Source organism: Bifidobacterium erythrocebi (genome assembly GCF_012932675.1).
Classification (GTDB): Bacteria; Actinomycetota; Actinomycetes; order Actinomycetales; family Bifidobacteriaceae; genus Bifidobacterium; species Bifidobacterium erythrocebi.
Genome location: NZ_JAAIIF010000018.1, coordinates 1 through 57671, shown reverse-complemented (window position 1 = coordinate 57671; position 57671 = coordinate 1). Strand labels below are relative to the sequence as shown.

Annotated in this window: 38 protein-coding genes and 1 tRNA gene (1 of these 39 running past the window's edge); 28 read left to right on the top strand and 11 right to left on the bottom strand. The window is 57.4% G+C overall.

Annotation, left to right across the window (positions count from 1 at the left end; genetic code table 11):
* The 3 genes from G1C98_RS08590 to G1C98_RS08580 form a co-directional block, all read left to right on the top strand.
* On the top strand, nucleotides 1-537 hold the 3' portion of the coding sequence (locus G1C98_RS08590) for a ClC family H(+)/Cl(-) exchange transporter (protein ID WP_169080903.1). 999 nt of this gene lie to the left of the window's left edge; only the last 537 of its 1536 coding nucleotides appear in the window; its start codon lies beyond the left edge, outside the window; its stop codon occupies nucleotides 535-537.
* A 615-nt stretch (nucleotides 538-1152) separates the two neighbouring features.
* Entirely contained in the window at nucleotides 1153-2316 is a 1164-nt protein-coding gene (locus tag G1C98_RS08585; protein ID WP_169080801.1) for a FluC/FEX family fluoride channel, read from the top strand.
* Entirely contained in the window at nucleotides 2316-2696 is a 381-nt protein-coding gene (locus tag G1C98_RS08580) for a fluoride efflux transporter FluC (protein ID WP_205831960.1), read from the top strand. The genes G1C98_RS08585 and G1C98_RS08580 overlap by 1 nt, the downstream gene beginning before the upstream one ends.
* Before the next feature lie 105 nt (nucleotides 2697-2801).
* On the opposite strand, the gene G1C98_RS08575 is transcribed toward G1C98_RS08580, so the two are convergent.
* The 3 genes from G1C98_RS08575 to G1C98_RS09290 all read right to left on the bottom strand — a co-directional run bounded on the left by G1C98_RS08575 (nucleotide 2802) and on the right by G1C98_RS09290 (nucleotide 5823).
* Complete coding sequence (locus G1C98_RS08575; protein ID WP_169080800.1) at nucleotides 2802-3446, bottom strand: 5' nucleotidase, NT5C type; 645 nt, start codon at nucleotides 3444-3446, stop codon at nucleotides 2802-2804.
* Nucleotides 3447-3569: 123 nt separating this feature from the next.
* Entirely contained in the window at nucleotides 3570-4727 is a 1158-nt protein-coding gene (locus G1C98_RS08570) for a zinc ribbon domain-containing protein (RefSeq protein ID WP_169080799.1), read from the bottom strand.
* Nucleotides 4728-4977: 250 nt separating this feature from the next.
* Entirely contained in the window at nucleotides 4978-5823 is an 846-nt protein-coding gene (locus tag G1C98_RS09290) for an HNH endonuclease (RefSeq protein ID WP_240944991.1), read from the bottom strand.
* A gap of 608 nt (nucleotides 5824-6431) precedes the next feature.
* On the opposite strand from G1C98_RS09290, the gene G1C98_RS08560 reads away from it, so the two are divergent.
* Nucleotides 6432-7838, top strand: a complete 1407-nt coding sequence (locus tag G1C98_RS08560; RefSeq protein WP_169080798.1) for an RNA-binding domain-containing protein — start codon at nucleotides 6432-6434, stop codon at nucleotides 7836-7838.
* A gap of 203 nt (nucleotides 7839-8041) precedes the next feature.
* Here the strand turns inward: G1C98_RS08560 and G1C98_RS09460 are convergent, their stop codons facing one another.
* Nucleotides 8042-8173 (bottom strand): hypothetical protein, encoded by a 132-nt coding sequence (locus G1C98_RS09460; protein WP_277347572.1) that lies wholly within the window; start codon nucleotides 8171-8173, stop codon nucleotides 8042-8044.
* 433 nt (nucleotides 8174-8606) lie between these two features.
* Here G1C98_RS09460 and G1C98_RS08550 point away from each other — a divergent pair, with 433 nt between their 5' ends.
* From G1C98_RS08550 to G1C98_RS08540, 3 genes are all read left to right on the top strand, one after another.
* Nucleotides 8607-9965 (top strand): tyrosine-type recombinase/integrase, encoded by a 1359-nt coding sequence (locus G1C98_RS08550; protein ID WP_169080797.1) that lies wholly within the window; start codon nucleotides 8607-8609, stop codon nucleotides 9963-9965.
* A 328-nt stretch (nucleotides 9966-10293) separates the two neighbouring features.
* Entirely contained in the window at nucleotides 10294-11025 is a 732-nt protein-coding gene (locus tag G1C98_RS08545; RefSeq protein WP_169080796.1) for a hypothetical protein, read from the top strand.
* 6 nt (nucleotides 11026-11031) lie between these two features.
* Nucleotides 11032-12294, top strand: coding sequence for a hypothetical protein (locus G1C98_RS08540; RefSeq protein ID WP_169080795.1), 1263 nt, complete (start codon nucleotides 11032-11034; stop codon nucleotides 12292-12294).
* 422 nt (nucleotides 12295-12716) lie between these two features.
* Here G1C98_RS08540 and G1C98_RS08535 read toward each other — a convergent pair whose 3' ends face one another.
* Nucleotides 12717-12995, bottom strand: coding sequence for a helix-turn-helix domain-containing protein (locus G1C98_RS08535; RefSeq protein WP_047285121.1), 279 nt, complete (start codon nucleotides 12993-12995; stop codon nucleotides 12717-12719).
* 209 nt (nucleotides 12996-13204) lie between these two features.
* Here G1C98_RS08535 and G1C98_RS08530 point away from each other — a divergent pair, with 209 nt between their 5' ends.
* Entirely contained in the window at nucleotides 13205-14227 is a 1023-nt protein-coding gene (locus tag G1C98_RS08530; RefSeq protein ID WP_240944990.1) for a colicin transporter, read from the top strand.
* A 547-nt stretch (nucleotides 14228-14774) separates the two neighbouring features.
* On the opposite strand, the gene G1C98_RS08525 is transcribed toward G1C98_RS08530, so the two are convergent.
* Both G1C98_RS08525 and G1C98_RS08520 read right to left on the bottom strand, forming a co-directional pair.
* Nucleotides 14775-15320 carry a hypothetical protein gene (locus G1C98_RS08525; RefSeq protein ID WP_169080794.1) on the bottom strand — a complete coding sequence of 182 codons (546 nt, stop codon included), beginning with the start codon at nucleotides 15318-15320 and terminating at the stop codon, nucleotides 14775-14777.
* A gap of 569 nt (nucleotides 15321-15889) precedes the next feature.
* Nucleotides 15890-15974: transfer RNA gene (locus tag G1C98_RS08520), tRNA-Ser, on the bottom strand.
* Nucleotides 15975-16437: 463 nt separating this feature from the next.
* Here G1C98_RS08520 and G1C98_RS08515 point away from each other — a divergent pair.
* Entirely contained in the window at nucleotides 16438-17412 is a 975-nt protein-coding gene (locus G1C98_RS08515; protein WP_169080900.1) for a glycosyltransferase family 2 protein, read from the top strand.
* Nucleotides 17413-17545: 133 nt separating this feature from the next.
* Entirely contained in the window at nucleotides 17546-19600 is a 2055-nt protein-coding gene (locus tag G1C98_RS08510) for a DUF6541 family protein (protein WP_240944989.1), read from the top strand.
* A gap of 68 nt (nucleotides 19601-19668) precedes the next feature.
* On the opposite strand, the gene G1C98_RS08505 is transcribed toward G1C98_RS08510, so the two are convergent.
* The gene (locus G1C98_RS08505; RefSeq protein WP_240944988.1) at nucleotides 19669-21240 is read right to left on the bottom strand and encodes a sialate O-acetylesterase; all 1572 of its coding nucleotides are present in this window, start codon (nucleotides 21238-21240) and stop codon (nucleotides 19669-19671) included.
* A gap of 196 nt (nucleotides 21241-21436) precedes the next feature.
* Here G1C98_RS08505 and G1C98_RS08500 point away from each other — a divergent pair, with 196 nt between their 5' ends.
* The gene (locus tag G1C98_RS08500; RefSeq protein WP_169080792.1) at nucleotides 21437-23272 is read left to right on the top strand and encodes a GH25 family lysozyme; all 1836 of its coding nucleotides are present in this window, start codon (nucleotides 21437-21439) and stop codon (nucleotides 23270-23272) included.
* Between the two features lie 84 nt (nucleotides 23273-23356).
* Here G1C98_RS08500 and G1C98_RS08495 read toward each other — a convergent pair whose 3' ends face one another.
* Nucleotides 23357-24814 (bottom strand): CHAP domain-containing protein, encoded by a 1458-nt coding sequence (locus G1C98_RS08495; protein WP_169080791.1) that lies wholly within the window; start codon nucleotides 24812-24814, stop codon nucleotides 23357-23359.
* Between the two features lie 195 nt (nucleotides 24815-25009).
* Between G1C98_RS08495 and G1C98_RS08490 the strand changes: the two genes are divergently transcribed.
* Genes G1C98_RS08490 through G1C98_RS08475 form a run of 4 tightly spaced genes read left to right on the top strand, consistent with a single transcriptional unit; the run spans nucleotide 25010 to nucleotide 30546 of the window.
* Entirely contained in the window at nucleotides 25010-26002 is a 993-nt protein-coding gene (locus tag G1C98_RS08490; RefSeq protein WP_169080790.1) for a glycosyltransferase family 2 protein, read from the top strand.
* A gap of 57 nt (nucleotides 26003-26059) precedes the next feature.
* The gene (locus tag G1C98_RS08485; protein ID WP_335341305.1) at nucleotides 26060-27760 is read left to right on the top strand and encodes a hypothetical protein; all 1701 of its coding nucleotides are present in this window, start codon (nucleotides 26060-26062) and stop codon (nucleotides 27758-27760) included.
* The gene (locus tag G1C98_RS08480) at nucleotides 27757-29427 is read left to right on the top strand and encodes an SGNH/GDSL hydrolase family protein (RefSeq protein WP_205831959.1); all 1671 of its coding nucleotides are present in this window, start codon (nucleotides 27757-27759) and stop codon (nucleotides 29425-29427) included. Before G1C98_RS08485 ends, G1C98_RS08480 begins: the two co-directional genes overlap by 4 nt.
* 60 nt (nucleotides 29428-29487) lie before the next feature.
* The gene (locus G1C98_RS08475) at nucleotides 29488-30546 is read left to right on the top strand and encodes an acyltransferase family protein (RefSeq protein WP_169080789.1); all 1059 of its coding nucleotides are present in this window, start codon (nucleotides 29488-29490) and stop codon (nucleotides 30544-30546) included.
* A 113-nt stretch (nucleotides 30547-30659) separates the two neighbouring features.
* Here the strand turns inward: G1C98_RS08475 and G1C98_RS08470 are convergent, their stop codons facing one another.
* Nucleotides 30660-33005 (bottom strand): InlB B-repeat-containing protein, encoded by a 2346-nt coding sequence (locus tag G1C98_RS08470; RefSeq protein ID WP_169080788.1) that lies wholly within the window; start codon nucleotides 33003-33005, stop codon nucleotides 30660-30662.
* Nucleotides 33006-34797: 1792 nt separating this feature from the next.
* On the opposite strand from G1C98_RS08470, the gene G1C98_RS08465 reads away from it, so the two are divergent.
* The 11 genes from G1C98_RS08465 (at nucleotide 34798) to G1C98_RS08415 (ending at nucleotide 54235) form a co-directional block, all read left to right on the top strand.
* Nucleotides 34798-38187 carry an Ig-like domain-containing protein gene (locus tag G1C98_RS08465; RefSeq protein ID WP_240944986.1) on the top strand — a complete coding sequence of 1130 codons (3390 nt, stop codon included), beginning with the start codon at nucleotides 34798-34800 and terminating at the stop codon, nucleotides 38185-38187.
* A 169-nt stretch (nucleotides 38188-38356) separates the two neighbouring features.
* On the top strand, nucleotides 38357-40162 hold the full coding sequence (locus tag G1C98_RS08460) for an S-layer homology domain-containing protein (RefSeq protein WP_240944985.1): 1806 nt from the start codon (nucleotides 38357-38359) through the stop codon (nucleotides 40160-40162).
* Nucleotides 40163-40281: 119 nt separating this feature from the next.
* On the top strand, nucleotides 40282-42201 hold the full coding sequence (locus G1C98_RS08455; RefSeq protein ID WP_169080786.1) for a glycosyltransferase family protein: 1920 nt from the start codon (nucleotides 40282-40284) through the stop codon (nucleotides 42199-42201).
* Nucleotides 42198-43436, top strand: coding sequence for a polysaccharide pyruvyl transferase family protein (locus G1C98_RS08450; RefSeq protein WP_169080785.1), 1239 nt, complete (start codon nucleotides 42198-42200; stop codon nucleotides 43434-43436). The genes G1C98_RS08455 and G1C98_RS08450 overlap by 4 nt, the downstream gene beginning before the upstream one ends.
* Before the next feature lie 108 nt (nucleotides 43437-43544).
* Complete coding sequence (locus tag G1C98_RS08445; RefSeq protein WP_169080784.1) at nucleotides 43545-45416, top strand: glycosyltransferase family protein; 1872 nt, start codon at nucleotides 43545-43547, stop codon at nucleotides 45414-45416.
* Nucleotides 45417-45583: 167 nt separating this feature from the next.
* Nucleotides 45584-46420, top strand: coding sequence for an ABC transporter permease (locus G1C98_RS08440; protein ID WP_169080895.1), 837 nt, complete (start codon nucleotides 45584-45586; stop codon nucleotides 46418-46420).
* Nucleotides 46420-47703 (top strand): ABC transporter ATP-binding protein, encoded by a 1284-nt coding sequence (locus tag G1C98_RS08435; protein ID WP_169080783.1) that lies wholly within the window; start codon nucleotides 46420-46422, stop codon nucleotides 47701-47703. Before G1C98_RS08440 ends, G1C98_RS08435 begins: the two co-directional genes overlap by 1 nt.
* 246 nt (nucleotides 47704-47949) lie before the next feature.
* The gene (locus tag G1C98_RS08430; RefSeq protein WP_169080782.1) at nucleotides 47950-48471 is read left to right on the top strand and encodes a hypothetical protein; all 522 of its coding nucleotides are present in this window, start codon (nucleotides 47950-47952) and stop codon (nucleotides 48469-48471) included.
* Nucleotides 48411-50831, top strand: a complete 2421-nt coding sequence (locus G1C98_RS08425; RefSeq protein WP_470287747.1) for a glycoside hydrolase family 2 TIM barrel-domain containing protein — start codon at nucleotides 48411-48413, stop codon at nucleotides 50829-50831. Before G1C98_RS08430 ends, G1C98_RS08425 begins: the two co-directional genes overlap by 61 nt.
* Before the next feature lie 300 nt (nucleotides 50832-51131).
* The gene (locus tag G1C98_RS08420) at nucleotides 51132-52847 is read left to right on the top strand and encodes an N-acetylmuramoyl-L-alanine amidase family protein (RefSeq protein WP_169080780.1); all 1716 of its coding nucleotides are present in this window, start codon (nucleotides 51132-51134) and stop codon (nucleotides 52845-52847) included.
* Nucleotides 52848-53278: 431 nt separating this feature from the next.
* Nucleotides 53279-54235: a DUF2142 domain-containing protein gene (locus G1C98_RS08415; protein WP_335341304.1), complete on the top strand. Its 957-nt coding sequence runs from the start codon at nucleotides 53279-53281 to the stop codon at nucleotides 54233-54235.
* A gap of 55 nt (nucleotides 54236-54290) precedes the next feature.
* On the opposite strand, the gene G1C98_RS08410 is transcribed toward G1C98_RS08415, so the two are convergent.
* Entirely contained in the window at nucleotides 54291-55199 is a 909-nt protein-coding gene (locus tag G1C98_RS08410; protein ID WP_240944984.1) for a surface protein A, read from the bottom strand.
* Between the two features lie 191 nt (nucleotides 55200-55390).
* Between G1C98_RS08410 and G1C98_RS08405 the strand changes: the two genes are divergently transcribed.
* Together G1C98_RS08405 and G1C98_RS08400 are read left to right on the top strand one after the other, a co-directional pair.
* Nucleotides 55391-57418, top strand: a complete 2028-nt coding sequence (locus G1C98_RS08405) for a glycosyltransferase (protein ID WP_169080778.1) — start codon at nucleotides 55391-55393, stop codon at nucleotides 57416-57418.
* Nucleotides 57419-57532: 114 nt separating this feature from the next.
* The coding region (locus G1C98_RS08400; protein ID WP_169080777.1) for an NAD(P)-binding protein at nucleotides 57533-57671 on the top strand (139 nt) is incomplete at its 3' end.

The window sequence follows — 57671 nt, the reverse complement described above, 5'->3', positions numbered from 1 at the left end:
GGCGGTATTTGCGGCGTCGTCGCACAACGGACGTGCGGCTTGGATAGGGGAGCGGTCGCCGTGTTCGCGGTGTGCGTGATGACCGGTGTGCTGGCGGCTTCGGTGAAAACCCCGATCACGTCGATTCTGCTGGCTGTTGAGATGTCGGGTACGCTGACGCATATGCTGCCTGTTGCGGCGGTGGTGTTCATCGCCATGCTGGTTTCGGACGTGCTGCACACCAGGCCGATTTATGATGCGCTGCTGGACCGGTATATGCGCTCGCAGAAGTTGGATGTGCAGTCTCCGAGCGCCATTCGCAATGGGGTGTTGGAGTTGCCGTTGGAGATGGGTTCTGCGGCGGATGGCAAGCGGATTCGCGATGTTGACTGGCCGTCCGGCTGTTTGGTGATCGGTCTTCGCCGCGGGGAGAAGGAGATTGTGCCGCGTGGCGATACTGCGCTGCGTGGTGGTGATTATCTGATCGTGCTGTTCAGCGGCGAGCAGGAGCGTACGGTGCGTCGGGCCATGCACCGCCTGTGTGATGTGGATGTGTGACCGGCGAATCGCGGTCGTCTCGCGCTGGGTGGGTATGGGAATTGGTCTGAGTGCGTGCTACGACCGCCGAACCGTGTACACTCGGAACGGAACAAAGGCGAATGCATGAACCGTGCGAGTTGATGAACGGTTCTGCGGGCGGCGTGGTTCGAAGGATTCGGCCGGGTCAAGGAGGTCGCGGCGGAATCGCGGCATTTCCCGTTTCGCCGTAGAGAGACGAATAAGCAGGATCGAATGGAATCACAGACGAATAACGCCCTTGACGGCGACGATGCGACTGGTGTCTGGCATGGCATCCAGCATCTGGATATGCCGGATCTGGATGTACCGAATCTTGGGGAAATCACGTCGACGTTCGAGCCGATAACCGATGCCACGCCAGCACCGGGCACCGGTCCTGCGCCTTCCGCATCTCCCGAGTCATCTGTATCTTCCGTGTCTTCCGTAGCCCCTGCGTCTTCCACACCGCTCGCACACCCCGCTACCCCTGTGTCCGATTCGGCCGAATCGGTCATGCAGGGTAACGCTGCGCATGCCGGGATGTCCGATTCTCCCGAATCGGTCACGCAGGGTGGTGCTGATGGTGCCCGGATGTCCTTTTCTCCCGAATCGGTCATGCAGAGTGACGTTGCGTATGCCGGGATGTCCGATTCCCCCGAATCGGTCACGCAGGGTAGCACGGATAGTGCACGGTTGTCCGATTCGGCCGAATCGGACATTCAAGTGGGGCCATCCACGCAGGAGATGAGCGAGGTGCACGCGCGTTCCTATGCCGCGTCCATCCCTCATCCCACGGGCGCGGCCGCGGCCGAGCAGCCGCCGCAGATTCCGCTCGCCCCGGTGAAGCGTGTGCAGGCGCAGTTCAATCCGCTGGCGGATGGCCTGTTGTACTTGGTGGTGTTCGTCGGCGGTTTCGTTGGTGCCGCCATGCGTTTTGGTCTTGCTTTGGCGTTCCCCTCGCCGCTTGCCCGGCGCGGCGTGCTCAGTGCGTTCCATATCGCCACGTTTGGCGCCAACATGCTCGCCTGTCTGCTGCTTGCCTTGGTCACTATCTGTGTTTCGCAGGCGTCGTGGCTGACCAGGCGCGTCAAGCAGCTGATTTCGAAGGGTGTGGGGCTGGGCTTGTGCGGCGGCTGTTCCACGCTGTCCACGTTGTGCGTCGAAGAGTTGACGTCGTTGCGTGATGGTGAGATCGGCGGCACTGTGCTGTATGTGCTGCTCACGTTTGTATGCGGTGTGCTGTGTTCGATGCTGGGTGTCAAATTGGGGTTGCTGCTGACTGCGCGGCGGAAGTCCCAGGTGCTGCATGAGGCGGTGCGCAATGCCATGCGCAGTGATGGCGGTTCGGGCCCGGTGATCGAGGGCATGCCGCAGCGGGTGGCTGATCAGTTGGCGTCGGGTGGTGCCGTGGATTCGGCTGATGCCGAGGCTTTGATTGCGGCCGAGGCTCCGATTGTGGTGGATAGGCCCGTTGCCGTGCCGAGTGAGTCGGATGGTGCGCAGGGGGATTCCGGCGAGAGCAGCGCTGCGGATAAGCGCATTGCGACCGGTATTCCTGCGTTTGAGCCGGCTCCCATTACCGACGAGATTCCGCTGGTCGGCGATTTGGCGACCGGCGAGGTGGTCGAGCTGCCTGCATCGGCACAGGGGGCCGCGTCCGCGCCTGCAGCAGACACGGGTGAGATTCCGTCGGTTGCCACGGCCGGTTCCCATAGCGTTGCCGCTGCTGCCGACTCCGCCTCTATCCCTGCGGAACCGTCCGAGGAGGGGGTGGCCTGATGATCTCGACGTTCCTGATGGTATGTGTGTTCGGCGGCTTGGGTTCGGTGACTCGTTTCATCGTGAACACGTCCGTGCGCCGCTGGTGGAAGGGCCGCCTGTTCCCTCTTGCCACGTTCATGATTAATTGTCTTGCCGGTTTTTGCGCCGGCATTGCGGCGGCCGGCTATGCCAGCGGCGAGGTGGAGTATGCCACGCGCACGCTGTTCGTGGTCGGGTTCCTTGGCGGGTTTTCGACGTTCTCCACGTTGATCAACGAGACGATGGCGTTGTTGCGTGGCAAGCAGTTCGCCATGGCAGGCCTGTATTGTCTGTTGTCGTTGGTGGTGCCGGTGCTGTGCACGGTCGCCGGATGGCTCGTGGTCAATCTTGCGCATTGACCTGCACGCACTGACCTGCTGGTTCTGCCGGTCAGTCATCGTATGTCGTCAAGCGGCGTAGCGTAGCAGTCTTCGCGCTTCGTGCGTCGCAGCCCTTCTGCGGCATCACGCTTCCGCCGGCCACTGCTCGAACCAGTCGAGCAGTCGGTCCACGCTCGCATCGCTCCAATCCATGAGCCGTGGCCCGCCCAGATCGCGGTTGTACGGCTGATCGAACACGACCACATGCTGCCCGACCTCGCGCAGCACGGCGATATTGGCGGGGGAGTCGTCGATGTGCACGGTCGCTTGGATGCTGTCCTTCAGTCCGGCGAAGCACAGCGACATGTAGGGGATGTTGTTGTCGTCAAGCCATTTTGCGGTGTCGGATACGACGATGCGGTGTTGGCCGGACACGAACAGCCGGTGGGTGACGATGCGGACGTACACGTGCTCGTCGGCCAGCCGCTGCAGTGCGTGCGCGACGCCAGGAATCGGCTTCATGGTCGCGTAGAGATGTTCCTCTTCGGCGGCTTTGTGCGCGGCGATGTATTCGGCGTTGCTGGAGAACGGCCAGCCGTCGTTTTCGATCAGTGCGTAGCGTGTGTTCGTCGGAACGGTGTGCGGGTCCATTCGGCCTACACGGATCAGGTAGTCGCGCATCGCCCCGGCATAGTCGGCGCATACGCCGTCCAGGTCCAGATTGAGCACGCGGTACCCGCTTACGCCTACCTGCTGGTTCGCGTATTGCTTCGGAATCGTCGGGTTCATTGCCGTGCTCCTTTTCTGTCCTTAATGTTTCACAAATTGTTTCACGGTTCGCTTCGTACTTGGTCGTTGTCGGTGTGGCCGCAGCGCCCCACACCATCATCTACCGGACAGATCGCTCGCATATCACTGCCCCGATGCGCCTGATGCGGCATCGCTGACGGTCAGCGTCGGCACCACCTGTTCCACGATGCGGTCACAATCGTTCCTTTGTGCGGACGGATAGTCGAACTGTACCGCATGGATCGCGCCCGCAGACACCATTTCGCGCACATACGTGATGGTGCCGTTCTCCTCCCAGCTTGCCGTGAACTCGGTATCGGTGACTTGCTGGTAGGCCACTTGATGACCGGCCGTCGTCTGCTCGAACGCGGATTCGGGCGTTTCGTTCAGCGCATTGTACGAGCCCCAGACGGTGATGGTCATACCTGTCTGATTGTTGGTGAATGTGCGCCCGTCGCCATTGGTGGCTTCGGGGTTCCATATGAAGCCTGCCGGGATGGTGACCGCATAGCCGAACCGCGCGTTGGCATAGACGCCGCCTGCGGACGGTTGCGCATCCTGCTGCTTCGTTTTGGTTTTCTTCGACTTCGTGTCCGTTGTTGAGGATTTGCCGGACTGCTTGGAACTCTGATTGCTTTGGTTTGCGGTCCCGCTGCCGGTGTGCGTATTGCCTGAAGCGGTGCCGCTGGTGGTCGCGCTTGAGCTTGAGTCTGATCCTGAGCCGGTTTCGCGATCGCTCGTCATCATTCGCACGATGCCTATGCCGCTGAACACCACCACGATGCATACCAGGATCACGATCACAGCCGTCGTCGCCGGGTGCTTGCGGGCGCTGCTGGCCTTATTGCCGGCTTTGCCTGTGCTGACCTTGCTCTTCGCGGCACTCTTTGCGGCACCAGTGCCGGTGGATTTCTTGCTGGCCTTGCTCTTGGCGCCTTTGCTCTTGCGCTTACCCTTACCGTTCCCGCTGTTGTTGTCGTTGCCCTGACCGCCGTTGGAACCATCGCCATACCCGTCGGTCGTGCCGTATTGGCCGTAGGGGTCATAGGCAGGCTCATAGGTAGCCTGGTTCTCGAATTCCTGCTCGAACTCTTCCAACGGCGTCGGCTCGCCCTGCTGCGGGTAATCCTGCGTTTGATAGCCGGAGTTGCCGTAGCCGCCCATTACCCCCTGCGGCAGCGGCAGCGTCGCCTGACTACCGGTCTCCCAACCGCAGGCGGTGCAGAATCTGGCGTTGGAGACAAGCGGCTGGCCGCATTGCTCGCAGAATTCCTCGGGCATTGATTCTCCCCTCTCGCATGCGTCCCCGTTGAAAGGCGATGCGGTTCCCTCATGGCTTCATGGCATTCCTCTCCCAGCTTAGCGAACACTCCGTCTTCGCACGCTCCACGGCCGCGTGCCGCCGGCAAGCCGCCTTCTTAAGCGAGGGGAACGATGGCCGGAAACGTCTGGTGAGAGCCGAGGATGCCGCAAAAGTTATAAAAGTTATAAAAGATATAAAAGATATAAAAAGTTATAAAAAGATGTGGGTTTATGCGGCGTCGGCAAGGAAGACGTGCTTGTGATGGTATTCGATGAATTCGTGGGAAGGACATCCGACTGCAGGCAGCGTGATTGCACGTCCCTCGAATTCGTAGATCCACTTGTCATTGACTTCGGAATGCTTGACTTTGTCGTGGTTGACCATAATGCGATAGTCGTCATCGATGGAGATGAAGCCTTGGTCGAATGCCCGGTCATGGAAGGCATTGAGCAGCAATCCGTTTGAAGCCGCGGTCTTTTCGGCTGGTGTCGATGCCTTCCACGGTTTGATATGGCTGGCGATTAGCAGCGCAGGAATCCGTATGCCGGTCATGCAGCAGGTATGCATGTAGTTTTGCATCAGCGAATTGCGGAAATAGGATTGGTTGACTCGCTGGAGCGTAAGCGCTGTTCGCTCCTTTCCTTCGGGAATGCGGGTGCTGAGTATGCTTGATGCGGTTTCCAGCGACGAATGCCGGTCCGTGGCGAGGGGTTCCGGCGTGAAGTTGCTCCGGTTCGCTTCCCACAGCGCGTTCTGCAGCAGATCCAGGCATTCCTCCATGAAGGCATCCGGCGCTTCTTCGTACCATTGCCAGACTTGGGCGTCGAGTTTGCTGCCATGTTTCATGCCCACGCGACCTCGTGCCTTGCGGTTGGCGTCGTATGCTGCGATGTTCCAGATTTTCAATGCCACGGAGCTGGGTGTGCGATGCAGGAAGAATGCCAGTCTCTGCACATCCAGTCCTTTGTCGTCGCATTCGCGTGGTTCGAGCGTGATGTATAAGGCAAACGCCATCATCGTTTCCTCGCGCGACCAGTTGCGGCGAGGCGTTCTTGCGTAGACGTTTACTGCCATGATTCCAGGGTAACAGTCCGGAGGCGGTTTCGTGGGGCGCTCGGATCAACTTGCACGTACAACGCCCCGGACGCGGATGGGGGAACATGCCGGGGCTCCTTTCGACGATAGAGTGGCACGCCGATCTGCCCCGCCGTATGTGCCACGTAAAGTGCCACTGATATCGGTGCTCCATGCGTCGCTCGACGGCACTTCACAGCAAGATGCGATGCGGGGCCGAATCGGTCGGAGTTACTGAAAAGAAGCCGTTGCTGCGCATGATTCTGATACGGGACAATGGACTCGGCATCAGGCTTTCCATGCCATTTCAATCATCAGCGCAGAGATTTTATTTAAGCCGGTGACCTCATCTATAGGATGGGAACGTAGAAAACGTTGATTTTCCGCTGTTTATTTATTTAAGGCAACGTCGATACCACGATCAGGAAGAATAGTTGTCAATCCTTGGGCCCGGTCACAGGAAGCGCTGAACAAAAGTCCAGGCCAACCGTCGGCAGCAATCGTGGCAAATAGGATTTTTTATTTAAGCTGGTAGACTTATCCATACATCAAAAACGTGAAAAACGTTGATTTTCCGCGGTTTGTTTATTTAAGGCAAAAGGATTGAGATGACCGGAGACATTGATAGGCTCAGACAATACCTAGCCGGAAACGAATCAAGACAGCTGGAATTTAAAAGTGCGACGACACAATTCGATTCCACCAAATTGATGCGTTACTGCTGTGCTCTGAGCTGTGAAGGTGGCGGCACAATGATCTTCGGCGTGTCCGATGACAAGCGGATCGTTGGCACACAGGCCTTTTCCGATCCCGCAAAAACAGAACGCGATATCTACAACCGCATCGGGCTGCGATGCACATTCGAAACATTGCAATCCAACGGCAAGCGCGTGCTCATCCTCCATATTCCCCGTTCAATCATCGGCCATCCGACATCCTATGAGGGACAGTACTGGATGCGCAGCGGCGAATCCCTCGAACCCATGAGCCCCGAACGACTTAGAGAGCTGCTCAACGAAGGCACGCCGAGTTATCTAGACGAAAATGAGCCCGGCACCTATTCCTGGGATGAGATCAAACTGCTGCTGGCCGTGGAAAGATACTACGAGCTTATCGGATCGCGCATGCCGGGAGAGGAAACGCAGATCAGGGATTTCCTCAGGATGCATTTCGTGGAACGCGCTGTCTTCGATGCCTCGTTGTTCTACATACGCAGACTGGGAGCCATCACCTTGGCACGCTCGCTCAACGATTTCCCGGATATCGAGCATCGCGCTATCCGCGTCATGCGGCTGCGCGGAACGTCCATAACGGACATGGTGTTCGATCGCGTGTACAGCAAGGGATACGCCGTGGTGTTCGATGACGTCATCGATCAGATTAGCGCGTTGCTTCCGGTAAACGAGGATTTTGTAGGTGGACTGCGTGACGAGCACCGCGATTTCTCAATCGTCGCGGTTCGTGAGATTGTTGCCAACGCCTGTGTGCATCAGGACTTCATGGAGCATGGCGGCATTGACGTTACTATCTCCTCCCAACGCATCACCGTATCGAACCCGGGAATACCTCAGATACCGACCAATCGTTTTGTCGACGAAGTATATGAACGCAACGAGAGCCTAGCCGAAGCGCTGCGAATCCTCCGTATTTGTGAAAAAAGGGGGAGCGGCATTGACCGAGCTCTGGAGAACATTGAGAAACAACAGACCGACGCGCCGGAATTCATTGTCAGGACACGCAGCACCACCGTCGAGCTACGCAAGGGACGTTTCGAAAACATGGGCATGAAAGAGCGTGTCAACGCCGCATATCTACATTGTTGCCTTCAAGCAGCCAAAGGAGAATTCCTTACCAATTCCTCGCTCAGGGAACGCTTCGGGCTTCCCAAATCGAAGACGGCGGTGACCTCACAAGTCATCGCAGCCGCGGTTGATGATGGCCTCATCTTCTTGGATCCCGCCACAAAAGGATCGCGCCGTACCGCACGATACCTGCCGTTCTACCACCGTGATTAGTGGCTTCAGACAAAATAGGTCTGCCTCTCAAAAGGTGAATGCTGTGTTTACGTTGGTGTGAAGCGTCCATAACTGTCCGGCACCGGAACGGGGGTGGAACACAATGTCCCGGCCGGAGGCGGGAGACGCGCAGTTTTTGTTCCATGAGCTGTGTGGGCAGTATGGTGTAGTTCTTTCAGTCTTCTCCTCGCAGGGCTCCAAAATCAGGTCGATGCATCTCCTGATGATGAGGTCGAATGGCTGCCTGATGGTTGTCGCGCCGGATACATGCTCGCGGCGGGATGCACGTCGTTGAAACCGATGATTGACAACTGATCCGGCAAACCAATGTCCATCGGGTGCTACCTTTGGTCCGCTGTGTGTATTGCCTAATGTGTCATCGATATCGGTGCTCCATGCGTCTCTCGGAGGCACTTCACGGCAAGATGCCATGTGAGGCAAAATCGCTCGTGATCGTTGGAAAGAAGCCATTTCCGGGCATGAAAAAAGGGCTTTCGAATTGCTTCGAAAACCCTGCTGGCGGAGAATACGAGATTCGAATTACATAGTACCGGATTCTCGATAAATCGGGAGAAACGGCGACACGCCGGGGAAAACAGTGTGATTACAACGGTTCCGGGCGTTGTGCAAAAGCGGATGCTGCGTAGTTTTCCTGCCGGAACGTACCCAACGGAGGGTACTAGGAGGGAACCGCGATATGCTGTCGTCAACAACGGCAGGAGCCGGAGAACGGACGGCCGTCCGGAATTTCATGAAAGGTCGCAGGCGATGAGTGGAACGAGTGGATCGCGCAGGAGCTGGGGCAAGATCAGGGTGAAGAAGGTGCGTGGCGGCACCTCCTATTACGCCGAATATCCCGATCCCAGACCCGACAGGAAGGGCGATGACGGGAGGCGCAAGCGCATCCGTGCGCCCTTCGCATTCAGCAGCAGGCAGGCCGCCGAGGGGTGGCTCGCCCAGCAGAGGAACCGCATCGACGGCGGCATCTGGGTCGATCCCCGCGATGAGTATGAGGATTCGGCTTCCGCGAGGAAGGCCGAGGAGCGGCGTTCGGAGTCCTTCCGTGATTATGCCGAACGCTGGTTCGGCGGCAAGATCGCCCGTGGGGAGATCCGTCCCTCCACGGTGCGCACGTACCGGCAGCGGTTGGACAGCGTGCTGTATCCCGCGTTCGGGGACAAGGCCATGCGTGACATCACCGTGGAGGACGTCGAGCGCTGGTACGAGGAGATGGGCAGGCCGCGCAAGGTGGACGGCAGGCCGTCGACCAAGGAGAGGCCGCGTCTGAGCACCCGTGGCAACGCCTACGGTCTGCTCAGGCAGATCATGCAGTCGGCCTGCACCGCGCCCAACGCGATACTGGACTTCAATCCCTGCCAGATCAAGGGCGGCTCCGCCCACAAGGGCAGGGAACGCGCGGTCATAGGGCCGGAGAAGGTGCGGGAGATCGCCGACAACATGCCGGGCAAATACCGGCTGGTGGTGCTTCTGGGATTCTGGCTGTCGCTGCGTATAGGCGAGATCCTCGCCCTGCGGCGCAGGGACATAGACCTTGACGGCAAGGTGGTCCGCATCACGCACGCCGTGACCTATTCCAAGGAATACGGTTTCGTCGACGGCGATCCCAAAACCGAGGCCGGCGTACGCTCGATACCCATTCCGGACGGCCTCGTGGCCGAGATCAGGAAGCACATCGACGAATACGCCGATCCCGGCGATGACGGCAAGCTGTTCCACACCGCCACCGGCAACTTCGTCCATCATTCGGAGGTCGAGAAGGCGTTCATCAAGGCGCGCAGGAAGGCCGGCTGCGAGGACGTGGTGCTGCATGGCCTGAGGCACAGCGGCAACACCTACTTCGCGCAGAACACCGATGCCACCATCGCCGACCTGCAAGCGCGCGGCGGCTGGTCCACCTCCTCGATGGCCGCCCACTACATGCACAGCTCCCAAGACCGGTTGAGGCGGCTGACCGAGGAGATGGACGCCGCCCGCGGCGATGGCGGCGGGGACGCGGGCGACGCGGGCGAGCTCGAATCGCTGCGCAGGCAGCTCGAGGAATCCAACAGGAGGAACGCCGAGCTGATCCGATTCCTCACGGAAAGCTACGGCGCACAGGACAAGTAGCGGGAAAAGGACGATTTACCCCGTATGGCGTGATGGGCTGTACGGGGCTTTTCGTGTCTGAGGGGAAAATTACGGCTTCCGGATATAAATGCGTATGGTCGAACTGCTTTTCGTTATAGGAAAAATCTATAGCTCGGTCATTCGCGACATTGCACGGCAAGGCAAACCGACATCGAAAAGGGCCTCAAAAGGGGGATCTAGAGGCCAAAGGACGAAAATCGTCGATTTTCATCTGTATTCGGCTTTTCAAAACTGCGCACTTACCCCCTGAACACGCGACGTTCCGCAACCGGTGCGGACGTGCAGCGGTCAGGAAAGAGGAATCGCCATGCAAGAGTCATGGTTAACGTCATATACCCGGCTTGCCGCCTATCTCGGGCTGACGGCCGACGGAATCCGCCGAATCCTGAAGAACGAGGAGCTTCTCCTTCATCTTGTGCGCTGCAACGCGCAGGAAGCCGGTGCGGACTGGCACAGGGAGTGCGCCGAATACCGGGCGCGGCTCCGGCATCCGGCGGGGCGCGGTTGCGTGGACGTGCGGATGTTCTTCAAGGCCTTCGCCCCCGATCTCGTGGACGATGACGTGGAGTTGCGGCGGGCCGTGTCCGGACAACCCACGTGGATGAAGGCCGCCGATGCCGGGCGCACGTATCTGGTCAGCGCGAGGACGCTCAGCAAGAAGACCGTTGAGAGCGGTTTCGAACTGGGCGGCCTCAGCTCCATACGAATCCGGCGAACTTTACTGGTGCGGCGCGAGGAGATCGCCAGCCGCTGGCCGCGACGCGACCTGTTGATGCGGTCGGGTCTGGGAATCTCGCGGAAAATCGAGAGCCCGGATTCCAGTGGGCCGCGAATGGGCGCGTATGCGGCGGCGGACGCCACTACTTCGGGAATGACGATGACTGATAGTGCTCTAGGCAATCTTCGCGGGTCTGGGGCGGTGCGGGCGACGAATCGGCCTCATCGGAATCACGATGGCGATTTTCCGCGAAATCCTTCACGGCGGTTCCTGCGCCGGGCTGACGCTGGCATCGACGCCGAGATGGGCGAGGGGCGGTGAACGGCGATGGACAAGAAGCTGACGGCGAAGCTGATCGAGCAGACCAGAATGCAAAGCATCAATTTTAGTCCCTTGGGCATCGGCCGCGCATCATCGGACGCCGATGTTGACGAATATGCGGACGTTGATGTCAGGGGGCGTTCGTTCAGATGCGAGCGTCCGAAGGTCGCCGCGAGCGGTGCGCTGGTTCCCTGCTGGCATTGCGAAGCGTGCCTGCGCGTCAAGCGGGCCAAGGCCATCAGGCGCGGTCTGGCGGGGCTGGACAAGCCTGGGATATTCGTGTTGGTGACGTTGACGGCACCGTCATTTGTGAGGCCGGGGGTGCCGGTTCATGTCGCGTCCAAGGACGGTGGCGGGCGGTGCCCGCTGTGCCACAAGCGCCATGGGCCGGAATACCCGTTGTCGGGGTTGCCGGGGGACTTCTCAGACGTCGATTTCATGAACCTCGCCGTGTTCAACCTGACCGTCGGCAAGCGTCTGAACAACACCCTCACGATGCTGCGCAAACGCGTTCCGGGCGCGGAGTACTTCTGGGTCAAGGACGTGCAGTCGCGTCTGGCCGGACATGTGCACCTGCTGTTGCGGCTGCCCGAGGAGGAGTGGCTGTTGAAGCTCAGGCTGGACATCGACATGAAGCGCCGGGGCAAAAGGGTGTTGCCTCTCTTCGTCGGCGGCTTGCGCGATGCGCTGGCCCCGGGCTGGGGGCCGCGCCTTGACATCCGGCTGGTCGGCGACCTCGACGAATACGCCGCGGTGCCGAGCCGCTCCTACGACGATATGGGAGGCGACCTCGGTCAAGTGTCCTCGCCGGTGGTCAAGGACGCACGCAAAGTTGTTTTCTACATGACCCGCGCCATCATGCGCGATGGTAATCCCGATTGCGACCGGGGGGACGGGGTCGGCCGGCGCAGGCGATTCTACCGGCATCTGGTGTTGGCCGCGGTTACGAACTCGATCGCCCGCAATGAGATCATCCCCTCCCACCGATGCCCCGTGGCGTCGCATCGCGAGGCGGCGCTCAGGCCCCTGAGCTGGTCTTATATGGGCGAGAAGAAGGGCAACGCCGTTCGGCGCGGACTGTATGAAGAACCGCCGCGGGGCGGGGAAAAGCCCATGCGCGAGCCAGTCCCGTTCAATGAAGTGACGCGCCAGCCGCTGCGGAAAGAGGAAGACTGCATATGCCGCCGGAACCGCGAGCGGACCAAGCAGAAGGGCATCGAGCACTTCGGCCTCGGCTCGCACCTGTACGGCAGTTCGCGCGGCTGGTGAGCATGCGCCGCCATCGGCGGGGATTCGAACACGGGCCGACATCTTCTCAACGATGATGCGGTTTGAATTTCCGCCGAACCGCGCGGCACCTCGTCCTGTCCCCAACCGCTCCGATGTCCCTCATCTCAACATTCAAATATCAAATATGCAAATATCAAATATGCAAATATGCCCTTATCCTCAACTTCCCTTCTTGTCTTATAAATTTGAAAAGCTTTAATAACAACAAGCAACGAAGGAGCTCCGCGCCGAGCCACCCAAAGAAACGGGGGCGTCGTATCCGACCCCAAAGGAAAAACCCAGTCGGCAGAACGCATATCGGGCTCCAAAAGGACGTAGGGCGGAAAAACGGGGCAGGCGGGCTACCCAAGATTCTTGCCACCGCCTACCCAACGGGGCCAAGGGCCGCGACGGCGGAGAACCTACCTGGCGTGCAGGTCGGGCCATGGCTGCGGCAGGAGTTCGTCGAGGGTGACGCCGAGCACTTGGGCCACGGCCATGATGGTCTTCAACGTGGGATTGGCGGGGGTGTCCTTGCCTATCTTGCCCCATTCCATCCGCTGGTACTGGTATCTCGACAGGCCTGCGTCATAGGCCACGCGCTCTTGGGTGAGGCCACGCTCGACGCGGAGGCGCTGGAGGTTGACACCCAGCTCCTTGGCGTACCTCGCCCATTCCTTCGAATCGTCTTTAACGGCCACGCGCCAAAAATATGTGGCGTTCGCATCTCACTAGGCCACAAAGTTGTGGCTTTCGCTACAATGTAGTATTGAATTCGCATGATAAGGAAGCGCGACCGTCTCCCATGCCCCCGCAGGATAAGGAGCTTCGGCCTGACGGCCTCCGCGCCGTTACATCCATGTCGATGGGCGAATCGACGTGCCAGCGCATAAGGACATAGGGAAGAGCAATGACGAAGCCATCAGAGGAAGTGGAAACCATGGATGACGCCACCCCAGAGGAGAGCAAGCCCAAGGGTATTAAGCCCGCCAAACTCACCGCCATCATCGTCGCGGTGGTGGTCGTGGCGCTGGCGGGTATTGGCGGCGGCTACGCCTACTGGACGCACCACGAGACCAACGCCTACCATGAGGCGGTAGCCCAAGCCGAGAAGGCCGACAAGGCGCTCTCGAAGGCCATTGAGCAGGCCACCGCCACCACATACAAGGCGGATCAGCTCAAGGAGCCGAAGCTGCTGGGCAAGCTCGACGCCGCCATCAGTAAGGCCAAGGCGCTCAAGGGCGTCCCCAAAGACGCCCCCAGCGAGTGGCTGGCGTGGCGGCTCGCCTCCGCGAGGAAGGCCAATGCCACGGACGCGGACGAGGCCGATGCCCAGGCGAAGGCGCTCAACGCCGCGCTCAAGGCCGTCAGGGACAGCAAGCTGGCGAAGGAGCTGGACGGCGCGAAAGACCAGCTCAAGCAGGGTATTGACAGCGCGAGCAAGACCCTCAAGGACACGGACGGGAAGGTGGCGGACAACGCCACCCGCGACAGCCTTAAGAAGGCCATCGCCGAGGCGAACAGCACCCTCTCCAAGAAGGGCGTGACCGACCCGAAGGCGTACACCGACGCCAAGGCGAAGCTCGACGCCGCCGTCAAGCGGGTGACCGATTCGAAGGCCGCGAAGGAGCAGGCCGACGCCGAGGCCGCAGCCCAGGCGCAGGCGCAGGCGCAGGCCGCCCAAGCCCAAGCCGCGCAAGCCGCCGCGCAGTCGCAGCGCTCCTACTCCCAGTCCTACAACCGTTACGGCGGCTCCGGCAGCGGGTATTCCTCCAACCGTGGGTATTCCGCCCCGCAGCAGTCATACACCCCATCCAATAACGGCAACGGTGGCGGCAGCCGTAGGACTTTCGACTTCTCCAATTCAGGCGGGCATGGCGCTGGCGGATATCTTCCTGATGGTGGCGCAAGCCTTCCCCCCATCGTTCATTAATGCTCGTTCGTTTTCCTCTTCTCTCTGATAAGCCCCACCTCTTCACCGAGGTGGGGTTTTTCATATGCATTGCAGTTCTGCTAATAGTGTGGTTGCCTCCTCAGCACTTCATTCTTCTTGCGTAATACCCGTTTCCTGATTGCCTGCTTGAAGGTAGGCAGGCCGCTCGTGTGGCCTTGTTTATGTAGTCAATATTAAGGAGCGTTATGCAGTTGAAGAAGCATAATTCTAAGACTCCGCCCGAGGAGAGGCCGAAGTGGCTGAGGAGGGGTATTGCCCTTCTCGCGGCCATCGCCACTCTTGCCACGGGCGGCATCGTTGCTTCCACGGCCTATGCCAGCGGTGGCGGCGAATACCCGTGGGTGGCCGGGGTGGGGGTGCGGTACGGGCTTATCGGGCCGGATCCGGCCCGTGGGTGCGTGATGGCGACACAAACGCTTCAAGGGCGGGGCGGAAGTGGGGACGGCGGCCGGCCGGACGTGTGCGACCGGGGCGAAGGGGTGGGCCGCCTGAATGCCACTTCGCGCCTTTGCCTATCGCCTATTGCTTATCGCCGGTAGAACTTGGGCTTGTATGCGGGCAGGACGGCTTTGTAGTCTTTTTCCGTTCCGTGGGCCAGGAGGATCGTCGTCTTTCCCATGCTGAGTCGCGTCTCGTTCAGGGTCAGCAGTATCCGGGCTCCCTTGCCTCGGAGGTCTTTCCCGCCGACAAGCAGGATCGCCGTGTCCGCTCTTGCGGTCTCGATCATTCTTTCACACTCGTCGAGGTTGGTGACGCGGGGCTCCCTTATGAGTTTTCGCAGGGACGCAATACCCTCCCGGTAGGTCTGCGGCTCCGCCTCTTTGATGGCCCGCAGCTTGCGGAAGAATGATTCGACGATGCTTATGTACTCCTTGGCCGTCCGTATGCGCGACACCGATTTGCCGCCAGCCCACGCCGCCGCCGTCAATTCGTCCCGGATGTCGCGCGCCTCCTTCTTGGTGGGCAGCCCGATGATGCGCGACCTGTCCGGGGCCTTTTCCGGGTCGGATAGGGAATCGTATACCTTGGCGAGTGTCTTCCTGCCTTTGCGGCGGATGGGGTCCGGGCTCATGTCTTCTCCTTGGCGGTCATGGTGGAGCCGGTGCCGTTCGCTGGCGAATACCCGGGGGAGGGTGCCGGCGGCGGGGTTTGCCGGTTTCTCCTTCGGATCCATCCGACCGACGGACGTTCCTCGGCTTCCTGTCTATGTATCAAGGAGTCGATTGACGGTTCGAATGGGCTTTCATGGCACCCGTATGCGTTCGTGTGGCGTTTGTCGGAGGGGGTCCGGGGGGACCTTCGCGCTGGGCCGGACCGCATGGGGCGCATCGCGCTGCGCGGCGGGCGTCCGGGATTGTTGCGAACCAAAACGAAAAAAATGCGCGGAGAACATGAAGGGATTCGAATCGGCCCACTGACGGGACACATGGGGCGCGGTCGGACTTCGATGACGAACACACGGCAGGCGAAGGCTCGAAGGCGTTTTCGGAATCGTCGGTTCCGATATGTGACACGCGCGGCGGGTCGGGGGCCGGAGGTGTCGAAACGGAGGGAACCTGGAGGGAACCGACAATCGGAAGGAACCAAAGCAAAACCCCGGAAACCGAATGATTCCAACGGTTTCCGGGGTTCCAATCCGGGCGGAGAATACGAGATTCGAACTCGTGAGGCTGTTACACCAACACGCTTTCCAAGCGTGCGCCATAGACCACTAGGCGAATTCTCCATACATTTCTTGCTTACGCACGAAACGCAACTCGAATAGAATACCTCACATTGCGGGAACATGCACGTTACGGCGTGTCTTATTGCATTGCAATGGTTTGCTGGGCGGTGCGCACACGGCACATACGGTGCGTACGTGGCGCACACAGCGCACATGAGCACATATACGTGGCTCGGGAACGATCCGGCAACGGACCGGTGCATCTGAGAAATTATCAGCCTCATCGCTGCCCCCACTCATCGTCAGTCCCATCGCCGGCCGCCCATAGCGCTTCCATCGCCCGCCCACAACCCCATCTAGAGGTAGTGGGACAATATGCCCTATGACGAATGGGAACGTTTTGAAGAGGAACGCAACGCAATCCAACAACCAAACAGACCAAGCAGGTCAAACCGGCCAAACAAACCAGGCACAGGCGCAGACGCAGACGGCACCGACCGGCGCAACGATCGCCAAACTCGCCATGGTCATCACCACGTACAAGCGCCAGAATCTGCTGGCCACACTGTTCGACTCGATTCTCGCTCTCGAACAGGCCCCGTGGCGCATCATCGTGGTGGATAATGAGCATTCCGACGAGACCCGTGGCATGGTCGAGGAGTTCGAAGCCAAGGTCACCGATCGGTGGGGCAAGACCGTCGTCGACGGCAGCGGCAACAAGTCCCGCGTGGTGTATGCGCCGCAGACCGAGAACCTTGGCGGCGCGGGCGGCTTCTCCGCAGGCGTAAAGAAGGCGTATGAGCTCGGTGCCGAATGGTTCTGGGTGATGGACGACGATGTAGCGGTGCTGCCGGACGCCATCGCCAAGCTGGCACCGTGGACGGAACGCCACGAGGTCATTCAGGGCAGCCGTTTCGACTATGACGGCGGTCCGTTCTACTGGCAGTACGATTTCCGCATCGGCCTGGGCATTCCGAATCCCATCGCGCCGGCCGCGTTCGGCCCTGCCGGCTACCGTGTGATGAACACGCTGTGCTTCGAAGGCGGCCTGTTCAGCCGTCGCGTCGTCAAGCAGATCGGCCTGCCCGATCCGCGCTTCTTCATCTACTGGGATGACACGATCTACGGTTATCGCGCCAGCAAGGTCACGCAGCCCATCGTCGTGCCGGACGTGATTCTGCGCCGCACCCGCGAGATCGGCAACTGGGACATCGCCGGCGTGCGCCAGCTGAACTCCACTTCCGACATGAACCGCTACCACATCATGCGTAACCGTGGCTATATGGCCCGCTATTTCATGGTGTACGGCGATTACCGTCCGTTCCTGTTCGGTCTGGGCACTATCGCCACGGCGGCCAAGGAGGTCATCAGACTGGTTGCTGTGGATCGTGAGCATCTGCGTACTGGCCTGGTGCAGATCGCCAAGGGCTGGTGGGATTCGCGCAAGTTGCTGCACGACACCGACTGGCGGCCGATGCCGGCACCGCTGGACGACTGATTATCGGCGCTTTGAATCGTAGGGGTTCGTCGTGCACACGGCGGGCCCCTACGGGTTTGTAAAGGACTATGTGAGCGCGCTGGGCGCGACACGAATGAAGTGACGGGCGTAAGCCCACGGCATGAAAGCGGAAATGGGTGTGAATTCGGAACAGACAGCAAGCGAACAGACGGCGAGCGACCAGTTCGAAGAGCTTGACTTCAGCGCTCTGGAAGATGCGCGAGGGCGGAAGAACGCAAACGGCAAGCGCGGCGAACGCTCCGACGGTGCGGCGAACAACCGGCCGGGTCGCTTGGCGGTCCCGCTGTGCATGGTATTGGGCGTGCTGGTCGCGTTCGCGGTGGTCATCGCCTGGTTCCCCAAAGGCAGTGCCGCATGGAACTACCCGCTGCATGAGATCGATGCCCCGGCCCACTACTACTTCATCCGCAAGATCCTGAGCCAAGGCATCGGCGCGGCAACCCACCTGTGGCCGAACGACGCGTTCTACCCGCCCATGTTCCACCTGCTGGCGGCCGGGCTCATCAAACTCGCCGCACTGTTCGGCGTGACCGTCAACGTGTATACCGCGCTGAACATCGTGTGGATCATGGGCGCAGGCCTGATCTGGCCTGCCGGCATGCAACTGCTGGCATCCTACTGGACCTGCCGGCCGCGAAGGAACCTGAAGCGGCAGGCAAACGCCGCCGATGCCGGTCGCGATCGGGAAGCAGTCCAGGAACCCAGTATGATGCGCTGCGTGGCATTCCCCTGCATCATGGCGTTCGCGGTGCCTCTACTCGCCATCGCATCCTCCTGCTACCCCTTCCAAAGCCTCGCCACCGGCCCACTGCTCGCATACGGACTGGCAACGGCCATCCTCCCGTTCTGGATCTACGCCACCCTGCGCTTCTTCGACGCCATCGCCAACCGGAACAGCACCCCGAAATATCACTGGTGGCACAGCGACATCACCCGATGGCTCATCATCACCCTGCTCGTCGGCATACTGTGCCTCGTCGCACACCCGCGCATCGTATTCACCTGGCTGCTGTTCATCGCACCGTTCCTGCTGCTGCGCATGCCATGGAAACTCATTCTCGGCGCATTCCTCGCCGTACTCGTGGCGGGTGTGGCGTTCTTCTTCTACATGGTCACGCACTACAAATCCACCCGTTACTTCAACCCAGCCGACTGGTTCCACACCTACACGCCCAGCCGCAGCGTGCCGGACGCGCTGCGCATATTCGTCACCGACCAGCTGCCGGGTGCGACGGGCGTCTTCGCCGGAGTATTGGTGGTCGCCGCGTTCATCGTCACCCTGCTTGTCGCCATCGCGCCGCAGACGGTACGCGCCAAACCCCTCAAAGGCAGTCATCTGCGAGCCGACCACGCGCACACGGCATACCGGCAGCTGCGCAAGGACGCCATCTCCATCGCGGCCATGGTCCTGCTGTTCGGACTGGTGCTCGTCTGCTCGGCATCCCTTACCGGCTGGTTCCCGAACATCGTGGCCGCCGTCTGGTATCGCACCGAAGTACGGCCGCTCACCATGATCCCGCTGGCACTCGTCACCCTCATCGTGTTCGCGGCAAGCGCCGTCAACGAACTCTCCACACGGCGTGCGGACGGCATCATCGCCCTGGTATTGGTGGCGGCGCTCGCCATCGTCCCGCAATTCACGAACACCACGCGCGCGCAGGTGGCCGATACGGTGTACGCGAACATGCAGCTCACCGACGAACAGCCTGGCGAACAACTCACGCAAACCAAATACGAGATTCTGGAAGACGTGGCGCACGTGGTGGGGGACAAGGCCTCGGTGGTTTCCGACCCGCTGAACGGATCGATGTACGGCACGTCGATATTCGGCACGAACATGCTGTTCCCGATCTACAATCCGGCCGCCGAAAAGAACGGCGCGATCTTCGGTGCCGTGGAACGCGCCTTCGATTCGGGGGATTCGCATGCGCTGCTCGGCACGGTATGCCCGATCGAAACGGACGCGCCGGAATACTTCCTGTCGATGGGCGACCAGGCGCCAAGCCTGCAGATGTTCACCTTCAAGGAACAGTACGATCCGTTCCACAGGGAGGACCTGATTGACAAGTACGTGAAGGACGGCACGTTGAAGAAGGTCCGCGACTACTCGAATAGGGGAGCGTACGCCAAGGGTTGGGCGCTGTACCGGTTCGAATGCGGGAAGTAATCGTGAGCGTGAGCGTGGGCGGCGGCCGGTAAACGAACCGGCCACCGGTAGCCTAGCGAAGCCGGTCCCTACGGAATCGCGACGATGAACGGGCTGGCAGGCAGCTGTCGTCTGTTATACAGGATGCTGTCGCAATCCGGGCTGCCACTCCACAGATAGCGCACCTGTGTGATCCGATCGACATCATCCGAGGAAACCACCACCTGGTTCCCCCGGATTTTGGCCGTGGCCGTGCTGAACTTGCCTGACGAGTCCGCCACCTCGAAACCATCCAACGCGTCATCCGTAGGCGAAGCCACCTTGGCGGCGCTCGCCTTCAGACTGTAGTCGGGTTCCATGGCCTGCAGACCCTGCGCGGTGCCGGCCTTGAAGGAAATGGTGACGTTGCCTTTCTCATCGCGTGTGGCGGAGGAAACGATCGGGCCGGAAGGAACCGTCTTCTTCCTGCGCATGGCCTGCCATTGGTCGGCCATACGCTTGGCGAGGATCTCCTTGCCAAGCGGGTGAATGGTTTCGGCGGTGCCCTTGTCCGTGTCGATGGAGACGGTCATGGCGACGTTCTTGGCGTTGCTGAGGTTCGGATTGTCCAAGGCGGAGAGCTGGGCCTGACGTACGATCTGGGTGTACTGGTGTCCGTCCCAGCGGGCGAGCTGCACGTACAGGAAGGGAAGCGTGGCGTCGTCGAATACCTTCCGGTACTGGTTGATCAGTGCCGTGAACTGCGATTCGTAGGCCAGCGCGGTGGCGTTGTTGGCGGCGTCGTCGCAACCCTGGTACCACAGCACGCCGGCGACATGGTAGCCCTGCAATGGCGCGATGTGATTCTTGTAGATGTCGCCGCCTTTGACATGACGGCTGATGGCCGTGCCTCCCCATGCGGTCTGGATGATGCCGATGGGAATGTTCGGGCTGGTGGTCCGCAGTTCCCGTGCGAAGAACTGCGCCAGATAGCTCAAACGGATGGAGTTCTCCTTGGTGGCTTCGGACCAGGAGGACTTGTTCTCGTCCGCGACGGGGAACTGCGAGGACTGCGCGTCCTGCTTGGCGACGACGAAGTGCACGTTCGGATCGTCGATGGTCTCGGGAAGATCCTTGTATTTGAACACCCCCTGAGGGCTGTCGTTCGGATTGACCTTGACGTTCTTGGAGTTGTAGTACTGCCGGTAGTTCACTTCCATGTTGGACTGCCCGGCGGCCACGAACACGTCGCCCACATATACACGGGTGAGGGTTTTCAACAGCTTGCCCTGGTATTGCAGTGTGAGCTTGTAGGGGTGCTGATTGGCGGGAACCTTGGGAATCCGTATGGTGAATTTCGCTTCATGGCTGCTTGCCACGGAACCGGTGTGCTGCTTGTCGTCCATGGAAAGCGTGGCGCTGAGCTTGCTCCAGTCGATGTTCGAATACGCGATGTTGCGCAGTTCGCCGGTGATATTGATTGGCTTATCACGCTGGAACACCATGCCGTTCGAATAGTAGGTGGGCAGCTTCACCGTGACCGACGAATCCTGCTTCGTGGCGAGCGTCGTTTCGGAAGCCTGTGCAGAAGACGGCTGCGCGGTTACGCACAGGGGAAGCAGCAGGGCCAGAACGAGAAGAACGCAGCATGCTGCGCCATGGTTTGTTCGAAACGATTTCATCGGTACCTTTTTCATCCAAATAGTGCGAATGTATTTGTAGCATAGCCGGGCAACGTTGGAAAGAGAATGCGCGGCGGTTTGCGAGCCCGCTCGCTACGAGGGGAATGCAGGCGGATCCGAAGCAAAAGGGCATAGCGCCGGTTAGGGTTGGAATCTGTTTGATGTGGTTGTTTCCGGAAGGTCGAGGAAATTTGTGATGAATGCGAAGAGAACCGTTCTGAGCGAGGTCGCTGCCGTGGGACTGGCCGTTGGGATGACACTGACCGGGGCGTTGCCGGCGAATGCCGTGCAGTTGCGTGATGCGAACGTGGATGCGGTTTCGTCGCAAGTACGTGCTGTAAACGGCACCGATGACGCCGCGAACGCGATGCCCGGCAACCCGGAGGCCGAGCTGCCGGATTCGATTGCGGCGAACATCCCCGATGATGCGGAAGTGGTGTCCGAAGACCATGCGCTGACCGCAGGCGGTGCGTTGAAGGACCTTGCCACCGGTAAGACGGTTACCGATCCGAATCTGGTGGGTACGCGGAACAGCCAGCCTGATCCGCTGGCGAAAACCGATGGGGAATCGTTCATCCCAGTCGAGGTGGGTACCGTCAAGACCAGGATCGCTGATGCCGCCAAGAGCCAGGGCAATGCCGGCCAGTCCGCGGACAAGGACGCGGACAAGGCTGGAAACAAGGCGACTGTGCGGCTGGTATCGCTGCCGAACAACGATTACGGCGCGTATTGGGGAACATACAACGGCACGCCGGCGTTCTTCGAATCCAACGGTGATCTGTTCGTACAGCAGGCCAAGGGCGTGATCGACGTGTCCGAATGGCAGGGCGATATCGACTGGGCCAAGGCGAAGAGCGCCGGGGTGGAAGGCGCGATCATTCGCATCAGCTACGGCTGGGGCAATGGGTACGACAAGAAGGCCATGCACAATATCAGCGAATGCAAGCGGTTGGGCATCCCGTTCGGCATCTACATGTATTCGTATGCGGAGAATTCCGGCAACGCCGTCTCCGAAGGCGCCGACGTGGCGTCCCTGCTGCGCAAGGCAGGCGTGAACCCGGGTGACCTGAAATACCCGGTGTACTACGACCTGGAAGCGTGGAGCTGGACGGGTCACGCGCACCCGACCAGCCCGAGCGTGTACGACGGCATCGTGAACGCCTGGTTCAGCCAGCTGCGCAACGCGGGCTACAGCAATCTTGCGGTGTACTCCTACACCAGCTACCTCAACAATGAGCTGAACAGCAGCAATATCCATGCGAAGACGCGATGGGTGGCGCAATACGGCTCCCGCATGGGCTACACGGCCTGGTCCAGCAACGACCGCGGCTGGCAGTACTCGTCGTCGGCGCATATCAACGGCATCAGCGGCAGCGTGGACGTGAGTGCGTTTGGGGACAAGACCTATGTTTCGACGGGGAAATGGGTACAGAAGGACGGCCAACAATATTGGCAGGAAGCCGACGGAACATATGCTCGCGGGAAGGAAATATACGATCCTTCGACAAACGCTTGGTATTGGATCGATGCCGACGGCACCATGGCCCGGAACAAGGACGTGTATCTGCGGTCGAATGGCGGCAAGTGGGTTCGGTACGACGAAAACGGTCATATGGTCAAGGGCGAGGATTACCGCTACGGCGGGTGGTATAACTTCGATTCCGTCACCGGTGCAATGAGCAAGGGGCTCACGTATGTGGATTCCAACGGTGGCAAGTGGGTTTATTACGATGACACCACCGGCAAAATGATTTACGGCGAGAAATATCTGAATGCAGAGGGGGCGTCTGCCGGATGGTATTACTTTGATCCCGTAACAGGCAAGCGGGTCACAGGTGACGTGTATCTGCGGTCGGATGGCGGCAAGTGGGTCCGGTATGACCAGAACGGAAAAATGGTCAAGGGGCTTCAGCGTCAGGACGGATCCTGGTACTTCTTTGATTCCACTACCGGTGCAATGGCTCATGGAAGAACGTGGGTTCCCCAGTGGAATGCCTGGCACAATTTCGATGTCGTGACTGGCAGAGGATAGTTTTAAGCGAGCGTTTAGATACGAGTGAGGCGGTGCCCTACGGATGTAGAGCGCCGCCTCACTCGTATTGATTGATGAGGAAATTCAGCAATCGTAATAAGGATGCGCATAGCCGCGAACGCCGTTGTATGCGTTACGCTCGGCGATGCTGCCATCGGAGGCGTCCACAATACGGACCCTTCCGTTATTGACCGAAACGACGATTCCCGCATGGCTGGCGCTAAGGCCGGTTGCCCAGCCACCGAACTGCCAGAATGCAATGTCGCCAGGCTGAGGCGAAAGATTCACCCTGCCACGGCTTGCGTACCAATCATAGTTGTGATGCGGCCAGCCGGTCTTGGCACCGTCGCAAAGGAAGATATCCAAGCCAGCGGTGTGGAAGGAATACCAGACGAAAGACATGCAGGGGCCGTACGGGCAGATCAGCCCACCGTTAGCGGCGAGCACGCCCGGGCAATCGGGGTGCTTGCCGATCTGAGAGCGTGCAGAGCCGATCAGACGATTGACGATCTGCTGCTTCGAATACTTCGCGCCGGTACGCGGGTCAAGGAAGTAATGGCGTCCGTTGATGATGTTTCCGCCATAAACCATGCGGCTGGAAGTCGGATCGTAATAGACCCTCTTGTTCTTAAGGTTGGTCCATCCCTTGGCAAGAGCTCCAGTCGTGGTATTCATGTAATACCAGCCGTTGTTGATGCAATGCTCGCCATACTGCATCTTGCCGGTGTACTTGTCGTAGTAGACCCACTTCTTCGAATTGCGCAGGTACACAAAATCGTGGGCCATGGCACCGGTCTGGGGATCGAAGTAGTACCAGCCGGTGTGGCTCTTGTCGTAGTTCACGTGGCGTTCCCCGTACTGCATCTTCCCCGTGGTCAGGTCGTAGTAGACCCACTTGCCGCCGTTGGAGGGGACGTGGGTTATGCCCTTGGCCATCGCGCCGGTGGTGGTGTCGAAGTAGTACCAGGCGCCGTAGCGATAGTCCTCGCCCTTGACCATATGGCCGGCAGCGTCGAAACGTACCCACTTACCGTGGGAGCGATCGGTGTTGCTGACGGGAGTGTACACGTCTTTGTTGCGGGCGATGGAACCGTCGGATTCCGCCCAATACCAAGCGTCTGTGCCCTTGTCATAGAAGAACTTGGAACGGACCATCTGTCCGTTCTCGTACCAATGGGTCTTGTCCTGGTCCCATCCATGCTGAGGAGTTGCCGGCGAGGGATCGGATGCTTCAGAAGAATCGTTCGCGTTCGCCGTTTCAGGCTGTGCTGCAGCATCTTCGGAGGTTTGGCTGTTGTCTTTCCCGCTCACGGCTGCGGCTTCGGCACTATCACCGGATACCTCGGAGGTATTCTGCTCGTTGTCGTTCTGGGTGTTTGCATCCTCTGCAGCATTGCTGTTCTGGTCAGTGACAAGGCTGTTGGAGGTCTCATTCTGATCCACGGATGCGTTGTCTGATGCCAATGCGATTGCCGGATATGTTATGCCTTGCAAAACAGTGGCAATCACAAAGCTGGCGGTGATTAAGGTTCTTCTTCTCATAACGCCCCCTTATTCGTACATTACGAGCGCAATTAATTGTCAGCAATATTGACAAATATGAGAACGGATTTCCTTGCCCCAGGCTTCGCTGTAGAAGAAAACATACTGTGAGGAAGCCCGGAACATGCGCTTCCCCGGAGTCTGGGGAGAACCGTCTTCGCTATTGCGTTGATAGTGTGGCATACACTGTAGGTTATGACGAGTGATGTGAAGAAGAACGATCGGAATGCTTGGATGAGGCATGAACCGACAATGGCATTTGTGATTCCTTGCTACAACGAGGAAGCGGCTTTGCATGTTACCGCGGATGTGCTGAAAAAGAAGATGCTGCAGCTTGAGGATGAGCATTTCGTCGCCGAAGGCAGTTTCATTCTTTTCGTCGATGATGGATCGGCCGATAAGACGTGGGAAGTGATCGAGTCCCTGCACGAGAAGGATCCAGCTCTGTTCCATGGAGTGAAGCTGGCCCATAATAGGGGGCACCAAAACGCCTTGTTCGCCGGTTTGATGCATGCATGCGATGCGGAAGTCGACGCCGTGGTCTCCATGGACGCCGATCTGCAGGACGATCCCAATGCGGTTGACGACATGGTTCAGGAATACCTTCGGGGTGCGGAAATCGTCTATGGTGTGCGGGATAACCGTGAGACCGATACCGCGTTCAAGCGTGGCACCGCTCATGCCTTCTATTCCCTGATGAAATGGCTTGGCACGGAAACGGTACCGGATCATGCCGATTATCGATTGATGAGCCGTGCCGCATTGCTGGCCTTGTCTCAGTACAAGGAATCGAACCTGTTCCTTAGGGGGCTGGTGCCTTCGCTTGGGTTCAAGACGGCAAAGGTGTATTACAAGCGCGGAACCCGAGTGGCTGGGGAATCCAAGTATCCGTTGAAGAAGATGGTTTCCTTCGCGATCGAAGGTGTGACTTCATTCTCGACAAAGCCTCTGACCATGATTACCGGCCTGGGCCTGTTCTCGGTGTTCGTCGGAATCGTTATGCTGGTCTACACCCTTGTTTCCGTCTTCTCGGGTCATGCCGTTGCGGGTTGGGGGTCGATGATGTGCTCGCTGTGGATCCTGGGCGGCTTTATTTTGCTGGCTCTTGGGGTTACCGGCGAATACATTGCAAAGATTTACATGGAGGTCAAGGCTCGGCCTCGCTATATCGTCGAGACGACGCTCTGAGCGAGTAGTTCGTCTTTTTGGGGAAGAAATTTTTGGGGAAGATAGGACTATTACCGAGTGAATAAGCCGGATATTGCGCCTGAAAAATGGGCGTTCTTCAAACGTGTGCTGCCGAAATGGCTTGTTGTGCTTGCTTTGGGGCTCCAGACCGCCATCGTCGCGGTGTTGCTGGTGCTGTCGATTCTTTTTACGGTCACGTTCAAGAGAGCCAGCGCGCAGCTCGGCAGCATCACCGAGCAGTTTGACTACCACTTCGGCATGCCATCCATCACATTCGTACTGGGCGCGGTCATGCTATGCGCATTGGTCGTCCTGCTCGCGATAGGGATTTCGAGACTGCCGCGTCGCTGGGTTTTTGCCGCATTGCTGGCGTATACGTTGGCGATGCAGATCATCTGGCTTGTTTCGTTGAGTCTGGTGACCTACACATATCCGGACTCGCAGAATCTGATGGATGGCGCCAATATCCTGCTTAAAGGCGATCTCAGCCAGTTTGGCGCCGACTACTGCTCGGCTGGTAGCACGCAGAGGGAATGCATGGCACGAGGCATTCCAAGCGCCCACGCATATTTCTCCTATTACCCATTCCAAAGTGGGCCGATGCTGTGGTATCTGCTGGTATTCGCACTGTTTGGATCTAACAATATCCTCGCCTTCCAGATTGTCAGCGCCGTGGCGGTTACCGCTTTGGTCGCGGTCTTGTGGCGTTTGGGCGGCATGCTTGGGTTGGATAAAAAGGGCTATGGCGCATTCACCGTTCTGGTTGCGACATGCGTTCCCCTCATGATGTTCGCGGCTTTCGTATACCCCAATGCCGTCGGGTTCTTCATCACGATCTGCGGTGCCTGGATCATCGCAGAAGGTTTCCGCATGAGGAAGACCTGGTCCAGCGCGCTCGCGATTGTCGGGGGTTTCCTCGTCTGCGGCGTCGGCATCGTTTTCAAATCGACATATCAGATAGTGGTTCTTGCCGCGCTTCTTGCCGCTGTTTTTGCGGTCTGGCATAACCGTCGCATCTGGCAGCTGTTCGTTTCGCTTGTCTCCGCCTTGGTGGCGTTTGTCATTTCCAAACTTCCCGTCGCGTTGGTCCAGTCCTGGACCGGGCAGAACTTCGGCAAGGGCATGCCGATGCTTTCCTGGATCGCCCTTGGCCTGAGCCAGCCGGATAACGCGCCTCCCGGATGGTGGAATAGGTTTGCGATGGACGCCTTCGAGAGAACCGGCAACGATTATGCTCTTCAGTCCCAGATTTCCAAGGAATTCGTCCAAGCGCGATTCTCGGAGTTCCTGCATAGCCCGATCGATGGGATGCGCTTCTTCACAGGCAAGCTTGCTTCGGAGTGGGCCGAACCGTCGTTTATGACGTCGCTGTATTCGGAGCTGGGCGAATCCTCAAGGCATTTTGCCGGGTTGGGTTCGTTCCTTCTTATCGGCAACGGTTCGGACATTCTGCTCCGGTACGAGAATGTCGCTCAAACCGTTATGTATTTGCTGGCGTGCATTGGCCTGATTGGCCTTCTCCGCTCGCTGATCAAGGGAAAAACAGTCGGAAACGATGCGGCTCAGGTCTTTGCGCGGGTGCTGCTTTGCGCCTCGTTCATTGGTGGTTTCCTGTGCTATCTGCTCTGGGAGGCAAAGGGCATCTACACGTTCCCGTTCTTCCTGCTGCTTATTCCAATGGCGGCATATGGCACCCAGCGGATTGCGGATTTTGCCGGTAGGCTGAAACGGAAATACGCTGATAAGGGGCAGCTATGAGAAAAGATTTGGATATCCGGCCGAAGCGGCTGATGTTGCTTGGGCTCTGCATGGTTTCGGTTCTATTGCTGGGTGTTGGCTTTGGAGTGTCCTATGCCTACGGCGAGGAGAATCCCGATGATTCGGTTTCCTCCCTTGAAACGCATACTGAATCGCATCCGGTCAATGGCTGGGACGCCAAAAAGGAGCATTATTACGAAAACGGCCAGCAGGTCCGTTCCAGGGAAATATACGATGCCAAGGATAAGAACTGGTATTGGATTGACGAGAACGGTTCCGTGGCCCGCAATAAGGACGTGTATCTCCAGTCCAACGGCGGCAAGTGGGTCCGCTATGATGCTGCCGGCCATATGGTCAAGGGCGAGGACTACCGCTACGGTGCCTGGTACTACTTCGACACCACCACCGGCGCGATGGCCAAGGGCATAACCCACGTCCCCTCCAACGGCGGCAAGTGGGTCTACTACGACCTGACCACGGGGAAGATGCAGTACGGGGAACGCCACGTGGACTACGACAAGAGCCACACCGGCTGGTACTACTTCGATCCCCAGACCGGCGCCATGGCCCACGATTTCGTGTACCTGCGCAACTCGAACAAGTGGGTCTACTACGACAAGTACACCGGCAAGATGCAGTACGGGGAACAGCTGATCAACGGGCACTGGTATGACTTCGACGAATCGACAGGTGCCATGCAGTATGGCTTTGTATGCCTGTCGAAATCCCAGAAATGGGTATTCTACGATCGCCGGATGGGCTGGATGCTGTATGGGGAGCATCCCATTGACGGCGCATGGTACCTGTTGGACGCGCATACCGGCGCAGTGCAGTACGGGTGGCAGAGATTGGGCGGGAAAACGGTATGTTACAGCTGGCCGAGCGGCAAGATGTTGTACGGCAAGCAGAATGTGAATAACGCAACCTACTATTTCGACAACCGTACCGGCGCTCTCGATACGCGGCGCTCGGCTGCTATCCCGAGTGATCACGTCGGTTCGGCGGCCGGAGCATTTGGCGACAAAATCAGATCGGGCCGGTACCGTTCCGTCCGCGTTCTTGGAGACAGCATCGCCGCAGGAGTAGGTGCGGCGAACACGTATCCATATACGTCTCGTGAGCTGTTCCAGCTTGAGGGAGTCACCTATTATGAGCCGTCCCATCAGACGGATATGGCCACCAACAGCCTAAGGCGTTATCTGGAGTCGCGCGGTGTATCCATGACCAACGCCAGTGCGCCGGGCAAGGGATCCTATTCGGGCTATAACTCCATCGGTGATGCGACCCTCGGGCATGAGGATGCCGCTATCGTGCTGCTTGGAGCGAATGACCGATTGAGGCTTTCGAATAGCGGTGATTTCAAGCGTGAAGCGGAGAGCTATCTGAATCGCGTTGCCGCACGATACGGGGCCGATAACGTATATGTGCTCGCGAACATCGATACGTTATCCGATCCCAGATCCCTCACCATGGGGCAGGAGAATACGGTATTGCAGGATCTGTGCCGGCGGCACGGCTGGCACTTCGCTTCGATGTATTCGGCATTCCGTACGGTAGGGCGTTCGACGGGAATGCCGCAACAGGCGTTGTATAAGGACGGCATCCACCCGAATCGTATGGGGCAGGTTGTGATGTGGCGTGCATTGCAGCAATTGCTCGGCCTGTAACGTTCGATACAACGTGCGGCAAGTACAGAGAGAACGCGCCAACGAGAGACTTGAGAGAGTATGCAGCGTATTAGATTTTTCGATATCGCCAAGGGCATAGCCATTTTGGCTGTGATACTGGGCCACAGTGCCATTGAGACGAACCTGTTCGCGCCCCATCGCACGGCCCAGATTGTTCTGTCCATCTGCTTTTCGTTCCACATGCCGCTTTTCTTCATCCTGTCCGGATATTTCATGCATCCGGAAAGACGATTCCGTTGGGCGAAGGAAGCGAAGCAGCTGCTGCTCACCTACGTGGTGACGGCATTGTGCGTGCTTGTCGGTGTGACCTGCATGGCGACGCTCGACCATGAGAGCAGGGCGATTGCCCTTCGGCAATGGGGTATGGCCGCGATATATGGAAGTGGCGATATCTCGAATCTGACGCTTTGGCGGGTGGACTTAAGAATTGGTGCAATCTGGTTCTTGCTCGCACTGTTCTGGGCTCGTCTATTGTTGCATTGTCTTGCAAGACTCCCTTACACCCCTGTCTGGGTGGTGCTGTGCTTCGCTGTTGGCTATGTTTCCTCGCGATATGTGCTGCTGCCGTGGAGCATTCAAGCCGGAATGTGCGCGGTCGCGTTCCTCTATCTGGGGTATCTTGCCAAGAAATACGATGTGCTCGGTATGGTGAAGCGGTTCCCCTATATATGGGCTGTCGCGTTTGTTATTTGGGTGGTCGACATCGTGCTTTTTGGTGGCATGAGCATGGCCGTCAATAACTATGGTTCGCGCCCTGTCTTGGCTGTAATCGGCAGCATTGCGGGAACATTGTGCGTTGTCGGCATCTCGCAGTTGATCGATCGGGTTCCGGCGCTGGGAAGTGCGTTAAGCAGTATCGGCCAGGCGAGTCTTGCCATTCTGTGCGTGCACCTGATCGAAGACGACGTATTGCCTTGGCAGCTGTATCTTGGGGTGCTGCGCATGGCGCTTCCCCAGGTTCCGTTGGTTTTGCTGAGCTTCATCGTTCGCTTGCCGATCGATCTTATCGGTGCCGCGGTGCTGTATCACGTTCCGGTGATCAATGAATGGTTCTACCCCCAGCTGGCGAAGAAGAAGCTGGACAAGGCGCGTTCGTGAATCCCGGCGATTCGATTGCAATGATCTAGCCGGGTCAGCTGATGGCCGAACATGAAGTGGGGCCCGACCGGGGATTTTCTCCGGTCGGGCCCCACCTCATATGGGATGGTCCGTCAACGGGTGACCAGCGTGTCGAGACGATGCAGGAACGCGGCCATGTCCTGGCGGTACACGGGCGTCATACCGCGGAATGTGCCGTCCGGATAGCCCTGCGCGATGCCGGAGCCTCCGAGCCAACGGATGTCGGCGGCGTGCGGCGTCGCGTTGGTCACGTCGCGGAAGGTCGAATCCTTCACGCCGGTGCCCTTACCGGCCAGGAACGCGAGCCTGCGCAGGAACGCGGCCATGTCCTGGCGGTACACGCTCACCATGCCGCGGAATGTGCCGTCCGGATACCCCGTGGAGATGCCGGCATGGGCCAGCCAGAGAATATCCTCCGCGTGCGGGGTGTTGCGGTTCACGTCGCGGAATCGGTTCCAGTCCGCCTCGGTCGGCTTCCACGTCGCCGCGTCGCCTATGCCGTCACGCGCCGCGAGCCTGCGCAGGAACGCGGCCATGTCCTGGCGCTTGACCGTATCCATGCCGCGGAACGTATACGAGCCGTCCGCTTCCCGCCAGCCGGTGCTGATCCCGGCCTCGGTGATCCACGCTATGTCCTTCGCGTGCGGCGTGGATGCATTCACGTCGCGGAACGTGATTACTGCCCAGCGTGCGTGGAGGGTCACGTCACCCGTCACGGTCTGGTTGAAGTCGTACTTCACGCCGCCGTCCCTGGCCGTGTACCAGCCCTGGAACGTGTAGCCGGTGCGGGTCGGATCCGCGGGTTTGGTGGCTCGCGAGCCATACTCCACCCGCTGCGTGGCCACGGAAGAGCCGCCGTTCGAATCGAACGCCACCGTGTACGTGTTGGCGGTCCAGTGCGCGTACACGGTCGTATCCGCGGCGCCCATCACCGTGCTCATATACACCTGGGAGCCGCCGTTCCAGGCGGTGAACCAGCCGTCGAACGTGTAGCCGGTGCGGGATGCCGTGGGCATGGCCCCGTACGGGCTGCCGTACCGCACGGTCCTGGACGATTCGGTGGTCTTGCCGCCGTTGCCGTCGAAGGTGAGCGTGTACGAGTTCACCGACCAGTGAGCGTGGAGGGTCACGTCACCCGTCACCGCTGTGCCGAAGTCGTACTTCGTGCCGTCGTCCCTGGCCGTGTACCAGCCCTGGAACGTGTAACCGATGCGTGTCGGGTTGGTCGGCTGTGTGGCCTTGGACCCGTACTTCACCGATTGCGCCGGCACGGAGGAGCCGCCGTTCGAGTCGAATGCCACCGTGTAGGACTTGATGGCCCAGTGCGCGTACACGGTCGTATTCGCGGCTCCCATGGTCGTGGACGAGCTGACCTGGCTTCCGCCGTCCCTGGCTGTGTACCAGCCCTGGAACGTGTAGCCGGTCCGGGTGGCGGTGGGCAGGCTGCCGTACTGGCTGCCGTACTGCACGGTCCTGGACGATTCGGAAGCCTTGCCGCCGTTGCCGTCGAAGGTGAGCGTGTACGAGTTCACCGACCAGTGCGCATACACGGTGGCGTTCGCCGCACCCATGGTCATGGTCGGGGCCACCTTCGTGCCGCCGTTCTTGGCGGTGTACCAGCCATCGAACGTGTAGCCGGTCCGGGTGGCGGTGGGCAGGGTGCCGTACTGGCTGCCGTACTGCACGGTCCTGGACGATTCGGAAGCCTTGCCGCCGTTGCCGTCGAACGCGAGTGCGTACGAGTTCACCGACCAGTGCGCATAAAGCGTGATATCGCCTGTTACGGTCTGGTTGAAGTCGTACTTCGATCCGCCGTCCCTGGCCGTGTACCAGCCCTGGAACGTGTAGCCGGTTCGTGTCGGATTGGCCGGCTGCGTGGCCTTGGACCCGTACTTCACCGACTGCGCCGGCACGGAGGAACCACCGTTCGAATCGAAAGCAACGGAGTAGGAACGGACCTTCCACTGTGCATACAGGGTTATATCTTGGGCAGCGAACTGGATGCTATCGTTCGGACGATATGCAGTGCCGGTGCCGTCAGCAGACGTGTTCCATCCAGTGAACGTATATCCTGTACGGCTAAAGCCCACGTCGGGAATGGTCGTGCTTTGCCCGACTACGCCTTGAATCGGTTTCATAGAGCCGGAAGTGGCTCCGTTTCCGGAGAAGGAGATGGTGGAAAGCGTAACCTTGATCTGCTTGGAGTAGCTGTAATCCTGGCGATTCACAGTGATGGTCGCCGTGCCAGGGGCTTTTGCCTGCAATGTGCCGTTATTGTCCACGCTGATGACCGAGGGGTTCGAGGATGTCCAAGTGCCGCGCAGCTCATAACGTCCGTTTGCATAGTTCAGTTTTACGGATGCGGTCTTGCTTGTTCCGGCAAGCATCGTATCGGGCGCGTTCCAAGTAACGCCTTGGGCCATATGCTCGTCGGACATATTCACTTCGAAAGTGAAGGTGCCGTCCAAATTCGTTGGCGAGCTACCTCCTAAAGCGGAGGCCGACGCTTCGCCGGCAAATGCTGTTCTGTAACGGGCTGCACTGCTGCCTGCGAAGCCGTAATACTGATACCCAGGATTGATGAGCTCCAGATAATGACCATACTGATCATGGGATTCGCCATTTATGAAGTGAATATAATCGTTTTTTTCACTTGCCCAAATATCAATGGCCGAGGCAATATCAGAGCCTCCCCAAGCAAGGATCTCGCCGGAAGAGGAATCCTCGCCCACAGTCGCTTCGAAGCATGAATTTCCGTCTGGACGTGTATGGGCAAGAGACGCGTCATAGGCTTCGATGGAACGCTGGATTGCGATTTTCTCAAGGGAATTCGACCATCCTGGAGATAAATACTGTTCTTGGGAGATATTCGAAGCCTTCAGATAGTCCGCTATTGAAACGTAATAGCTGTAGCCAGTTTCCGGGTTATAGTAGCTGACCTTGATTCGACTATCGTTGAGAGCGTCTCGACGCCATTGAACAACCTTTTTCAGTGCAGTCTGATATACGGAGGATTGACGAAGCGTATCAACGGCATACACGGTTGTGCCAGGGCCAAGATAGGTTCCCGTGACCGAGGAATTCTTGACTGATCCATCGGAAATATGGAAATATTCTTCAATGAGCGAGCTCAATGATTGTGATCCCGTTTCGCAGCCAACAAGATTGTTATCTTTATCGATCAGAACGATGAAAGGATAAGTTGCTCGATATGAGCCGGGATTGAATGTCTGATATGAATCCCAGGCAAAGTAGTAGTAATCATTGTTCGAGGTGTCGGCGGAAGAAGCAAATCTCACGTTGCTGGTTTCCTGCGAAGCATACCGGGAGAACGAGCTGCGATCACTGCTGTAATCGAGTGCAAAGAAACGAACGTCCTTGTAGAGTTTCTTTTTGGAAAGCTGAAGCGCTGAATTCACTGCTTGTTCCAAATAGTATTGGCCTGCCGGCGCGATGAGCGCTATACGATAGGTGTTCGCATACTCCTGATTCAGATGCGTGGTCGTACCGTCAAGATCATAAATCGGCAGATTCGTAGCTTTCGACGCAGCTCTGCTGGCCCTGACGGCCCTACGGCCGGGAATCGCCTTATCCAGTGTGGCGGTTTCCTTACTCTCATCCGTATTAGTGACTGCGCTATCGTCGGTGACGGCAGCCGTGCCGGTTTCTTCGGCATATGCGGCAGGGTTTATCAATGCCATTGATGCGACAATGGCACAGCATGTTATTACAGCTACAAGCCAACGCGGTAAATGCCGGGAATTGGTATGCATGTATTTCTCCCATCTTCTTTTACTGAAAAGAGTTTCTGCCCTTCTCAATATGCAATCTTACTTTCTTTGGATATACCGGATAAAAAAGTTTGTTGAGCCACAGCAGTAAATAGATGCTGCGTTGGGATACTGCACTGACATCCCTGTTTCCAATGCAACGGTTTGCAAAACAGCCCCTGCAAGGCCGTTCCATTTTGGAGCCGGCACATTGGTAAAGGTCGGTTGAAACCGGTAAAATATCCCGTAAGTTCGACTGAGATGTCGGATGAAGACGTTTGCAAGCTACCTGAGATTCTGGCGACTGGGAAGAGCACTATCGGAATCGTGGTTCGTGTTGAAGCGTCTGGTTGGTTGTATAAGGAGGAAGAGGGATATGGAATTTCCCCAGTATGGGCACGTCGGTCCGAGTCGACCACGCGCCCTTTCGGCTGTCATGGCCGTGATATGCAGCGTGGCCATGATCGCGGCCACATTCATCACCGCGCCATTCGCCATGGCCGATCAGGATGGCGGTATGCGCATCGAGATCGACGATTCCAAGTCGGTCGGCAACTGGAACATCTCCCAGAAAGGCCAGGTCGTCGATCTTGCCGTCGGGCAACGCGTGCAGCTCAGCGTATGGAACTATCAGGGCAGCGGGCAGAAGATCAAGTTCAACACCGTTCAGTGGTATATCAACGGTCAGCCGATTACCCTGGCCAAATACAATAGCGATTCGGGCCAATGGGACACGGTTCAGCGCGACACCGACGAACTCCACGCCGCTGTCGGTCTTACCGACGTCAACGGCGCTCTGACGGCTTTGCGCGAAGGCGAGGCCACGCTTACCGCAAAAGGTGCCATGAGCGGCGGCCCGGTCGAGACCGCAACCGCTCGGTTCAGGGTGCACAAGACCAAGTTCAAGCTCGTGCGCAGCTTGGATTCCAAGGAAGTCACGACCTCAGATACCACCCAACTCACCGCCGGCGAAGACATGAGGCTGAAGTACTATCCCACCTTCGATGGCGATGGCACGACAGCGCAGAACAAGAAGTACAGCTACGAGTTCTCCACGTCCATGTGGAACAATCCGAGCTCATATCAAAAGAAGGGCGGCGATGGCAGGTACTACACCATTCGTGCGGATGGATGGCGTTCGTCCGGCCCGGCATTCGACTTCAACGGCCAAGAGAATCCCATGACCAGCGAAGTAACGGTGCGCGCACTGGTCAAGGGGCAGGCCACGATCTCCGTCGGCGCTCTGTTCATATTCAGACATGATGTCGAAGTGACCAATCCGACCACCGGAAAGAAAACCTTCACACAGCAGACCGACGAGCTGGGAAGAGTCTCCGCTTCCACCAAGGTGGAGGCCGGCACGCCGAACGTCTCCGTGCAATACGGCTCGAATACCAGCCCCATCGAGGTTCGCAGCGGCAGCACCCTGAATCTGGGCGTGGGCGAGATCGTGCAGTTCAGCTATTCGATCGCCCCGCTGCACCCGGCGTACGCCACGCAGCATTCCGCGCATTGGGATTCCAATGACCGATCCGTGGCCACCATAGATTCTGACAATTCCCGCAAGCTCACCGCCGTCAATGCCGGCACCAGCTCCATCACCGCATCCATCGGCGGAGTGCTGTTCCCCTTCACCGCGTCGGTGAACGAGCCCAAACTGACCTTGAGCTACCAGGGCAAACTGGCGGTAGACGCCACGAACGGCACGATCGTGCTCACTGCAGGCGAATCCGCCGATCTGAACCTCGGCTACGCACCAAGGCATGACTACACGTCGTTGAATTCCGTCTCGTGGGCTTCGTCCGACGCCAGCGTGGCGACGGTGAACGCCACCTCGTCGGTGAGCGCTACCGGAACAACGCCCAAGACCACCATCACGGCCAAGACTCCCGGCACGGTGACCATTACCGGCGATCTTGCAGGGCGAACCGTGGAAACCACCGTCAAGGTGGTCGATGCCACGCTCGCCATCGTACGTGACACCCATCAGGACACGGCCGATCGCAGCGATGATACGCAGGTCTCCGTCACCGGCAAGACGGTGGAGGTGACGCCCGGCGAGAACTTCAGGCTGTACACCAAGATCACGCCGGCGCACGATTACGCAAGCTTCCCCAGCAGCGTGACCCGTACCGCCTGGTCCGAAGATGCGCACAATAGCGTCATCGACTTGCGTACGAGCGGCGACACCGCAACGATCTATGGTCTGAGCGCGCTCGGCCAGGCAAACGCCAAGGCGACAGTCACCGCCAGGGCCGGCGGCAAGGAGGTCACGACCACCGTCTCCGTGGTCAAGCCCCAGCTCAAGCTGACCACAACCGAACGCGATGCGCAGAACAACGACATCGTGAAGGACGTGACCGGCAAGGAGTTCCAGCTTGACCGCAACAAGTCCAAGCGGCTTACCGCGGTGGCGTCCCCGCTGCACAAGGATTACGCCAAGATGGACATGAGCAAGGTCGCATGGTCGTCCAACGTGCCGTCCGTCGCCTCCACGTCACGAACCAACGGAGAATACGTCGACGTGCAGGGCAAGGGCGAAGGCTCCACCGCGATCAACGCCTCCCTCGACAATGTGACCGCCAGCGCGACGGCGAAGGTCGTCATCCCGATCAGGTCCATACAGACCCCCACACCGGTTTCGACCTACGCGGGCAAAGCCCCGAACCTGCCCCAAACCGTGCATGTTACGTGGGATAACGGCAAGGAAACGGACGAAACCGTCAACTGGGACAAGGTGCAGGCCGATCAATACGCCAAAGCCGGCAGCTTCAGCGTCAACGGTACCGTGAAGGGCTATTCCGGAACCGTGCGCGTGACGGTGCGGGTGCTTGGCATGAGAAGCTACGATCCTGTCAACGTGGCCACCAAGACCGGCACCGCACCGACGCTCCCCGCCACCGTCAAGGTGACATGGACCGACGGCAACCAGACAACGGAGAAGGTGACCTGGGATTCCGTGGCGCTCAGTCAATACCGAAACCCCGGAACGTTCAAGGTCTACGGCAAGCTTGTCGGATCCGATATCCAGGTGTATGCCACGGTGACCGTGAGCGCGTACATCCTGACCTTCGATGCGAACGGCGGCTCGGTTTCGCCCCAGTCCCGCGGAGTGGCCTATGGCGAAAAGTACGGTGAACTGCCCGTCGCAACCCGTTCGGGGTATTCGTTCCTTGGATGGTATACCGCAAGATCCGGCGGTGAGCAGGTGACGAAGGACAACGTGATGGGTGCGGCCGACGTGACCGTATACGCCCATTGGAAGGTGAACATCACGTTCCGCGATGTGTCTTCGTCCACGCCTCATTCGGCGGATATCGCTTGGGCTGCCGAATCGGGCATCAGCACAGGTTGGGTCGAGTCGGACGGCACGCGCACGTTCCGCGGCATGGACACGGTCAAGCGTCAGGACATGGCCGCGTTCCTGCGCCGAGAGGCGATTCGCATGGGGGTCTCCGACGCGGCCGACTGGAAGCCTTCCGCCGGCGACTGGGCCAAGTTCCGCGACGTGAACCGCAGCACTCCGCACGCGGAGGACATCCTCTGGCTTGCCCATTCCGGCATCGCGCAGGGCTATCCGGACGGCACGTTCCGCGGCATGACGCCCGTGTACCGTCAGGACATGGCCGCGTTCCTGCATCGTCTCGCCTCCAAGGGAGGCAGGGGCAACGATGTGAGGCCGCGTGGTTTCCGCGACGTGACCAACGGCACCCCGCACGCGGACGATATCCGATGGCTGGGCGGTTCCGGCGTATCCACCGGCTATCCGGACGGCACCTACCGCGGCATGGTGAGCGTGTACCGCCAGGACATGGCCGCGTTCCTGCATCGTCTTGACTCACTGAACTGACGATTCTGCGCGAAACGGAACCCCGTTGAAGGAAACCTTCAGCGGGGTTCCGTTGTTTGACGGGCCTTGCATACGTCTTCCGGAATCGCTACCGTTTCAACAAGTCGTAGTATCCGATGGATCAGTTGGCATGAAATATCGGTGTGAGATAACAGCGATGGGGATAGAGATGAGAAAGAAGATGCTGTTGCGCCGGGTTTGCGCAATCGTGGCTGCCGTAGTGGCTTTGACTGCGTGCCCGTCCCCGTATGCTGCCTATGGATCTGAACGCCAGGATGCCGAGTATCCGGATGAACTGTTGCTTGGCGTCTTCACCCAGTCAAGGTTGGATTCGACCGACATGTTGTATGTGAGCCGCGATGGTGTGCATATGGAGTTCGCCGGTTCCGCATTCCGCGACAGCACCCCGGAATATGATTCGGTGGACGAGTCCGGTCGTGAGAGTGTTGACGGACAATTTACATTGGTGAACCCATCGATCATGTGGCATGGTGGACGCTTCTGGCTTTTGGGCAACCACCATAATTGCGATGTTGCCAATGCCGTTTGCCTTGTTGCATCAAGCAGTACGGATTTGCGAAGCTGGACGAAACAGACGATTATCCGCGTCCCTGTAGAGGGCGGCCTTCCTCCAAACAACGGTAAGGATTTCGACGCGGTTGCGGCCGATTGGGCAGAGGATCCTGCGACTCACAAGGTCTATGCCGTCGTCTCCTTGGGGAATTACGGTGCGTTTCACGGGAAGAAGGGTGATGATATGCGCCCGTATCTTATTCCTTTCACGGCATTGCAAGCGAATAACGTAGTTCTCTCTAAGGCGATGCGTATTCATCTACCGTATAAGGATGACCACGATCGGATTGACGGAAGCCTTTATTTTGAAAACGGAAAGGTCTTCTACTCCGTCAAGCGGGATGGCGTCAATAACGAGTTGTGGAGCATAGGCGATCTTAGGCAAAGCGGCGACGCATCGAAATGGACGCGGATCGGCTCGGATCTGGCCCTGTATCACGAGGCTCCAAGCTTGACTTATTTCCATGGCCGCTATAGGTACTATTTTGACCGGCTGAGCGTATATCCGTCCGGGCGATCGGCGAAGAAGATGACGGGCACGTATGTCATGTCATCCAAATCACTGTCGGAAGGCTGGAGCGGTCTGCAGCAGCTTATCGCATATAACTCCGAAGGCACCGTTCTGTCGAAGTACGAGCAGGGTGCCGCGAATACAACCGATGGGCCCAGGCACGGTACAGTGATCACGCTTCGTGATCCGCGTGCCATTCGTATCGCTATGAAAGCGAGGAATTCACATTCTTGGTCGGGGTCTATGCCGGAAGATACCGAATTCAACGATGTGTATGCCCGTTCACATGTGTTGGGAGATACCGATACGGTTGCCACCCCGCATGATGGTGATATCGTATGGCTCGCCGATAAGCGTATTTCCATGGGATACGGTGATGGGTCATTTCGGCCTGATGCAAGGATCAAGCGTCAGGATATGGCTGCATTCCTGCGTCGTGAGGCGGTATTGCGTGGTATCGGTGATGCCGCTTCCTGGAAGCCCGGCGAAAAGGATTGGGCGGCGTTCTCCGATGTCGACCGGCATACCCCGCATGCCGAGGACATATTGTGGCTTGCCCATACGGGCATCAGCACCGGTTGGCGAGAGAACGATGGCTCCTATACGTTCCGTGGAACGAACGCGGTGAAGCGTCAGGATATGGCCGCTTTTCTGCATCGTCTGGCAGTCGGGGGAAGCGTTACCACCAGTGGCGCTGCATCGAACATCGTTTTCACGGATGTAAAGGATTCGACTCCGCATGCCAAGGATGTCCGCTGGCTTGGTGCTGTTGGCATTAGCCAGGGGTACAGGAATTCTGATGGGAGTTGGCGTTTCGGCGGTACAGCTTCGGTGCTTCGCCAGGATATGGCTGCTTTTCTGCATCGGCTGGACGGTCTGTTCGCTTCCTGAGCGAACGGTGATCTCGCACGGTGCGACGGGCGAAGACGAGTCGTTACCTGTGCCGAGTGCAAGGGAGCTGATGGTAGGCTGGGCTAAAGTCAGAGGATTTCTAGTTAGAAGGTGCCACTATGCTCGTTGACTTGAGTCGCCCAGTATGGAAGCCGTCTCTTGCTTCGTGCGCGATTTTGCCGCTTTTTGTAAAATCGCCTTCATACTCTGGGGTCGGAGCGGATTCCCTGACTATCGGCTCGCATAGTTATGCGGATTTCATGACATACTTCGGGGCGTTCTCGCTTAAGAAATGGCGTCTGTATACAGGGGTCGGTGATCTCATGCCGGTATTGGTGCTTGAATCCAGCTCTCCGGTGCATATCACTTTGACCGAAATGCTGTATCGCCGACTCGAGAAACGGGTCATCCGCGAAGTCGATGATGCGCCTTTGCGCACCCAGGACGGCTGGTATCGCTACGTGGTGAGTTATCCGGAAGGGCTTGATGCCCAGCTGGTTGCGTTCACGGTGACAACGGGTGATGCCTCTGCTTCGTTGCGAAACGTCTCATATTGCGCGGACGTGCCGAAGCGCCGCGATGTCCGCATCGAGATAGCGACGACTACCTATCTCAAGGAGCAGCAGGTCACGAATAACATTGACATGATCCGCAGGGAACTCTTGGAACAAGAGGAGTGGAGGGATCGTTTCCATCTGACCGTGGTGGACAACGGACGTACGTTGCCCGATTCGGTATGTGCCGGGAACCCGGCTATAACGCTCATTCCAAACGGAAATGTGGGCGGCGCCGGCGGATTCGCCGCAGGAATGATGCATGCTGTGGAATCCGGATGGGCCACGCACGTCCTCCTCATGGACGACGACGTTACCGTATGCCCCGAGTCGTTCAAGCGTTCGCTGAGATTGCTGGAATACGCCAGCGACGAGTATGCGACGGCGACGATTGCCGGAGCCATGCTGTCCACAGCGAATTTCGAGATGCAGCAGGAAGACATCGGTGTGATAAGGCCAGAGCGAAGCCTCAGGCCGTTCAAGCCGCGGCTCATTATGGATCGGGAATACGATATTACGTTTAACGAGGAGCTCATCCCCGCATCAGGCACCGAAGGACTGTACTCCGCATGGTGGTACTCCTGTTTCCCGGTACAGCGCATAAAGGAGAATGGTCTGCCGATTCCTCTGTTCTACCGCAGGGATGATGTGGAATATGCGACCCGAATCCAGGAAAAGGAACCTCTCAAATTCATCACGTTGAACGGTGTCTGCGTATGGCATGACGCATTCGATCTGCGTTGGAATGCCGCCGTAGAGGTTTATCTGGCTACGCGTAACATGCTTATTCAGGAGGCCTTCACGCCCGATGCCGGCTATAGCATGCCGGCCATGATTCAGCTTATGCGGGACAATCTGATTAAGCATGGCAGACGTTTCGACTACGCTTCCATGGAACTGACCTGCGACGCCATCGAGGATTACCTCAAGGGCCCTGAATATTACCGTCATCCCGTTGGCGAAAAGCTATTCAAGCAGGCACGTGCCAAGGCCGAGAAACTGCAACCGTTGGCTCAGGTTCCTGGGGCGCCCGACGCCATCGATATTTTCGAACTTGAACAGACCGCCAATGATGAGAATGTCGTTCCCGAAGTCGTAGAGCCAGTCGAGACGGGAAACGGGGGCATCGTCCGCCGCATCGCGCGCAGAATCACAAGAAGCGTGCGACCGCAGAAGACGGAGACAGCGCCCAGGCAGGAAAGCTTCGACCGCAACAAAATGGTGATCATCCCCAACGATGGGTGGTGCCGACCATGGCGGATCATGCAGCATGCAGGCAAGGCGCTCGCCGTTGATACGACCGGCCAGCATGCGGTGATGCGCGTGCGCGATGACCAGCGAAACGCGGAATTGAGAAATCGTTTTGAGCATTTGGCACAGCAGTTGTCGGAAGACACCACGGTTCGTCAGGCGTACCGGGATAGCCGCGAGGAGATGACATCCTTCGAATTCTGGCACGGATATCTTGAGGAAGCAAAGCGATGAGGTCGATACTGCGCTCCTTGCATATCCATGCAAGGAAGGACACGGAAGATTCTCGCCAGGAACAGACCCCGAAGGCGTTTTATCTGATTGCCGAGCCGGGGTACCCGAACTACGGTGATGAATTGATTGCCGGCGAATGGCTTTCCTTGCTTGGAAAGTACTATCCGGAGATTCCGGTTGTAGTGGACTGTGCCCGGCCTGGGCCTGCTGCCGTGATTCTGAAGGATAAGCACCCGCACGCCATCTTTACGGATACGCTACGTAGGTTAGGTACTGAGAATCCATTCCCCTACGACGGTCCGATCGATGATATAGCCGGTTTCGTCGGTGAGGCGTTGAACGATGAAGGCATCGCGCCGAACTATGCAAGTGGTATCAGATTGCTGCAGCATGGTGTGCAAAGTATCCATATGCTTGGCGGTGGCTATATGCGGGGGGATTGGACCTGTAATTTGTCCCGTCTGGCCGTTGGGCCGTGGGCACATGAACGGAAAATACCGGTGGCTGCAACCGGGTTGGGCTTGATGCCTATCGAGGGGGACTCCCTCAGATTCGCACAGCAGGCGGCCATGTCATTCGATGTCTTTACCGTACGTGATGTCCCGACCCGGACCGCCTTGCTGGGAGGTTCCACGGTCGATGCGGCGAATACCGTGAAAGTGGCTCCGGACGATTGTTTCGTCAATGGTTTGGAAGATTGCTATGCCTCCCCCGAGGGACTGCCGGACGTGATGGTATGCGTCCAATCTGATTTCGTAACAGAGCAGCAGGCCCTTTTCGAGCAGGTCAGACGTACCTTGGAATGCTGGGGTGTGGAAAAGGATGCTGCCATAGGTGTGGTGGAATGCAACCCGCGCATCGATTATCCGGTACTTCCTTATCTGTCGGAACATGGTTATTCCAATCTTCGGTTCTTCCCGATCATTGATGTATTGGAAAAGGGCTTCCCCGCACGTGCTGGGCAACGATGGTTGTCCACGCGGTACCATCCGCACATTCTTGCGGCTGCAAAGGGATGTTCGGGATCATTCATATCGGTCGATTCCGGCTATTACGACGTCAAGCATGATGCTGTTATACGGATGGGCTCCCATTGGACCAGAAACACGATAGGGGAGAAGCCCGCGGCTCCTGGTGCCGGATTTGAGCAAAATGGCTTGGTCAAGGAACATTCCGCTGAAATCAGGCGGAACATCCATGCCCTATACCCTCGGATTCCTGTGAACGGTGCATAAAGGTTCCGACTCGGCATGGAACCGGTGGGTGGTTTAGGTGGGCTTGTACAGTTGTTCCTGTTACATTGGGAAGTTGACGTTTTGAAACAAGGATGAGGTGGTAGGCGGATGCCGACTATGAAATTTGCAAATATCCTTCTGGAGACGAACCCTCGCTCTGTCGCTTACCCGGCGCTGTACTGCCGCTCCGATCAGCCGGTTGTCTTCGACGAGCAGCTTGGCGAGTGGAAGATGTTCAATGCGGGAACCTTCGACTTCAGCACGTATTTCAATTCCTTGTCCGTAATGAAGCTGCGGAAGTACACGCGTGCGACGAGCTTCATGCTGCATCTTGAGCTTAAGGGCGCTGCCTGCGAGGTGCAGCAGACCATGGGTGACGCTTTCGCGCATGATCCGCTGCCCGTCGAAGGGGCTTCGAAGACGCTGAGCGCTTCCGACGACTGGCAGGTTGTTGATCTGCCGCTCACCATCACCGATGACATGGTGATTGTCGGCTTCCTCATCAAGGCGGAGGGTGCGGTCGCCATCCGTAACAGCTACTACGAGCTTGGCATCGATGGTGAGCTGAACGACGTTGAGCTGGTGCTGTCCACCACCACCTTCAAGAAGGAAGCGTTCATCGAACGCAACATTGGCCTGGTTAAGGATCAGATCATCAACTCCGGTGATCCGATCGCCGACCACTTCCATATGTATGTGATCGATAATGGCCGCACTCTTGACGCCGAGAAGCTGAGCGGAAATCGCGTTCAGGTCGTGCCGAACGACAACGTCGGTGGTGCCGGCGGCTTTACCCGTGGCATGATCACCGCCATGGAACAGGATCCGAAGGCCACGAACATCCTGCTTATGGACGATGACGTCGCGGTCTCCCCGGAAAGCATCAAGCGTACCTATAACCTGCTGCGTATTCTCAAGCCCGAGCACCGCAATGACATGATCAGCGGCGCGATGCTGAACTACGAGATCGGCGAGGATCAGTGGGAAGACATCGGCAACATGACCCAGCAGGGCACCTTTGCCGGTTGCAAGCCGCCGCTGCGTCTGACCCTGTTCGAAGATCTGGTGTACAACGAGATGTACACGCCGACCAAGTGGCAGCGGAACAACATGTATGCCGCATGGTGGTACTGCTGCATTCCGATTTCCGTGATCGAGAAGAACGGTCTGCCCCTTCCCGTGTTTGTCCGTTGCGACGATGCCGAGTACGGCATTCGCTGCAAGACCGGATTCATCACCATGAATAGCCTGTGCGTATGGCACATGTCGTTCTTCGAGCGCTATAACGCGGCGGTGGAACGCTACCAGACCACCCGTAACACGATGATCGCGCAGGCGACGTGCGGCATGGCCCCGAAGGCCGACTTCATGTATGAGCTGCACAACAACATCCGTCTGGAGCTGAAGAAATTCGGTTACGCCAATGCCGAGCTGTGTCTTGATGCCTTTGAGGACTTCCTGAAGGGCCCTGAATTCATCAAGAAGTCCGGCCAGGCGGAGAAGAGCTTCATGGCTGCGAATCGCAACAAGGAGCAGCTTGTGGACTTCGTGACTCTCCAGTCCCAGATCGACGCCGATGCCGAACTGGACGGTCTGCGTATCAAGGACATCGATCGCCAGCTAATCGATGGGGATAAGCCGCGTAGTATGCCTGAGCGATTGGAAGACCTCATCACTGACAACAACCAGCGCTTTTTCAAGAAGGACGGCACCGGCTATGCCGTCATCCCGCTGCAGGGATGGCTGTACCCGGCCGGCGCGATCCGTGGCAAGCACAAGCTTGTTGTTCTCGATTGGTACAACCGCAAGGGCATCATCCGCACCAAGGATGTGAAGCGTTACCAGGAGATCAAGAAGCGCTATGCAAGGGATCTCAAGTACTACAAGGCGAATATCGAGCGTCTGCGTAAGGAATACGCCGCCGCCCGCAAGGAGCTGACCTCGGTGAAATACTGGAAGCATTACCTCAAGATGGACTGATAACGGGCACTTGTGCTGTGCAGGAACTTGAATGTTCAAGAACCTGCACAGCATTTTCGTTTAAAGGCAACTGAAATGCCTGGAAATGGGAACGGCTTTACCCGCCAAGTGATGCCGATTTGTTGCTCCCCATCCCCAATGGAATGGGCACTGATAAGATACTGCCTGTGAAACAGTTGGCGAAAAATATAAAAAACAGGTACGGGTATGCGTGGACCGTGCTGCGGGGTCTAGTAAAAACAGATTTCAAGCTACGTTACCAGGGGTCTTTTCTGGGAATCGCCTGGTCGGTTCTGAAACCGTTGATGATGTTCTGCGTGATGTACGTGGTCTTCGGCAAGTTCCTGCGCATGTCTGATGGAACCTCCACATATCCTGTGGTGCTGCTGCTGGGCATCAGCTCGTGGCAGTTCGTCACCGAATCCACCAACGTGGGGTTGCGTTCTGTTGTCGATCGTGGCGATCTGCTGCGAAAGATCCATTTCCCCAACTACATCGTGGTGGTTTCTGCGACAGTTGGCGCATTGATCAGCTACGCCATCAATCTGGTGGTTGTATTTGTCTTCGCACTCATCGCACGCGTGAAATTCACCTGGCGCGTCATCCTGCTGCCGTTCAGCATCGTAGAGCTGTATGCCATCACGCTGGCCCTGACGCTACTTATGGCGACGATGTACGTCTACTTCCGCGATATCGCGCATATCTGGGAAGTGCTTCAGCAGCTGGTGTTCTACGGCATGCCTATCATCTATCCGCTGACCTATGTGACCAACCGCGGTGGTTGGATCGCCGATGTGGCACGTCTTGAATTGCTGAATCCTTTTGCACAGACCATTCAGGATATTCGGCATAACTTCATTGCGCCGGAAACGCAGCCGACGATCTGGAACCAGTTCTCTAATTGGGGCGTCTGGCTTTTCCCCCTGGTTCTTACGGCCGTTCTGCTTTGGCTCGGCATTTATCTGTTCCGTCGTAATAGCCGTAAATTCGCGGAGGTCATGTGATGTCTGAAAAAAACGAGTCGGTAGAATTCGATTATTCCAAGAAGCCGGTTGTCCTTTCAGCGACGCATGTTTCCAAGAGCTTCAAATTGCCGACGGAACAGGCGACTGGTTTGAAGCAGGCCGTCATCAACTGGACCAGGGGCATCAAGGGCTATAAAAAGCAGACGGTGCTCAAGGATGTCAGCTTCGAAGTGCATCAGGGAGAGTTCTTCGGCATTGTCGGGCGCAATGGTGGCGGCAAGTCGACGTTGCTGAAGCTGATTTCCCAGATCTATTACCCCGACGAAGGCGAAATCCAGGTTCATGGCAAACTGGTGCCGTTCATCGAACTTGGCGTCGGTTTCAATCCGGAACTGACCGGTCGAGAGAACGTATACCTCAACGGGGCTTTGCTGGGCTTCACCAGGGAACAGGTCGACGCGATGTACGACGATATCGTCGAATTCGCCGAGCTTGACGAGTTCATGGATCAGAAGCTCAAGAACTACTCATCCGGCATGCAGGTTCGTCTTGCTTTTTCCGTGGCGATCAAGGCCCAGGGAGATATTCTGGTCCTTGACGAGGTTTTGGCCGTCGGCGATGAGGCTTTCCAGCGGAAGTGCAACGACTATTTCACGGAAATCAAGAAGGATCCGACGAAGACCGTGATTCTGGTCACGCATGACATGAGCGCCGTCAAGCGGTATTGCACTCGCGCCATGTTCATCCAGGATGGTGTGGTCGCCGCGATCGGCGATCGCGAGACGGTCGCCGAGAAGTACACCCTCGCCAATCTTGAAGCGGAAGAGAAGAAGCAGGAAAAGCGCAAGAAGGTCATTGCCGAAAATAAGGATGAATATCCCAATGGCTTGAATGCCCGCTGCCCGCTGCTGCGGACGTATGGCGTCTCGCCGCTGATTCTGAAGAGCTCCGATACGTTCAAGTTTGCCGTCGAGTACCAGTACGACGAGCCTGGGGATTTCTATCTGGCCATTGCATTGCATGATGTCCGGCGCGGAGGCATCACCTACGATACCGGCGCCAAGACCATCAAAATGGAAAAGCATGGACACCAGACGGTGTACTTCGAGATGCCTCTGAATCTGTTCAACGATGGCGAGTTCCGTCTAATCACGTCGCTGCGCACTCCTACGCCCGGTGACGATGCCATGACGGATGCGGTGGCGGTGGCATTGGACGAAAATGCTTGCACATTCGTGATCCGTGATGCGCGTAACCGAAATTACGCCTTGCTTAGCGACAGGGCGATGACGATTACGCAGATCGATAAGCCGGAACAGTAAAGCCGGCTGCTCCTCACGGAGTTTCTGGAGGGGGGGTATGTGCCAGATAGGGGGGCGTATACCCTCTCCCCATTGGTAATGGGCACAGATTCCTCAAGACATGCCTGTGTCGCTACGCTATCCAGCCTAAGTTGTACCCTTTTACAAAAGGTGATTTGGCATAGAGTGGCAAGTCATCTTTTTTCATGAGCATATAGGGGGTTCTTTTATGTGCTCGAAGGAAAACGAAGCGTAGGAGAAAAGAAGATGAGACGGAAATATCTTGCGTCCCTGCTGGCTGTTGCCATGCTCGCGGCGGGTGTTCCCTGTGCGCAGGCGGAAGAGCTGGATGCGAACACTGCGGACGTTACCGACAGCCAGACAATTCAGGGAGAAGCTCAGAATGCTGACTCCTCCAATGAAGCCGACGATGCGCTGAGCGCATCGTCGGATGACCAGGTCTCCGGTCGAACGGTTGAGAACATCGATAAGGGCTGGACGTTCTCCAGGGGAGACGCCAGCGTGGATGGATGGACATTCCCCACCGGCGCTTCCGAGGGGACCATCGATCTGCCGCATTCGTGGGACTATGCGCATCCTACAATGTCGTACATTCCCCAGTTCAATCAGAAGACCGTCACGTACAGCAAGCAGCTTGATGTCGCCAAGTACCATGGCAAGAACCTGTTCATCAAGTTCTACGGTTCCAACAAGAACACCACGGTGAAATCGATGGGCAGGAAGTGGGTACCCACGTCGGTGGCTATTCCGCCTTCGTCTTCGACCTGACCAAGTACGTGCAGGACAAGGATTCCGTCGCTCTTACCGTCAACGTGACCAATGTCGATACGGTTTCCATCCCGATCAATGTCGATTACACGCAGTTCTCGGGAATCTACCGTGACGTGGAACTCATCGCCCTGCCCAACCAGTACATTTCGACTGAGAACAAGGGCAGCTCCGGCGTCTTCGTGGACTATAAGCTCAACGGCAACAATGCGGCCGTGAATACGCGAGTGGATGTTACGAACAAGGCTGCGGAAGCTGCGAACCTCGTGCTGAAAACGTCCATTTCCGATAATGCCGGAAATGTTGTGAGCGAGACGAGCTCCAACATTCAGGTCAATGCCGGAGCCGAAGCCTCCGAACAGAAGCTGGATCAGCAGGTCGCCAACGTGCATCGTTGGAACGGTCGTTCCGATCCCTACCTGTATACGATGAACGTCTCCCTGCAGGATGCTGCAGGACATGTGCTGGATACGGAAAGCACGAAGATCGGTTTCCGTACGTTCAACGTTTCCAATGGCAAGGCCTATCTGAACGGCAAGCAGATCGAAATTCATGGCGTGGGCTACCACCAGGATCGTGAGGGTGTGGGTAACGCCGTCTCCCGTGATCAGATGGCCCAGGACATCGACACCATGCTCGACATGGGCGTGAACGCTGTTCGTACGTCCCATTATCCGCATGATCCCGCCTTCTACGAGATGGCCGATGAAAAGGGCCTGCTGGTATATTGCGAGATCCCGTACTACCTGATCTACTCGAAGGCCGATTCCTACAAGAACTCGATTACGAACCAGCTTTCGGAGATGATCCGTCAGGGCTACAACTATCCCTCCATCGTCATGTGGGGTGTGCAGAACGAAGTGCGCTATAGTAAGGATTTCGCGAGATACGGAGAGGACTTCAAGGTAACGGAGGCCGAGCTTGTCGCGTTTAACTCCGCATTGGTTGATCTGGCTCACCAGGAAGATCCCAACCGCCTGATCGTGCAGGCGAACATCGATGGCGCTGATGCGGTCAACACCTCTGCAAAATGGAGCTCCAAGATTGATCTCACCGGTATGAACCTTTATGTCGGTTTCAAGAGCGCAGTGAAGAGCGCTGACGCCGAGGGGCACAAGAAGCTTGTTGAATCGTTGACCACCAAGATGAACAAGTATCAGCAGGTTCTGGGTGCCGATTCGATGATGCTTTCTGAATACGGTGCCGGTGCCAACATCGACCAGCACACGGAAGTGGACGGCTCCTTCTCCTGGAATGGTGCCGAAGACGCGAACGGCGACAAGCACTACGAGGAATACCAGTCCTACCTGCTCGAAGCGTACTGGGATTACATCCAGCACAGCAATAACGTGGCCGCAAGCTTCGTCTGGAACATGTTCGACTTCTCGTCGTACCGCAATTCCGGTGGCAAGGAACGTCTCAACACCAAGGGTCTGCTTTGCTACGACCATGTGACGAAGAAGGACGCCTACTACTTCTTCAAGGCGAACTGGAACAAGAACGACAAGTTCGTGTACCTTACCAGCAAGCGGTTCATCCAGAGGAACAAGCCCACCCAGCAGATCAAGGCGTATTCGAACTGCAACAAGGCCGAGCTGTTCCTTAACGGCAAGTCCCTGGGCGAGGGCAAGAAGCAGCAGGATGGCGTGTTCGTCTGGGACAACGTGAAGCTTGCCGCCCAAACCGAGAACTCCCTCAAGGTCGTTGCCCATAACGGTTCCAAGACCTACGAGGACGCCGTTGACGGCGTGACCTATGGTATGCAGTTCGAGGACGTGAATGAGAACACGCCTCACTCCGAGGACATTCAGTGGCTCGCCGACAACGGCATCACCGAAGGCTGGGTTGACGGTAACGGCAAGCGCACGTTCCGCGGCATGGACACGGTGAAGCGCCAGGATATGGCCGCCTTCCTCTACCGTCTTGCGGGTTCCCCGGCCTACACGCCGAGCGCATCCGACAAGAACCGCTTCACGGACGTTACCGAAGACACCCCGCACGCCAAGGAAATCTGGTGGCTTGGCGCCAACGGCATCGCCGAGGGTTGGGACGATGGTTCCTTCCGCGGCATGAATACGGTGAAGCGTCAGGATATGGCCGCCTTCCTGAAGAGGCTGGCCATCAAGAACCTTGGCGTCAAGGATTCCGCCTACAACAGGAACCCGTTTGCCGATGTGAACAAGCGCACTCCGCACTACAAGGATATTCTCTGGATGGCCGGAACCGGTATCAGCGAAGGCTGGACCGAGGCTAATGGCACGAAGACCTATCGTGGCATGTCGGACGTGGTCCGCCAGGATATGGCCGCCTTCCTGCATCGTCTTGGGAACTACGCCAACACCGGTAGCGTGAAGAGCTGACGCCGCTTGCAAGCGCTGAATGATGGTTCAGGCATTCAGCGTTGCCCATGCGAGTAATGGCGGATGATAGGAAACCGCGTTTTTGCTATCGAGTCAACGTATTCGGCTCGATGGCAAAAACGCGGTTTTCCATGTGCGGAACCTCGGACCGGATTGGCGACTATGCGGTTGCAATGCTTTGGTGGGTGTGCCGTGTGGATTGGCAGTCTATCCTTGAAAGAGCAAGTGTATCTTCAAAGAAGAGAAGTGAAGATGAGAAGGAAAATACAGAGTTGCATCGCGCTGTTAGGCGCTTTATCCATGGCGGCTTCGTTCGGAGTCCAGGCTGCGTCCGCTGCCGAAACGGATTACCCGGATATGGAGGTCGGTGTCTTCTGGAACAGCGATTCGGATCGTTCCGATACGGTGTACATGTCGTACAATGGCGCTGATTTCCAGCAGATCAGCACGGCATATAAGGCCGACGGCAACGGCAGCGCGCACGTTTCCGGCAAGCCGAGCTACGTCAACGCCATTCATGATCCGAGCATCACCTATAAAGACGGTACGTTCTGGATTCTTGGTGGCTATGTGCAGAAGCAGCAGAATCTGGGATGGCGCTTTACCCCGATGATGGGGTATTCCAAGGATCTGGTGAACTGGAGCTACCCCAACAGCGGCAGCCCAACGAACCTGGCCCCCTCGGTAATGCCGTATACCAATGGTCTTAAGGATGGCCAGTATGATTCCGCAGGAACCGATGGATTCGTTGACAGCCATGGCGATATGTGGATTGTGACCACTCTCGGATACTATGGCGACTTCCACGGCAATGCGCAGAAGGATTACATGTATCCCTACATCGTCAAGGTGTCGGGATTGCAGCCTGGAGCGGACCCCGCAGTCGATCCGGGAGCACAGCCGAAGCTGAGCTACGGCAGCTTGAATCCGATCAAGCTTCCCGATACGAAGACCAGCAATTGGCTTGACCCGTCGCTGTTTGAAAAGGACGGCGTGTACTACCTCAGCATCAAGAAGAACGGCGTCACCAATCAGATCTATTCCATCGGTGACCTGTCTCAGGCGGGGAATCCTAAGGCTTGGAGTTTGGTGAACGACAATGTCGTGACCGGTTATGAGGGCCCATCTCTGACGTACTACAACGGACAGTATTTCTTCTACACTGATAAGCTCAAGGACTATCCGTACGGCAAATCCGACGGAACTGCCGGCACCTTCGTCACGCAGTCGTCCAGCCTAAAAACCGGATGGCACAACACGCGTCGTATCACCACGACCAACGTCGACGGGCGCAGTATCCCCAACAGGCACGGAACAGTGATAACCGTCACGGATCCGACTGCAAAGAAAATCGTCTGGAATGCGAGAATCCGTGCGGGATATGGCGAGTATCGCCCAGGAGCCAACGGTTGGGTGACGGAAAACGGCAAGCGCTACTGGTATGACAATGGCGTGAAGGCGGTTTCCAAAGAGGTATACGATCCTGCAAGCGACGCCTGGTACTGGTTCGATAAGGATGGCTCGCTTGCCGTGAATAAGGATGTCTATATCCCCGCCGGAAACAAGTGGGTCCGGTACGACAAGAACGGCCATATGGTCAAAGGCGAGGACTACCGGAACGGCGGCTGGTATTACTTCGACACGACCACCGGCGCAATGACCAAGGGAATGAAACATATCTCCTCCAATGGCGGCAAGTGGGTGTATTACGACTGGACGACCGGCAAGATGGCGCATGGCGAGCAGTATGTGAACTATGACGCGCAGCATACCGGCTGGTACCTGTTCGATCAGCACACCGGTGCCATGTTCCACGGCGATACGTACGTTCGCTCCAACGGAGGCAAGTGGGTTCGCTACGACTTCACTACCGGAAAAATGGTCAAGGGCTTGGACCGTCATGACAACTCGTGGTATTACTTCGACAAGACCACGGGAGCCATGCAGAAGGGCCGTGTCTGGGTTCCCGAATGGAACGCCTGGCACTGGTTCGACCAGACCACTGGACGTGGCTGAGTCTTTGGACATGAGATAAACTGGTTTTGATGCGATTGCTGGTTGATCGCATCAAAACCGGTTTTTTTATTGAGGGTAGGGGGATATGACTTGCCGCAGCATTATTCGGGGAAACATCGACGTGACCTGAAGCATGCGGAATTTCATGTCTCCGGTTATGTCCCTCTGCTGTATTGGGTTGGTGCGGTTGTATCCGGGTGCATTCTCATTTTCTATGGCAAACAGCATTGTTTCAACGATGTCATGGCACATTGGGCGCGTATTCTGCAAATCAGAGCAGGAAATATAATTCCGGTTTTTTCTGATGAATATCCCGATTGGATGATCTATCGCAATCACGGGGAAATAATAACGTTCAATAACACTGCGGTTAATGCTCCTTTCGTGTATTTCCCCAGCCTCCTTGTGCGCGGAGATTTTTCGTATCGAGCGTGGCGACGTTGATTTGCTCGGCCACTATTATCGCTGTGGCGATATGGGTTGCTAAATCCTATGCCAATATCATTCTGGCTATAGCGATTCTTCCGACCACATTTTTCTCAATGATATTTCCGACGGCCGATGCCATCACCAATAGCTACTGTCTGCTGTTCATTGCGGTTATTCTGGGCTTGTATCAGCGGGAGAGCTCTCTGCGATACAGGCATATCGTTCTGCTCTGCGTGATGGGAGTTCTGCTCGGTCAGGTCAAGATCACCTGCTCCATCATCGCGCTATTCGTATTGTTCTTGCTTCCCAAGGCTCAGGGGTATGTGAAGAAGATCGCCCTGATGCTTCCTGTTCTCGCTGCTTTTATCTCCATGTGGCTCTGGCGCGTGAGGACTTCACAGATAGCGGTTGCGCCAAATCGTGTTTCGCTGGAGAAAACGCATGAACTTGAGGGGCAGCTACTGCAATCTCCCTGGAAGATATTTCCGCTCATTGGCCGATCATTGTTTGAGCCTATGGATTTTGATACTGAGAAAATCAATGGGCAATTAGTGAATCCGAGAAGAAATCTTCAGTTCTTTACGGGAACGGAAGAAGTTCAATTGCCTTTAATTGTTATGGCGCCAGTGCTTATCGCTATTATGGTGCTTTTGATTGTGCATATGAGCTATAAATCTATAAATAAATTACAGGTTGGATTAGTAGCACTAATTATAGTTTTATATTACGTATTGTCGTGTGTGGCAATGTCGATCACATGGGTTGGGAATATAGATGTATACGCATCGGGATTGCAAAACAGGTATTTTATACCGGTATTGCCGCTTGCTGCACTGTTGATTCCCAATTTTATTAGGAGTGAACATATCAATCGCAGAACATTAGCTATTTCCGTAGCAGTGCTAACGCTGTTTTCATATATCGCTATAGTGGTCACATATGTAATTCAATGGAAATGATTTTTGGAGGGAACAGAGAAATCTCCGTTCCCTCCAAAAATCTAGTGGCTGTTATCTACTTGGCGTACCAGTGAGGGGTCTTGTTTCCGTTACGGCATTCACAGACGATAATCGTGCCGTCACCGTCGACGCGCTGCTGGCCCTTCTCGCTGTTCTTGCAGAATCGACCGCGGATGTTCTCTCCTCCAGTGTTTCCAGGCTTGGTGGTGTTGCCTGAATCCTTGCTGACATAGCGGCCGGTGACGGAATCAAAGGTCGCATACGAGTTCCATTCCGGCACCCACACACGGCCATGCGCCATGGCGCCAGTGGTCTTGTCGAAGTAATAGTAGGCGCCATCCTGATAATGTAGGCCCTTGACCATCTTTCCCGTCACCCGGTCATAGCGGACCCATTTGCCGCCATTGGACCGGATATAGGTATCGCCGTGGTACATGGCACCGGTGTGCTGATCGAACAGGTACCAGCCGGTATGCTGCGCGTCATAGTTCACATACTGCTCACCATGCGCCATCTTGCCGGTCGTCCAGTCGTAATACACCCACTTGCCACCGTTGGAACCGATGTATTTCATGCCTTTGGCCATGGCGCCGGTTGTCTTGTCGAAGTAGTACCAGCCGCCGTACCGGCAATCCTCGCCCTTGACCATATGACCGTTCGAATCGTAGCGGACCCACTTGCCGCCGTTGGAACGCAGATAGACGTCCTTGTCGTGCGCCATCGTTCCGTCGGCGTCGAGCCAGTACCAGGCGTTGGTGCCCGGATCATAGATTTCCTTTGAACGGGCCATGGTACCGGAATCGAACCAGTAATGTTCGCCGTTCTGAACGACCCAGCCGGTGTAGTCGGAACTCGGCGGCTCGACATATTCCTCTGCATTGGCCGGGGCGACCGGCAAGGCGAACATGGAAAGAGCCGCAGCCGCGGCAACGGCGTTTCGAATAATCTTCTTCCTGAGAATCATGACCATCATCTCCTTTGTGCTGGTATGACAATAAGATACTTTCGATTTTAGGTCGGAATATCGGGAAGGCGTGGATAGCATGACCTTTCTCGAAGAATTCCGCGTGCCGACTATACGCATGCGGATTGTCTAAAGTGTGATGCACCCACTACGATGAGTGGGTGAACGAAAACGGCGATAGGAGAGGAAGCATGAATCAGGAGGCTTCTATGAAGAATGCCGAATCAGGCAGCACTTGGGAAACGGTTATGCGTGTCGTATACCCGGTCAAGGATGCCGAGCAGACCCTCCCGTTGTATGCGATCGATTGGACCCGTCCGCACGTTGCGGAAACCACATTGGATTCCCGCATCGATATGCGTCGTTTGGAATTCGGATCCATGAACCAGTCCACATTGCAGCGCATGCTCCGCCATGCCGGCTCGTCCACCGGCGTCTCCTGCGATTCGTTCGAAATCAAAGGGCGTTCCGCCATGGCCTTGAAGAATCGTGGTCATATGTCCGGATGCACGTTCTTCAATGCGTTCCCTGCGGCTTATTGGCGTCGCTGGACCAGTGTGAAAACCGTGCGATTCGAAGCGACCGTTCAGGGAAACGCCAAAATCAGCGTATTCCGCTCCACAGGTCGTGGACTGATCTACCCGGTCGCGACGAAGACAACGGCTTCGGAGGCCGAAACCCGTATATGCGTAGACGTGCCAATGACGGGGCTTATGGACGGTGGATATTTCTGGTTCGATGCGGAATCCCTTGGCGGGGAAGTGGTCATTTCCGATGCCGCATGGTCCGTTCCCCGTAACGCCCGAACGGCAAAGCACGAAACGTCCATGTCCATCGCCATCACGACGTTCAATCGCGCCGCGTATTGCATGAACCAGCTGCGCGCCATTGCCGGTGCGCCGGCATTGCGTGAACGTCTGGATACGGTGTATTGCACCGATCAGGGGAGCGACTTGGTAAAGGACCAGAAAGACTTCGCCGAGGTGGCTGCCGATCTGGGGAAGCAGCTCACCTATATCCAGCAGGTGAATCTGGGCGGCTCCGGCGGCTTTTCCAGAGGCATGTACGAGACTGCCAAGGCTGGCAACAGCGATTTCGTGCTACTGCTGGACGACGATGCCATCAGTGAGCCGGAGTCCATTCTGCGTGCAATCCAGTTCTCCGATTACACGGTACGACCGGTTCTTGTGGGTGGAGGCATGTTCCACCTGGATAATCGCACCATGCTGTATACGCAGGGTGAGCGCATCAACCCGCAGCGCATGTGGATGTACCCGTCGAAGAGCATGGGGTACAACCATGATTTCTCCGTGGAACCACTTCGTGATTCGCCGGATCGCCACCAACGCATCGATGAGGATTTCAATGGCTGGTGGATGTGCCTGATTCCAGTCGCAGTGGTAAGGAAAATCGGTCTTTCAATGCCGGTATTCATCAAATTCGATGACATTGAATATGGTCTGCGTGCCAAGAAGGCAGGCTATCCGACGGTGTGTCTGCCAGGTGTGGCGGTATGGCATCAGGCATGGCACGACAAGGATCCGGCCCGTTCCTGGGAGGAATACTTCACCGAGCGTAACCGTTGGCTCGCGGCATTGATGACGTACCCAGACAGGCCGCCACGCATGCTGGTGGAGACGCTGTACGGCGATGCCAGTCTTGGGCTGCGCTTCGTATACTCCGCCATGGCATTGCATCACATGGCGTTGAGGGATATTCTTCGTGGACCGCAATATCTTGTGGATTGCTTGCCGACGAAGCTCGGCGAGGTGCGTAAGGTGCGTGCGGAATACCCTGACGCCCAGACCAAGGACAGTTTCGAGGCATTCCCCGAACCTGCCGGCGAGATTGAACCTCCCAAGAACCATCCTTCCACCATGAAGAGCCGGTACAAGGAGGCCGTTGGTCTGATCGTCAAGAGTTTCGTCAAGAAGGTCGACCCAGCCAAGGCAACTCGCCCGGACGCCGCCATTCCGGCACGTGATGCCGCTTGGACTTGGCTTGCCTTCGACCATGTGAATTCAGCTTTGGTGACTACGGCGGATGGCAACGGTGTGGCATGGCTGAAGCGGGACAACAAGCATTTCCGCAAGAGCATGATGGAAGGATACCGGCTTACGCGCAAGATTCTGAAGAATTGGAAGCGTCTGGCTGCCCAATACCAGGCTTACGGAATCACCTCCATGGATACGTGGGCAAGAATCTTTGAAGATAAGTAGTCAAGAGCGCGATTCGACCGTGTTCATTCCGGTATGCGAGTATCATGAACGCGAAACGCACATGGCTATTGTGCATTTGTAATTGACATTCGACTGTTTTGGGAAGGTTATCGTATGACTGACGCGGTGGAATACCCTGATCTGGTGATTGTGGGGGCGGGCCTGTTCGGCCTGACCGTGGCGCAGCAGGCCGTGGAGCACGCGGGCGCGAGGGTCGAGATCATCGACGTGCGCGACCACATCGGCGGCAACG

What these genes read in the sequence shown, in the direction of transcription:
- G1C98_RS08530 (WP_240944990.1), top strand. Translation starts at nt 13,205, where the DNA reads ATGACGAAGCCATCAGAGGAAGTGGAAACCATGGATGACGCCACCCCA.
- G1C98_RS08430 (WP_169080782.1), top strand. Translation starts at nt 47,950, where the DNA reads ATGAGACGGAAATATCTTGCGTCCCTGCTGGCTGTTGCCATGCTCGCG.
- G1C98_RS08420 (WP_169080780.1), top strand. Translation starts at nt 51,132, where the DNA reads ATGGCGGCTTCGTTCGGAGTCCAGGCTGCGTCCGCTGCCGAAACGGAT.
- G1C98_RS08560 (WP_169080798.1), top strand. Translation starts at nt 6,432, where the DNA reads ATGACCGGAGACATTGATAGGCTCAGACAATACCTAGCCGGAAACGAA.
- G1C98_RS08585 (WP_169080801.1), top strand. Translation starts at nt 1,153, where the DNA reads ATGCAGAGTGACGTTGCGTATGCCGGGATGTCCGATTCCCCCGAATCG.
- G1C98_RS08490 (WP_169080790.1), top strand. Translation starts at nt 25,010, where the DNA reads ATGACGAGTGATGTGAAGAAGAACGATCGGAATGCTTGGATGAGGCAT.
- G1C98_RS08515 (WP_169080900.1), top strand. Translation starts at nt 16,438, where the DNA reads ATGGTCATCACCACGTACAAGCGCCAGAATCTGCTGGCCACACTGTTC.
- G1C98_RS08465 (WP_240944986.1), top strand. Translation starts at nt 34,798, where the DNA reads ATGATCGCGGCCACATTCATCACCGCGCCATTCGCCATGGCCGATCAG.
- G1C98_RS08570 (WP_169080799.1), bottom strand. Translation starts at nt 4,727, where the DNA reads ATGCCCGAGGAATTCTGCGAGCAATGCGGCCAGCCGCTTGTCTCCAAC.
- G1C98_RS09460 (WP_277347572.1), bottom strand. Translation starts at nt 8,173, where the DNA reads ATGGACATTGGTTTGCCGGATCAGTTGTCAATCATCGGTTTCAACGAC.
- G1C98_RS08470 (WP_169080788.1), bottom strand. Translation starts at nt 33,005, where the DNA reads ATGTCCGACGAGCATATGGCCCAAGGCGTTACTTGGAACGCGCCCGAT.
- G1C98_RS08505 (WP_240944988.1), bottom strand. Translation starts at nt 21,240, where the DNA reads ATGAAATCGTTTCGAACAAACCATGGCGCAGCATGCTGCGTTCTTCTC.
- G1C98_RS08445 (WP_169080784.1), top strand. Translation starts at nt 43,545, where the DNA reads ATGCCGACTATGAAATTTGCAAATATCCTTCTGGAGACGAACCCTCGC.
- G1C98_RS08460 (WP_240944985.1), top strand. Translation starts at nt 38,357, where the DNA reads ATGAGAAAGAAGATGCTGTTGCGCCGGGTTTGCGCAATCGTGGCTGCC.
- G1C98_RS08580 (WP_205831960.1), top strand. Translation starts at nt 2,316, where the DNA reads ATGATCTCGACGTTCCTGATGGTATGTGTGTTCGGCGGCTTGGGTTCG.
- G1C98_RS08405 (WP_169080778.1), top strand. Translation starts at nt 55,391, where the DNA reads ATGAATCAGGAGGCTTCTATGAAGAATGCCGAATCAGGCAGCACTTGG.
- G1C98_RS08540 (WP_169080795.1), top strand. Translation starts at nt 11,032, where the DNA reads ATGGACAAGAAGCTGACGGCGAAGCTGATCGAGCAGACCAGAATGCAA.
- G1C98_RS08410 (WP_240944984.1), bottom strand. Translation starts at nt 55,199, where the DNA reads ATGATTCTCAGGAAGAAGATTATTCGAAACGCCGTTGCCGCGGCTGCG.
- G1C98_RS08525 (WP_169080794.1), bottom strand. Translation starts at nt 15,320, where the DNA reads ATGAGCCCGGACCCCATCCGCCGCAAAGGCAGGAAGACACTCGCCAAG.
- G1C98_RS08510 (WP_240944989.1), top strand. Translation starts at nt 17,546, where the DNA reads ATGGGTGTGAATTCGGAACAGACAGCAAGCGAACAGACGGCGAGCGAC.
- G1C98_RS09290 (WP_240944991.1), bottom strand. Translation starts at nt 5,823, where the DNA reads ATGGCAGTAAACGTCTACGCAAGAACGCCTCGCCGCAACTGGTCGCGC.
- G1C98_RS08475 (WP_169080789.1), top strand. Translation starts at nt 29,488, where the DNA reads ATGCAGCGTATTAGATTTTTCGATATCGCCAAGGGCATAGCCATTTTG.
- G1C98_RS08545 (WP_169080796.1), top strand. Translation starts at nt 10,294, where the DNA reads ATGCAAGAGTCATGGTTAACGTCATATACCCGGCTTGCCGCCTATCTC.
- G1C98_RS08455 (WP_169080786.1), top strand. Translation starts at nt 40,282, where the DNA reads ATGCTCGTTGACTTGAGTCGCCCAGTATGGAAGCCGTCTCTTGCTTCG.
- G1C98_RS08450 (WP_169080785.1), top strand. Translation starts at nt 42,198, where the DNA reads ATGAGGTCGATACTGCGCTCCTTGCATATCCATGCAAGGAAGGACACG.
- G1C98_RS08575 (WP_169080800.1), bottom strand. Translation starts at nt 3,446, where the DNA reads ATGAACCCGACGATTCCGAAGCAATACGCGAACCAGCAGGTAGGCGTA.
- G1C98_RS08500 (WP_169080792.1), top strand. Translation starts at nt 21,437, where the DNA reads ATGAATGCGAAGAGAACCGTTCTGAGCGAGGTCGCTGCCGTGGGACTG.
- G1C98_RS08435 (WP_169080783.1), top strand. Translation starts at nt 46,420, where the DNA reads ATGTCTGAAAAAAACGAGTCGGTAGAATTCGATTATTCCAAGAAGCCG.
- G1C98_RS08550 (WP_169080797.1), top strand. Translation starts at nt 8,607, where the DNA reads ATGAGTGGAACGAGTGGATCGCGCAGGAGCTGGGGCAAGATCAGGGTG.
- G1C98_RS08480 (WP_205831959.1), top strand. Translation starts at nt 27,757, where the DNA reads ATGAGAAAAGATTTGGATATCCGGCCGAAGCGGCTGATGTTGCTTGGG.
- G1C98_RS08495 (WP_169080791.1), bottom strand. Translation starts at nt 24,814, where the DNA reads ATGAGAAGAAGAACCTTAATCACCGCCAGCTTTGTGATTGCCACTGTT.